This window comes from Herbaspirillum sp. CAH-3 (assembly GCF_009668275.1).
GTDB lineage: Bacteria > Pseudomonadota > Gammaproteobacteria > Burkholderiales > Burkholderiaceae_D > Herbaspirillum > Herbaspirillum aquaticum.
This window is the reverse complement of the sequence record NZ_VSWE01000006.1, coordinates 1-57,671: the sequence shown is the minus strand read 5'-3', so window position 1 is coordinate 57,671 and position 57,671 is coordinate 1. Positions and strand designations below refer to the sequence as shown.

Sequence of the window (57,671 nt, the reverse complement as noted above, 5' to 3'; positions counted from 1 at the left end):
TGATGGCACCGGCCCTGCGCGTGGGCAACCGCGAACAGGAACTGGTCCGCATGACGGTGGAATCGGCCCAGCGCATTTGTAATCGTTTTTAAGCCAGTCAGGCTGCGCCGTCCGCAGAAGACGGTGCTGGCTGGACGCGGAGGGCAGGGGCCGCTTCGGCCCCGGTCCCAGGGAGTTGCTGTCCGTCGCGCCGGTTGCCCGGCGTCCAGACCATATCGTCGTTTCTACTGAGGAACCCATGATGAAGCTTTCCAAGCTGCTTTGCGCCGTCACGGCCAGCCTGGCCCTGCTGGTGGCCGCTGCACCCGCCGCGCGCGCCGATGGCAACGTGATCCGCGTCGGTACCGATGCCACCTTCCCGCCGATGGAGTTCGTCAAGGATGGCAAGCGCACCGGCTTCGATATCGAACTGATGGAAGCCCTGGCCAAGACCATGGGCAAGAAGATCCAGTGGATCGATATCGATTTCAAGGGCCTGATCCCCGGCCTCATCTCCAACCGCTTCGACATCGCCGCTTCGGCCATCTACATGACCGACGAGCGCCGCAAGGTCGTCAATTTCAGCGATCCTTATTACCGTGGCGGCCTGGCCGTACTGGTGCGTCGTGACGACACCAGCATCAAGGTGCCGGAAGACCTCAATCGCGGCAAGCGCGTCTCGGTGCAGGTCGGTACCAAGTCGGTGAGCTACCTGCGCGACAACTTCCCTGGCGTTGAACGCGTGGAGGTTGAGAAGAACCAGGCCATGTTCGACCTGCTGGCCACCGGACGCGTCAATGCCGTGGTGACCGGCCGTCCGGCCGCTGTGGAGTATGCCCGCACCCAGCCCCTGGTGCGCGTGCTGGACAAGGGCCTGACCACCGAACTGTATGGCTTCGCGCTGCGCAAGAACGATACCGCGCTGGCCGAGCAGCTCAACAAGGCCCTGCAGACCCTGCGCATGAACGGGACCTACGACGCCCTTACCGACAAGTGGTTCACCCGCAAAGACTGAGGTCCTGAGCGCCTGGCCTGGCAGCTCCGCCGGGCGCTCTCATTTCCCCGTCCATGGTTGACTCGGTCCGCCCGGCGCTGACCGGGCATGCGACTCCTTTTGCCGGAGCACTTCATGAAACTGGATTTTTCGGGCGTCTGGGACAGTTGGCCCTCGCTCCTCCACGGCACCCTGGTGACCGTGGAAATCACCGCCGCCTCGCTGGTCCTGGGATGCGTGCTGGGCCTGCTGGTCGGCCTGGGGCGCTTGAATCCGCAACGCCGTACGCTCTACGCCGCCTGTACTTTCTATCTCACCCTGGTGCGCGGCACCCCCTTGCTGGTGCAACTGTTCCTGTGGTTCTTCGGATTGCCGCATGTGGGCGTGATCCTGCCGGCCTATGTCTGCGGCATCCTCGGCCTGGGCATCTACAGTGCGGCCTACGTGTCGGAAATCGTGCGCGGCGCGATCCAGTCCATCGAGCGCGGCCAGATGGAAGCGGCGCGCTCGCTGGGCTTGCCCTATCGCATGGCCATGCGCCGCGTGATCCTGCCGCAGGCCTTCGTGCGCATGATCCCGCCGCTGGGCAATGAATTCATCGCGCTGATCAAGAATTCCGCACTGGTGTCGCTGCTGACCATCGCCGACCTGATGCATGAAGGCGAGAAGATCATCAGCATCACCTATCGCTCGCTGGAAACCTATCTGGTCATCGCATTCATCTACCTGGTGCTCACCAGCGTGACCACGCTGGTACTGCGGCGCATCGAGAAAGTCCTGCGTTCTGAAGGGAGGGTGTGATGCAACAGGCCATCGTCGACGTCAAGGGATTGAACAAGTCCTTCGGCAGCCACCTCGTCCTCAAGGACATCGACCTCACCGTGGCCCCCAGCCAGGTGGTGGTCATCATCGGTCCCAGCGGCAGCGGCAAGAGCACCTTGCTGCGCTGCTTGAACGGGCTGGAAACTGCCGAGGGCGGTACCGCAGTGGTCTGTGGCCATCCGGTGGTGGAGGGCGGGCGCATGATGCCCGAGCCCCTGCTCGACGCCCTGCGCGCCGAGGTGGGCATGGTGTTCCAGTCCTTCAACCTGTTCCCGCACCTGAACGTACTGGACAACATCACCCTGGCGCCCACCTGCCTGCGCGGCGTGCCACGCAAGACGGCGCAGGAGCAAGGCCTGCGGCTGCTCAGGAAGGTCGGGCTGGAGCACAAGGCGCGGGATTATCCCGGCACCTTGTCCGGCGGGCAGAAGCAGCGCGTGGCCATCGCCCGCGCATTGGCCATGGAGCCCAAGGTGATGCTCTTCGATGAGCCCACCTCGGCGCTGGACCCGGAGCTGGTCGGTGAAGTGCTGCAGGTGATGAAAGACCTGGCCGCCGAAGGCATGACCATGCTGATCGTCACCCATGAAATGGGCTTTGCGCGCGAGGTCGCCGATGTGGTGGTGGTGATGGATCATGGCAGCATCGTTGAATCCGGGCCGCCTTCCGGGATATTTACTTCACCCAGGGAAGCCCGTACCCGCAGTTTCTTGCAAACCATGCTGGCCCGGGAGGTGGTGCATGGCGCCTGAGGTCCATTCCGCGCCGGCCGCCGGCATGGTGGCGCGCGCCAGTGCGATCGCCTTCGTTGGCGAGCTGGGGCGCATTGCCGCCGTCCCTTGGAAAAACGAGGGCGGCCAGACCCGTGAACTCTGCGTGGAACCGCCGGAGGCCGATTTCGGCAGTTTCGTGTGGCGCGCCAGCGTGGCCGATGTGGGCGCCGATGGGGCGTTTTCCTGCTTTGCCGGTATCGATCGCACCATCGTCCTGCTCGAAGGCGGCGGCTTCACCATGCATAGCGAGGGGCGGCAGGTGCACGACCTGGCGCGGGCCTTCGTTCCGTATCCCTTCCCGGGTGAACAGGCCATCACGGTACAGCTGCACGGTGCCCCCACGCTGGATTTCAACCTGATGGTACGGCGTGAATACGCCGAGGGCAGGGTGGTGGTGCTGGCCCAGCAGCATGCGCGCAGCCTGCCCAGGCACAGTGTGCTGGTGTACGTGGCGCAAGGTGCGGCCAGCCTGTCGGATGAGTACGGCCTGCAGCAGCCCCTGCGCCGGGGCGAGTTCGCCCGCCTGCGCGAAGACCCTGCAGTGCCCTTGCCCGATCTGGTGTGTACACCGGGCTCGGTGGTACTGGTAGTCTGCATTCTTCGGACCACTGACAAGGATCCCTCATGTAAGCGTTGAAGGCGCCGACGCCACGCTGATTCCACCCGCCCACGGCGGCAGCGCGATGTCCGGCATACACCAGGAATGCATTCGCATCACGCCAACCCGTGCATGGTTTGCCTTCCACAGAACCGCCAAAGAAAAAAGGTGAGCACATGGTTTCGCTGGGCGAACATACGCCGCAACACCTGCACCAACATCCCGCCACCGAAGCGCCGGGAGATGCGCTGTTCTGCCCCCTGGCCCTGCTGCCGGAAGGCTGGCGCAGCGACGTATTGCTGCGCTGGGATGCGGCCGGCACACTGGTCGAAGTCAAGCCGGCAAGCGCTCCCGGACAGGCCGCAAAGGCTTCCGGTCCGGTCATCGCCGGCATGCCCAACCTGCATTCGCATGCCTTCCAGCGCGCCATGGCCGGGCTGACCGAGGTCATGGGCAGTCCTGCCGATTCATTCTGGAGCTGGCGCAAGCTGATGTACCGCTTTGCCCAGCGACTGCAGCCCGAACACCAGGAAGCCATTGCGCGTCATCTCTATATCGAGATGCTCAAGGCCGGCTATACCTCGGTCTGCGAATTCCATTACCTGCATCACGCCCCCGGTGGTGCGCCCTATGCGGATCGTGCCGAACTGGCCCTGCGCCTGATGCAGGCTGCCGGGGACGCGGGCATCGGCATGACCTTGCTGCCGGTGTTGTACCAATATGCCGGCTTCGGCAGCCAGCCGGCCTCCCCGGAGCAGGCGCGCTTCATCGGTACGCCCAAAAGCCTGCTGACCCTGCGCGAGCACCTGCTGCGCGCCTTGCCGGAAAGCCCCATGCGGCGCTACGGCCTGGCACCGCATTCGCTGCGCGCGGTCGCCCCCGAGGGACTGGCGGAGATGGTCAGCGGCCTGCGGCAGCAGCAGGGCGGGCAGGATGCACCGATCCACATCCACATCGCCGAGCAATGGCGCGAGATCCAGGATTGCCTGGCCTGGTGCGGCCAGCGCCCGGTGCAATTGCTGCTCTCGCTGCAGGAAGTGGATGCCCGCTGGTGCCTCATCCACGCCACCCACATGGACCTGGGGGAATACCAGGCCGTGGCGGCCAGCGGCGCGGTGGTGGGCTTGTGCCCGACCACCGAAGCCAATCTCGGCGACGGCATCATCGATGCCGCACAATTGCTGCAATCGGCGACCCCGTGGGGCATCGGTTCGGACAGCAACATCGCCATCAACCTGCGTTCGGAGCTGCGCCTGCTGGAATATGGCCAGCGCCTGCATCATCGCCGCCGCAACGTGCTGGCCTCGGAAGCGGCTCCGGCCACGGCCGACCGCCTGTTCGCGCAAGCCCTCGCGGGGGGAGCCGCTGCCAGCGGGCGCGCCGTTGCCGGACTGGCGGTGGGCCAGCGCGCCGACTTCGTGGTACTCGACGGCCAGGACGTCAACCTGGCGGACCGCAGCCCGGCGCAGTTGCTCTCGGCGCTGGTATTTTGCGAGCACGATGGCCAGCCCATCCAGGATGTCTACGTCGGCGGCCGCCAGGTCGTCAGCGCCGGACGGCATCGGCTGGAGGACAGCGCCCGCCAGGCCTATCGCCATGCCATTGCCGACTTGTTGAAGGATTGAGGAATTGAAGAGCTGAGGACTGAATGATGCACGCCACCCCGCAAGAGATCTACGAACTTCGCCAGGGCAGTTCGCCCCTGCTCATTTCCATGCCGCACGTCGGCACGCGCCTGCCCGACGACCTGATGGGCGCCTTCAGCGAGGTCGGCCTGCAGGTGGACGACACCGACTGGCACATTGCCGAACTGTATGATTTTGCGGCCGACCTGGGCGCTTCGGTGATCCGTCCTTTTCATTCACGTTACGTGATCGATCTCAACCGGCCAGCCGACGGAAAGAGCCTGTATCCGGGGCAGAACACCACCGGGCTCTGTCCGCTGACGACATTCGACAACCTGCCGCTCTACCGCAGCGGCAGTGAACCCGATGCCGAAGAGATCGCGCGCCGCCTGCAGGTTTACTGGCACCCTTATCACGCTGCCCTGCAGGCTGAACTGGCCAGGCTGAAGGCCTTGCACGGCTTTGCACTGCTGTGGGACGCGCACTCCATCCGTTCGGTCATTCCCCACTTGTTCGAGGGCGAACTGCCGGTCTTCAATTTCGGCACGGCCGACGGTGCGGCCTGCGCGCCGGGCCTGGGCGAGGACTTGCTGGCGCTGGCCCGGCATCTGGCGCCGCACTATCCGGCTGTATTGAACGGCCGTTTCAAAGGCGGCTACATTACCCGCCATTACGGGCAGCCTGGCCAGCAGGTCCATGCGATCCAGCTCGAACTGGCCCAGCGCAGCTACATGCAGGAGCAGGCGCCCTACGCCCTGCAGGCGTCGCTGGCGCAACAGCTCAAGCCGGTGCTGGCGCAACTGGTGGCGCGATTCTCCGCCTTTCGCCCCTGAACCGGGCTTCCGGACCGTTCCATTTGATCCAGCGCAAATGCGCGCCAGCTCTGGCGCTGCAGCCGGTGCGGCTTGATGCATGTCAAGTCTGTTCAGGTGAGCGGGGCTTAGTATGCAGTCATACCAAGTCAACGCAATCAAGTCACCTGCTGAGGTCATCATGTTCAAGAACATCCTGTTGGCAACCGATGGTTCCCGTCTGTGCAACGAATCCGTGAAGGCCGCCATCGCGCTGGCCAAGAGCTGCGGCAGCACGCTGGTCGGCTTGTCGGTGGCGGGTAACCTGCGCGCCTTGTCCATCCCCGAGGTGAGTGTCGGTGTCGATGTGGCGCGGACCGAGGAAGCCGGCCGCGAACGTGCACTGGCCAGCGTTGAAATGATCACCGCGATGGCCCGCGAAGAAGGTGTGCCGTGCACGGTGCAGGTGGCCCAGGGCGGCCGTCCTTACGAAGAAATCATGCGCGTGGCCGAGCGCGAGCACTGCGATGCCATCATCATGGCCTCCAAGGCGCGTTCCACGCTGGGTCGCCTCTTGCTGGGCAGCCAGACGCAGAAGCTGCTCGCGCACAGCAAGGTCCCTGTGCTGGTCTATCGCTGATTGAAGAACAAATGAAGCAATGCGCCCGACAAGCGGGTGCATCGGGCGGTTGAAAGAGCCGTCATGAAGGTTTGTGGTGTGGAGGGTCGGGCCGTTCCTGTGGAGAGGGACGGCCCTTTTTTTTGCCCGCGTCCCGGGTGCGCCCGGCCGAAAGATTGGTGAAAAGCCACGGCCTTTGTTACAGTCTGCCCTTGTTTTGACGACCACACCAAGGAGCCGGCATTGACCACATCCCCTCACCAGGCCCAGGGCGGCAACGCTTTTACCCGATTCTTCGCGCATGAAGCCGCTGGCGGCATCGTGCTGGCCATCGCTGCGGTGCTGGCGCTGATCATCAGCAACAGCAGCTGGAAAGAAGCTTACGAAGCCTTCACCCGCACTCCGGGCAAGGTCGACATCGGTGGCCTGGTGGTCCTGGCCAAGCCATTGCTGCTGTGGGTCAACGACCTGTGGATGGCAGTGTTTTTCTTCCTGGTCGGGCTGGAAATCAAACGCGAATTCGTCGAAGGCGAACTGGCTTCCCGCAAGCAGGCCATCCTGCCGGCGGCTGCGGCCCTGGGTGGCATGCTGGTGCCGGCGGGCATCTATGCCCTCATCAACCTGGGAGATCCGGTGGCCCTGCGTGGCTGGGCCATTCCGGCAGCCACCGATATTGCCTTTGCCATCGGTATCGTCATGCTGCTGGGTTCGCGCGTGCCCACCTCGCTGAAGGTCTTCCTCACCGCGGTAGCCATCATCGATGACCTGGGCGCCATCGTGGTCATCGCCTTGTTCTATACCGACAATCTTTCGCTGGGCATGCTGGCCGCTGCTGCAATTGGCACGCTGCTGCTGCTGGTGCTCAATCGCAGCGGCGTGCGCCGCGCCGATGTCTACATTGTGGTGGGCCTGGTGATCTGGGTGTGCGTGCTCAAGTCGGGCATCCACGCCACGCTGGCCGGTGTGGTCACGGCCCTGGCCATCCCCATGCGCGATGCGCGGGGTGAGCCGCTGGCCGCTGCCCTGGAGCATGGCTTGCATCCCTGGGTGGCTTTCCTGGTGCTGCCCATGTTTGCCTTCGCCAATGCCGGCGTCTCGCTGCAAGGCATGTCGCTGGGCAGCCTGTTTGAACCGATTCCGCTGGGCATCGCCGCCGGACTGGTGCTGGGCAAGACCATAGGCGTGTTCGGCGCCGCCTGGCTGATGATCCGCAGCGGCCTGGCAGCCGCGCCAGCCGGAGCCACCACCAGGCAATTCGTGGGTGTGTGCATGCTGTGCGGCATCGGCTTCACCATGAGCCTGTTCATCGGCGGACTGGCTTTCCAGGGGCTCGCCCCGGACTTCGAAGCCAAGCTCAAGCTGGGCGTGCTGGGCGGCTCCATCCTCGCGGGCCTGCTCGGGACGCTGGTGTTGTGGCGTAAAGAGATATAAGCAGCGTGAACATCACGGCCACATATCTTTCCGCGAATTAGAAACGACGTATTGATTAACAAAAACATCACAAATTCGCTTGCAAGACGCGCCAAGTCGTCATTTGGCGACGTTTAACCAACTTTCGGTTTTGCATTGCAAAAAATTATATAAAAAATAAGTTATTGCACACCATTAGTGCGATTCCGAGGGGAAACGGGGGTGAAGAGGGCCTTCCGTTTCCACATCGCGAAGTGAATCCATGCGACAACGAAATGCCGGCAACGAGCTCGGCCATGAATTGCTGCTGCGCAGAACAAGCCATTCTTTACATCACCTTTTGGCAGTAGCAAGATACTTGCACGGGCCTGTAGCGGCGCGGCGTGGAAGGGCGCCGATGCTGACACTACTGACAACAGCGCCCGCAGCAAGCAGGGGATATTGTCGTTTCGATATTTTCACCCCTTGGGACGATAAGCCTGGCGAATAACAGCCCGGCCATCAAAAGCAGAGGAGACAAGCATGAAACTGATGGAATTGCTCATGAGCTACGGTAGCCAGGCACTCGTGTGGTACGCGATGTACGTCATCGTGGGGAGCTGTGCCTTCGGTGCCTACGTCTGGCGCCGCACGCATTTCGGTCACTGATCCTCTCACATTCACCTCGACGCAGCCCGGACTGAAGTTCGACGCTGCGTGCATGACGCAAGGCGAGGGCACAGGACCAGTGCTGGCCTGAAGCATGCCGTTTCCCATCCCGCGCAAGGGCGAGGACATGGGAGCGGTGCCGTGCTGGTAACCCGCGCGCGTCGTCATTGCATGACCCCATCGACCTGCCAGAACGGCGGGAAGCGCTTGACCGGCGCTTCCCGCCGTTTGTCGTTTCGGCTTGCCTGAGCGCGTGCCCGGCACTTCCTTTTGCACACTCCCCGGATCAAAAAAAGCTGCACCGCAGCTTTATTTTCTGTTTTTGCGGTGCTATTCTCCAATCCGCGCAAACGTTTGCGCACCGATAACGGCGTCTATCTAGGGCCTGTTCACACTTAATCTGCGAGATGCGTTGCCCCCAGAAGGCGTGGTGGCAAGGCGCGCGTCAGGGCTGGTGGTGGTGCCACCAGCCCTGACGTGCAACGCGGCCAGCGCGCCTTCTGGGGGCAACCCTCCGGGAGAGGCCGCCAAGCGTCGCCTGCCGTTGTTGCAGCTCCTTGCCGTGGCACCACCACGGCGCGTCGCTGCGCCTAGGCAGTCAACGCTTGGCGACCTCTCGCACTCGCAGATTAAGTGTGAACAGGCCCTGGGAAACGCCGGCAACATCAATACTGGAGACCCAGATGAACAAATTCACCCGCCGCCATTTCGCCATCGCCGCCCTGGCATGTGCAGTCCTTCCCGGTGCCGCCATGGCACAGACTCCGGCCAAGCCCAAGGTGGCCCTGGTCATGAAGTCGCTGGCCAACGAGTTCTTCCTGAACATGGAAAACGGTGCCCGCGAATACCAGAAGGCCAACGCCAGCAAGTTCGACCTGATCGCCAACGGCATCAAGGACGAGCAGGACACCGCCAACCAGATCAAGATCGTCGAGCAGATGATCGTTTCCAAGGTCAATGCCCTGGTGATCGCCCCGGCTGACTCCAAGGCCCTGGTGCCGGTGGTCAAGAAGGCCATCGATGCCGGCATCATCGTGGTCAACATCGACAACAAGCTCGACGACGCCGCCCTGAAGGAAAAGGGCATCACCGTGCCGTTCGTGGGCCCGGACAATCGCAAGGGCGCCAAGCTGGCCGGCGACTACCTGGGCAAGCAGCTGCAAAAGGGTGACAAGGTCGCCATCATCGAAGGCGTGTCCACCACCTTCAACGCACAGCAGCGCACCCTGGGCTTCCAGGATGCGATGAAGGATGTCGGTGCGAATGTCGTGACCGTGCAGTCGGGCCAGTGGGAAATCGACCAGGGCAACAAGGTCGCCGCCTCGATCCTGAACGCCCATCCTGACATCAAGGCCATCCTGGCCGGCAACGACAACATGGCGCTGGGCGCCGTGGCAGCCATCCGCGCCGCTGGCAAGACCGGCAAGGTGCAACTGGTCGGTTACGACAACATCAACGCCATCAAGCCGATGTTGAAGGATGGCCGCGTGCTGGCCACCGTCGACCAGTTCGCCCAGCAGCAAGCCGTCTTCGGCATCGAGACCGCCCTCAAGGCCGTGACCGAGAAGAAGCCGCAAAGCGCCCTGGGTGGCGTGGTCGAGACCAAGGTCTCGCTGGTCACCAAGTAATACCGGCGCCCCTGGCGTCTTCTCCGCAAGGTGCCTGCGCCCGTGACCGGGCGCGGGACTTTGCCTCTCCCTCCTTGTGCGCTACAGAACCATGCAGCCCAACGACTCTCCCTCCCAAGCTTCGCCCTTGCTTACCTTGTCCGGCATCGGCAAGAGCTATGCCGCACCGGTGCTCGATGGCATCGACCTGGACCTGCGTCCGGGCCAGGTGCTGGCCCTGACCGGCGAAAACGGCGCCGGCAAGAGCACGCTCTCCAAGATCATCTGCGGCCTGGTCGATGCCAGCGCCGGCGGCATGACGCTGGATGGCCAACCCTATGCACCGGCATCGCGCACCCAGGCGGAAGGCCTGGGCATCCGCATGGTGATGCAGGAACTGAACCTGATCCCCACGCTGTCGATTGCCGAAAACCTGTTCCTGGAAAAACTGCCGCGCCGCTTCGGCTGGATCGACCGCAAGAAGCTGGCCGAGGCCGCCCGTACCCAGATGGAAGTGGTCGGTCTCGGTGAGCTGGACCCGTGGACCCCGGTCGGCGACCTGGGCCTGGGCCACCAGCAGATGGTCGAGATCGCCCGCAACCTGATCGGCAGCTGCCGCTGCCTGATCCTGGACGAGCCCACGGCCATGCTGACCAACCGCGAGGTGGAACTGCTGTTCTCGCGCATCGAGCGCCTGCGCGCTGAAGGCGTGGCCATCATCTACATCTCGCACCGGCTGGAAGAACTGAAGCGCATCGCCGACCGCATCGTGGTCCTGCGCGATGGCAAGCTGGTCTGCAATGACGACATCGGCCGCTATTCGACCGAGCAACTGGTGCAATTGATGGCCGGTGAATTGACCAAGGTCGACCTGGATGCCGAACATCGCCGCATCGGCGCGCCGGTGCTGCGCATCCGTGGCCTGGGACGCGCCCCCGTCGTCCAGCCGGCCAGCCTGGCGCTGCATGCAGGTGAAGTGCTGGGCATTGCCGGCCTGATCGGTTCCGGTCGCACGGAACTGCTGCGCTTGATCTTTGGCGCCGATCGCGCCGAACAAGGTGAGATCTTCATTGGCGACAGCCAGCAGCCCGCACGCATCCGCAGTCCCAAGGATGCCGTCAAGGCCGGCATCGCCATGGTCACCGAAGACCGCAAAGGACAGGGCCTGCTGCTACCGCAAGCCATCAGCGTCAATACTTCGCTGGCCAACCTGGGCAGCGTGAGCCGCGCCGGCATGCTCGATCACGCGGCCGAGAGCAGCGTGGCGCAAGAGTATGTGAAGAAACTGCGCATACGCAGCGGCAGCGTGGCACAAGCCGCCGGCGAACTGTCGGGCGGCAACCAGCAGAAAGTGGTGATTGCCCGCTGGCTGTACCGCGATTGCCCCATCATGTTGTTCGATGAGCCCACACGCGGCATCGACATCGGCGCCAAGTCCGATATCTATCGCCTCTTCGCGGAACTGGCGGCGCAGGGCAAGGGCTTGCTGGTGGTCTCCAGCGACCTGCGCGAGCTGATGCAGATCTGTGACCGCATCGCCGTCATGAGCGCGGGCCGCATTGCTGACACCTTCAGCCGCGATGACTGGTCGCAGGAACGCATCCTGGCGGCCGCCTTCAGCGGTTACGTGGGACGCCAGGAAGCCGTTGCGGCGGCGCATGTGGCGGGCAATACCGCCTGAGCGGCCGGACCCTGCGGCCCCGACTATCAACTGCCAAGATTGAACGAGACAGATGCAAACTTCTTCCTCTACCCCCGCCGCCAGCCGGCAAGCGGCCTACCTGGCCGGTTTCAAGAACTACCTGGGCCTGATGGCCGCCTTGCTGGCGATGTGCGTGATGTTCGCCTTCCTGAGCGAGAACTTCCTCAGCGCCGCCACCTTCATCACCCTCACCAATGACATCCCGCCACTGGTGGTGATGTCGGTGGGCATGACCTTCATCCTCATCATCGGCGGCATCGACCTTTCGGTCGGTTCGGTGATGGCGCTGGCGGCCTCGATGCTGTCCATGGCCATGGTGCGCTGGGGCTGGCCGCTGTACGCTGCAGCCCCCCTGGGCGTGGTGGTGGCGGCACTGTGCGGTACGCTGACCGGCCTGGTCTCGGTGCACTGGCGCATTCCTTCCTTCATCGTCTCGCTGGGCGTGCTGGAAATCGCGCGCGGCCTGGCTTACCAGGTCACCAACTCGCGCACCGAATACATCGGCAGCGCCGTGGACGTGATCAGCTCGCCCGTGCTCTTCGGCATGTCGCCAGCCTTCCTGTCGGCCATCGCCATCGTCATCATTGCCCAGCTGGTACTGACCCGCACCGTGCTGGGCCGCTACTGGATCGGCATCGGCACCAATGAAGAAGCGGTACGCCTGTCCGGTGTGAACCCCAATCCCAGCAAGATCCTGGCCTTCGCCCTGATGGGCGCGCTGGCCGGTATCGCGGCGCTGTTCCAGGTCTCGCGCCTGGAAGCGGCCGATCCCAACGGCGGCGTGGGCATGGAACTGCAGGTCATCGCGGCGGTGGTCATCGGCGGCACCAGCCTGATGGGCGGCCGGGGCTCCATCGTGAGCACCTTCATCGGTGTGCTGATCATTTCGGTACTGGAAGCAGGCCTGGCCCAGGTCGGCGTGAGCGAGCCGATGAAGCGCATCATCACCGGCGCCGTCATCGTGGTGGCCGTGATCCTGGATACCTATCGCCGCCGCGGCCAACGCCACGCGCGCTGAACGAAGACGCCATGGCCACCATCAAGGATGTCGCCAGGCTGGCCGGGGTGTCCTACACCACGGTCTCGCATGTGCTCAACCAGACGCGTCCGGTCAGCAGCGACGCCCGCGAGCGCGTGCTGGCCGCGGTCAAGGAACTCGACTACGTGCCCAGTGCCCTGGCGCGTTCGCTGCGCAGCAACGTCACGGGCAGTATCGGCCTCATCATTCCCAACAACACCAACCCGTATTTCTCGGAGCTGGCGCGCGGGATCGAAGACCACTGCTATGGCGCCGGGTACAGCGTCATCCTCTGCAATTCGGACGATGATCCGGACAAGCAGCGCGACTACCTGCAGGTCCTGCAGACCAAGCGCTGCGATGGCCTCATCATCGCGACCCTGAACCAGGCCGATCTCAACCCGGCGGGCAGGCTCGATATTCCGACCGTTCTCTTGGACCGAGCGCCCAAGGAGCTGGACATCGACCTGGTCAGCACCGACAACGCACTCGGTGGCAGCCTGGCGGCGCGCCACTTGCTGGAGCTGCAGCGCCGCCATGTGGCCTGCATCGCCGGGCCGGATGGACTGGAACTGTCGGACGAACGCGTGCAGGGATTCCGCCAGACATTGCAGGCGGGTGGCCTGGCGCTGGCCGAGGGCGACCTGCTGCATGCGGATTTCAGCGGCATCGGCGGCTATCAGGCCGCCATGCAATTGCTGCAGGGGAGAGGCGAAGGAGAACGTCCGGACGCCATCTTCTGCTGCAACGACATGATGGCCATCGGTGTGCTGCGTGCCGCCGGTGAATTGCAGATCGAGGTGCCGGGCGAATTGTCGGTGGTGGGTTTCGACGATATCGAACTGGCGCAATTCGTTCATCCTCCGCTGACCACGGTGGCACAAAATACCCGCAAGCTGGGCAACCTGACGGCGCAGTTCCTGCTCGAACGCATCGCCGACCCCAGCCTGCCGGCGCGCCGCGAGACGGTGGCGCCGCAACTCCAGCGGCGCGGCTCGACCGCCCCGCGCCCCAAGCAGAACTGAACACGTCACAACGCAACTGAACAAAGAGAACAAAGAGAACACACATGATCGTCATCATCGGCAGCGTCAACATGGACCTGGTCTTGCGCGTACCGCGCATGCCCTTGCCGGGTGAAACCCTGGCCGGCGAAAAATTCATGACCATCCCCGGCGGCAAGGGCGCCAACCAGGCCGTGGCCTGCGCCCGCCTGGCCGCGCCCGGCACCAGCGTGGCGATGGTCGCCTGCGTGGGTGACGACGCCTTCGGCAGCCAGATGCGCGACTCCATCACCGCCTGCGGCATCGATGACCGCTACATCGACGAAGTAGCGGGCGAAGCGACCGGTATCGCCTCCATCATGGTCGACGCCAACGCCCAGAACAGCATCGTCATCGCCGCCGGCGCCAATGGCCGGCTGGATGTGGAGCGCATCGAACGCGCCCGTCCGCTCATCGAGCAGGCCTCCATCGTGCTGCTGCAACTGGAAGTGCCGATGCCTACCGTCATCCACAGCATCGAACTGGCTCACGCCCTGGGCAAAACCGTGGTGCTCAATCCTGCACCGGCACAAGCCTTGCCCCGTGAACTGCTGCAGAAGATCGATTACCTGATCTTGAATGAAATCGAAGCGGCCATGCTGGCCGAGGAGCAGTCGGAAGATATCCCGCTGCTCGCGCGCAAGCTTCACGCATTGGGCGCTCGCAACGTGGTGGTAACGCTGGGCGAGAAGGGCGTCTATGGATCCTTCGCCGATGGCCAGCAGCGCCACCTTCCGGCACGCAAGGTGCAGGCGGTCGATACCACCGCAGCGGGCGACACTTTCATTGGCGGCTTCATTGGAGCCATTGCCCAAGGCCACGACCAGTTCGACGCCATTGCCTATGCCCAGGCCGCGGCTGCCCTGAGCGTCACGCGTGTCGGTGCCCAAACCTCCATTCCCACGCGCGACGAAGTCGTGCTCTGATTTCTTCTTCCTTCATTGCCATGAAAAAGACTGCCTTGCTCAACGCCGCCATTTCCCAGCTCATTGCCACCATGGGCCATGGCGATACCCTGGTCATCGGTGATGTAGGCTTGCCGGTGCCGGCCGGTGTTCCGGTGATCGATCTTGCCGTCACGCGGGGCGTGCCCGATTTCATGACCGTGCTCAACACGGTGCTCAGCGAATTGCAGGTTGAATTCCACATCGTCGCCGATGAAATGCGGAGCGTCAGTCCGGCATTGGCCGCGCAGGTTGCGGCGCTGGACTTGCCGCAAGGCCGCAGCATGTCGCATGAGGATTTCAAGCGCGCCACCGCAGCGGCCAAAGCCTGTATCCGCACTGGGGAATGCACGCCTTATGCCAACATCATCCTCGGCTCAGGCGTGGTGTTTTAAGCAAAAAGGTGTACAAAAAATACATTTACACCTCTAGTTGTGTGATGACTTTGCGACACTTCCACAAATAGTCGCTTGCCCTTGTTGTTTGGCATGCGCGGATGTCGCATCATGTTGCCTACGGAAAAGTTCGAGGGAACTGCGTTCGCGCTGTTCAATAAAAAGAAGCTGGATCTTCGAGGAAGCGGAAGAGACAGAACAATAAATGAACAGCATAGGGAACAGCATGTTTGCATATTTCGGAAACCTCAAGGTCGCAGTGCGCCTGGCGGCCGTGTTCGCCGTCGTCGTGGCCTTGCTGGCGGTGGTCAGCGTCACGGCCTTCGTCAAGATCAACAACATCAATCGCGGCATCGACCAGATCGTCAATGACCGCTACCTGAAGGTCCGCTGGGCCTTCGACCTGCGCGATGGCGTCAATGAGCAGATCAAGTACCTGCGCGGCATTGCCATCGACATCGACAATGTGCAAGCCAACGAAAAGCGGTTCGGGCAGCTCGATGTGGCGGTCAAACAGACCAAGGAAGCCCTGGACAAGATCGCCGCGCGTCAGGTCACGGAGGTCGGCAAGAAGAAGATCAAGGTGCTCGATGAAGCGCGCCAGGCCTTCGATGCCAGTGAGCGTGAGTTCCTGGCGCTCATCCGCGCCGGCAAGAGTGAGGCCGCTGACGAATACGTCCTGCGCAAGATCACCGATACCCAGAACAACTACCTGGCCTTGGCGCGTGCCTTCGCCGATTCCCAGGATAGCCAGCTCCAGGCAGAAGGTGCCAAGGCAGTGGCTGATGGCGCCCTGGCCATCCAGGTCACGCTGGCGTGCTCGGTCATGGCCGTGCTGGCGTCCATCATCCTTGGCTACCTGATGGCGCGCTCCATCGTCAAGCCGCTCAACGAGGCGGTCCGCGTGGCCGAGAACGTCGCCGCAGGCGACCTCACCACCCGCATCGAACCCCATTCCAAGGACGAAACCGGCCAGCTCATGGTGGCCTTGCGCAAGATGAACGACAACCTGGTCGACATCGTCTCCGGCGTGCGGCGCAGTACCGACTCCATCGCCACTGCCTCGGGCGAAATTGCCAGCGGTAACCTGGACCTGTCTTCCCGTACCGAGCAGCAGGCCGGTTCGCTCGAAGAGACCGCATCGGCCATGGAAGAAATGACCTCCACCGTGCGCCAGAACGCCGACAACGCACGCCAGGCCAACCAGCTGGCCGCCACCGCCTCCGAGGTGGCCAAGCAGGGCGGCGAGATCGTCGGCCGCGTGGTGACCACGATGGAAGAGATCAACCAGTCCTCGCGCAAGATCGTCGACATCATCGGTGTCATCGATGGCATTGCCTTCCAGACCAACATCCTCGCCTTGAACGCCGCCGTGGAAGCGGCACGGGCGGGCGAGCAGGGACGGGGCTTTGCGGTGGTGGCCTCGGAAGTGCGCTCGCTGGCCCAGCGCTCGGCCGCTGCGGCCAAGGAAATCAAGGGCCTCATCAGCGATTCCGTAGCCAAGGTCGAGGGGGGCAGTGCCCTCGTGGCCGAAGCCGGCAACACCATGCAACAGGTGGTCAGCAGCGTGCGCAGCGTGACCGACATCGTCGGCGAGATCTCGGCTGCCAGCGTCGAGCAGAGCACCGGCATCGAGGAAATCAACCGCGCCGTCGGCCAGATGGACGAAAGCACCCAGCAAAACGCCGCCCTGGTGGAACAGGCCGCAGCGGCTGCGGGCGCCTTGCAGGAGCAGGCTGCAAGGCTGGCGACGGCCATCAGCATCTTCAAGCTGGCGCAAGGTGCGAACGCAGCGCCGGCCGCGCAGGCCAAGCCGGCAGCAGCGGTGCGTCCAGCGCCGCTGGTCAAGCCTGCACCGGCTCCCAGCGTCTTGCGGGTGAGCGCGGCACCGACCACGGCGGCACCGGCCAGCAAGGCCGTGGCCCGCGCCGATGAAGACCTCTGGGAAACTTTCTGACCCGTCGCGCTTTGCCAACCACCCCGGCGTTGCCGCTCCTCTGACAAGGATGCGGCTCGCCCTCCTATAGCGCTGGTTTGCCCCGAAGCTGATACTGTTGCGTTTGCACGGTTCATATCAGTCAGCGAAAAAGGGGAGACATGCGCGTGGGCGGGCATCCGGGAACGATAATGGCCAAGGCTTCGAAGATCCTGGCCTGGGCTGCACTGACGCTGCTCGGCTTGGTGGCCGTGCTGGCGCTGGCCATCGCGCTCTTCGACTGGAACCTGGCCAAGCCCTGGATCACCCACAAGCTTTCCGCCGTGCTGGCCCGCGAGATCCGGGTGGATGGCCCCATCAGCTTGGGCTGGTCGCTGGTGCGCAATGACAAGGGCGGCGCCGAGTGGCTGCCGCAACTGCATTTCACGGCGCGCGACCTGCATATCGGCAATCCCCACTGGGCCCGCAGTACCGACCACCTGTTGCGCGCCCGTTCGCTCGACCTGCATTTTTCTCCTTTGCCGCTGCTGCGCTGGCATTGGCACATCACCGACCTGCGCGTCGACGGCCTGGACCTGGCCATGGAACGGGTCGACGACCAGCGCAAGAACTGGCGTTTCTCAGACCAGCCGCGCTCGCGCTGGAGTTTCGACATCCACCAGATCGTTTTCGAGCGCGCCCTGATCCGTTATGTGGACCAGCCGCTGGAGATGGACCTGCGTTTCGATGCGCGTCCGCTGGCCAGCGCTGCCAACCAGGCGGCGGAGGTTCGCAAGGAAGCAGGCAACGCAAGTACCGACCCCGCCAATCCCGCCGCGCTGGTCTTGCAGGCGGCGGTGTCCGGCCACTTCAAGGAGGGCCGGGTGCAGGGCAGCCTGCGCGGCGGTGCCTTGCCCGACCTGCTCAACGAGAACAGCGTCTATCCGCTGCAGGCCGAGGGCGATGTCGGGGAGGTGCATACCGTCTTCTCCGGCAAACTCATCAACCCTCACCAATTGACGCGTGCCGAGATGCAGCTCCGCCTCAGCGGCGAGAGCCTGGATCGGCTCTACGCGGCCAGTGGCGTTCCGTTGCCGGCGACGCGCCCTTTCACCACCCAAGGCCAGCTCACCATCGAGCGCGTCGATCGCGAGACCCGCGCCTGGGACTGGCGCTATGAACACTTCACCGGCAAGGTGGGCGAGAGCGACTTCGCCGGTGATGCCCGCTACTATCGCGGCCCGCCCAAGAATCGCCTGACCGTCAAGGCCCAGGCCGGATTGCTGCGCTTGTCGGATTACCTGCCTTTGTCCGGCAAGAAGCAGGCCGATGATGCGGACAAGGGCAAAACGCGCGTGCTTCCCGGGGATCCGGCCAAGCCCGAACGCTGGGCCAAGCTGGATGCGGAAATTGGCTTGCATGCAAAGCGCGTTGAGTTGCATCCGGACATCGAATTGCAGGACGCTGCAACCACCTTGCGCCTGCAAGACCAGGTGCTGACCGCAACGCCCCTGCAGTTCGCGCTGGCAGGTGGAAAGGGAGAAGGCGAGATCCGTCTCGATGGACGCCAGCCGGCTATCGGCGCGCGGCTGCAACTGCAATTGCAAGGGGTGCAGGTGCGCCAGCTGTTCCCGAAGCTGGGCCGGTTCGATGCCACCTTCGGCAAGGTTGACGGCCGGGCTACGCTGTCCGGCAGCGGCAATTCGGTGGCGGCCATGCTGGCGCACGCCAACGGCGAGATCAAGGCGGACTTGAGCGAAGGCACCATCAGCCAATTCATCCTGGAGGCGGCCGGCCTGAACCTGGCCAATGCCGTCTTCGCCAAGCTCTATCGCGACCAGCAGGTCAAGCTGCTGTGTGGCGCCGCCGATGTCAGCGTCAAGGATGGTCTGGCGCAGGTGCGCCATGGCATCCTCAACACGGAAGATGCTGCCATCGACATCCGTGGACAGGTCGACCTGGGCAAGGAAACGCTGGCCCTGGACGTGGTCCCGCGGACCAAGCAGGTGCGCATCCTGTCGCTGCGCACGCCTTTGTATGTACGCGGCACCTTCGCCCATCCGGACATCGGCGCCAGCAAGGAAGGATTGGCCGCGCGGGCCGGTGCCGCAGCGGCCCTGGCACTGGTGGCGCCGGTGGCGGCGGTGATTCCGCTCATTACCCCGGGACAGAAGATTGCCGACGATTGCGCCCCGCATTCGACTGCGGCGCCTTCATGAGCGACGCCGTTCGCGCCCCTGTTGAGCGCCAGGTGGCCGCGCCCGGCAGGAATATTTTGCGCGGGCGGGAGCGTTTTGCAGGCAGCCGGAGTCATAAGGGCCAATCAACAAGAACGAGCAGGCCAATACCTTATACGCAGCCGGCTGCCATTTGACGGGCAGCAATAGCGGGTTGTCCCAGCGGGGGATTTGTCGCGAAACTGGCCGTACGGCCGGGGAATCCATTACCATGCCGACAAGCTCTACCGTGACGACGCAAGCGTGTTGGCGGAAGACTCAATCAGAACAGCGCGACGAGGAAGGGCGTTATCTTGGATCAGCAAGCGGCAATGGAAGGCAATTCACCCTTGAGCAAGGCGTACCGGCACGCTTTGCTGGAGGCCATCGACGATGGTTTTTGCATCATCGAATTCATCGATGGTCCGCATGGGCCGCTCAGCGACTACGTGCACATCGAAGCCAATTCCGGCTACTACCGGCACACCGGTATCGAGGGCATCGTCGGCAAGCGCCTGCGCGAGATCGAGCCGGACAACGCCCAGGTCTGGCTGGATGTCTACGGGCAGGTCCTGCTGACGGGCCAGCCGCTGCGTTTCGAACAGGAATTCCAGGCCGTGGGCCGCCACATCGAAGTCTCGGCCACGCGTGTGGGGCCGGTGGAGATGCGCCAGGTGTCGGTGCTGTTTCGCGACATCACCGCGCGCCGCCGCACCGAAGCCGCGCTGCGTGAGAACGTCCAGCGCGTGCAACTGGCCCTGGAAGCGGGTGCCATCATCGGCACCTGGATCTGGGACATCCCCGCCGATCGCCTCAACGTCGATGAAGGATTTGCGCAGGCCTTCGGTGTGGCCCCGGAGCGCGACCTGTCACAGTTGTCCATTGCCGACGTGATGGAGGCCGTCCATCCGGATGACCGCGACATGCTCGCTGCCCGCATTCGCGAAACCCTGGCGCGTGGCGGCACCTACGCGCATCAATACCGCACCCGCCGGCGCGACGGCCGTTACTACTGGCTGGAAGCCAACGGCCGCGTGGAACTGACGCCTGATGGCATCCCCAGCACTTTTCCGGGCGTGCTGATCGACATCGAAGGCCGCCGCGCCGTAGAAGCCGAGCGTGATCGCGCGCTGGCCGCATTGCGCACCCTCAACGACACCCTCGAACAACGTGTGCAGGAGCGCACCAAGGCCTTGCTGGAAGCAGAAGAGGCCTTGCGCCAGGCGCAGAAGATGGAGGCGGTGGGACAGCTCACTGGCGGGCTGGCGCATGACTTCAACAACATCCTGGCGGGCATCAGCGGCAGCCTGGAACTGATGAAGGTACGCCTGGCCCAGGGGCGCATCTCCGATATCGAACGCCATCTCAATGGCGCGCAATCGGCCGTCAAGCGCGCCGCTGCCCTGACGCAGCGGCTGCTGGCCTTCTCGCGCCGGCAGACGCTGGATCCCAAGGCGGCCGACCTGAACCGCATCGTGGCCGACATGCATGACCTGATCGGCCGCAGCGTGGGTCCGGCGATCACGGTGGAGACCATCGCTGCGGGTGGATTGTGGAACACCTTCGTGGACATCGGCCAGCTGGAGAATGCCCTGCTGAACCTGTGCATCAATGCCCGTGACGCCATGCCGCACGGCGGGCGGCTGACCATCGAGACGGCCAACCGCTGGCTGGACGACATCGCCGCCATGCAGCGCGGCGTGCAACCAGGCCAGTACGTGTCGCTGTGCGTGAGTGATACCGGCACCGGCATGTCGCCCGATGTGGTGGCGCGCGCCTTCGATCCTTTCTTCACCACCAAGCCGACCGGGCAGGGCACGGGGCTGGGACTGTCCATGGTGTATGGTTTTGCCGGGCAGTCCGGCGGGGCCGTACGCATTTATTCAGAACTGGGGCAGGGGGCGACGCTCTGCATCTATCTGCCGCGTCACCTGGGTGAAGCCGGAGAAGACGATTTGCCGCAGTCCGACGAGAACATGGTCGCGACTGCGCCAGGCAGCAAGACCATCCTGGTCGTCGATGACGAGCCGCTGGTGCGCATGGTCACGGTGGAAGTATTGAGCGATCTCGGCTACCACGTGCTGGAGGCCGAAGACGGGCCTTCGGCCCTCAAGGTGCTGGCCGCCTGTCCGGAGCTGGACCTGCTGGTCACCGACGTGGGCCTGCCCAATGGCATGAACGGCCGCCAGCTGGCCGATGCCATCCGTGCGCCGCGTCCGGAATTGCCGGTGCTGTTTGTCACCGGCTATGCCGAGAATGCGGTGCTCAATCATGGGCATCTTGAACGCGGGATGCAGGTGCTGACCAAGCCGTTTGCGGCCGATGTACTGGCGCGCAGGGTCAGGGAGCTGGTGGGGGACGATAGTTCGGATCGCATCGGGTGATGGGATAGCGAGCCCGCCTTCGCAGGGCCAGGTAGGCTGGCAAAATGATTTTTTCGTCCATCAAAAAACTCGCTCAACATTTTCGATAAAGGAAGACTTGTTTCCAATCAGTGGAGACAAGCTTCCTTCGGTTGAAGAACAATCTGCGCTTTCCAGTCCTTGGAGTGCAGCATGCAAGTTCACTCGGCAGCAAGCGCGTTCACGGCCACGCCCGTCTCCGATAACTATCCCGCTCGTTCCACATCGGTTTCTCCTCTTGTCACCTCGGTGATGTTGGGCGCAGTGCCGCTCACGCATACAAACACCTCTGATCATGCAGATTGCATGGAGGAGAGGGCATGGTCCTGATCGTGTTTGGACTGCTGGCGGTGTTGAGCATCGGGTTCGCGTCCGTGTGCTACGTGGTGATCGACAATCCTGAATTGATAGCGCCTCCGCCCCACTGAGGACGGCCAATTCGCCTCCCCAGTATGTGATTGGTGATCTGGGCGGGATGCCGGTCAAGATTGATCACAGGATTGTCCAATTCATCGAGTACGACGGCGATCCTGGCTGGGGCGAGAGGCGCAAAGGGCCGCGTCCTGAACGTACCTACAGCTCGCGCCTGAGCAGCTTCGCTTTCGAGGTCCGGTACCCCGATATGAAAACGCGCGCCGACAAGGATGCGCAAGCAGATTACGAAAAATATCACCCGTTGTCTTCTTCACTCGGGGCGGAGCTCAGATGGACCAATCCTTGGATTGGTGGCGGGATTAGGTCCGGTTCTCGTTATCCGGGGCACGGAGCGATGGATCGCTTGTATCAAGCAACGACGTCGCACCCCGAAACCCGGGCAATGGGTGACCAGCTCGTACCCATAGAGTCAGAGATCCCGGGGCTTGAACTGTTTGTTGATCTGGGTGCACATCCGACCACTGGCGAGTCATGGCGGTATTCCTCGATCGGGTCCGGAGATACCTACTTTCACCGTGATTCGAGCGGGAGGCCCACCACATACATCAATTGCAATTTCCGCAGCGGTACCCGGCGTTATTCCCTATGTCAGCACGAGTGGAGCTTGGAATCGCTGGACCTGAATATCTGGGTCAGCACACTTTATCCTCCCGGACTTTTGCCCCACTGGCAGGACATCCAGATCAAGGTCAGTCAATTCATCTTGACCTTCCACCATGCCCAAACGACAGGGCCAGTTTTGCCTCCCGCCAATATCCATCGCTAAATCATTTAGTCAGACACCCCCGATCTCCCCGCCGCAATGACGATCCATTCAAACCAAATCGGGCACCGTCACTCTTGGTCTTCGCGATCAGCAGAGTGCCAGAAAATTGTTTACGCGCGGTATAACAACCGAGGTCCGCGCCGGCCACCATTAACTTCTGAGTGATTGCAGATTCGATACGCGCGTCGCATCGCTGGTGCTGTTCGCATTCGGCTATGCCGAGAATGCGTTGCTCAATCATGGGCATCTTGAGCGCGGGGTAGATATCTTGACCAAGACGTTTGCGGCGGATGTGCTGGCGTGCAGGGTCAGGGCGCTGGTGGTGGGGGCATGGTGGTTCGGATCGCATCGGATGATGCGACATCGAGGCTGTCTTCTCGGGGGAAGTCGGTCATCAAAAGGATTTGGCCGTCCACCAAAAAACTCACTAAAAAATTTCTATAACTGAAGACTTGTTTCCAATCGATGGTGACAAGCTTCCCACGCTTGAAGAACAATCTTCACTTTTCCATTCCGTGGCGTGCTGCATGCAAACCCACTCGATATCGTTGCCCGTCAGGATCGCCCATGAATAAACGGTTGTTGACGAATACGAGCAATCCAGATCGTCCCTCACGAGGCCGCTGGCTGCTGATTGTGCTTGTGATTCATCTGTTCTTGGGATTTGGCGCAGTAGCGTTGATGGCCTTCTACTCCAGATTTGGCACACTCCGAATCGATCCGGAACACAATCCGGATAACTCAGAGGCTTTGCGATACGTCGTGGGAGACCTTGGCGGCATGCCGGTGCGCATTGATCGGCGAGTGGTGCATTTTGTGGAATATGACGGCGATCCAGGGTGGGGGGAGAGAAGAGCAGGTCCTGTACCGCGACGTACTTCCTCGTCAAAGTTGAATAGCTTCGGATTCTATGCGCGCTATCCGGATCTCGGATCGCTTTCTGATCCGGAGGTCCGGGAGGATTTTGAACGGTATCAGTCGACGCAGAGAGCAACAAATCACGGTGCAAAAATAAAAACGACGTGGCTCGACGGCGCTGTTTTGGCTGGCGAGCATTATCTGGAGCATGGCTCTCTTGACCGGTTCTACAACAACACGATTGGCGACCCTGACAGGAGGGGCATCGGAAGACAGTTCATTTCCGCTGATTCGCCTGTGGACGGGCTGCAATTGTTCATCCCAAGGGGGACTGATCCGGTCACAGGGGAGCTTTGGCGCTATGTATCAGCAGGTGCGGGTGACATCTACATACATCGAAATTCCGAAGGGCGAGTCAGCACTTACATTCGGTGCGGATATAGCCACGGAACTCGTTACTACGCAGGGTGCGAACAGAACTGGGATATGGAACAGCACGATTTGAGCATCAATGTGAGCGTCAGATACACCCCCGATCTCTTGCCGCAGTGGCGTTCCATTCAAGCCAAGTTGACCGACGTCATTCTTGGTTTTCGCGATCAGCAGAGTGCCAATAAATAATTTCCGCGTCGCATAACAAACAAGGCTTACACCGGCCATCAAGAACTTCTAAAGGAGAGCAGCTATGAAATCAGTAGTGCCGATCACCGAACAGCAAATTGCCGAATATCAAAATCGCTTTCTCGAAGGAGTGACGGATCAGCAGAAAAAGGATATCGCCATTGCGGTGTATCAGGATCTCTACGACAAAGGCTACAACTATGCAGGCTGGGCACTGGGTGTTGCAAAAGGAAATTCTGTTACCGGTCTGGCTGCCTTGGAATATCTCGCAGATACAGCGCTTTTCGGATTGGGAAATGACGCGGTGTGTCGCAATTTAAGTAATGCGGATGTCGACAGGATCCGGGTACAGATGGCACTCAACACGCTGGAAAAAATGCAGCAGTTGGCGAAGAATTCCGCTGGCATTCTGCGCAGTGACTTGACGTTCAACGTGGTCCAAGAAATACATAAAAAGACATTCGAAGATAACCGCTTGTCGCTTTCGAATTGGACGCTGCAGACTCCCATGCTGCTTTATCGCAAAGCCTATGGTGACGACGCAGTTGAACGCTTATGGGTAGGTCTTCGTGAAACCGGGGGCGATGGCATCGATGGCGTAATGGCAAGCACCATCTTGGTCGGCGCCATTGGAAGACTTGCGTTTACAAGCACAGACCGCGAGATCCGCCAGCAAGCTCTGGAGTGGATGGAAAAAGTCCCCGGAACAAGCGACCCAGCCGCCCTCTGGCGCTCCACCAAACTCATCGGCAAATGGCTGGGCATCAGCATCGAAACCATCGGCGACTTCAACCTTCCCGCCATCGTAGACGCGCCACGGCAACTCATCAGCGACCAGCAACTCATCGAAGGCATCGTCCAGCGTCTGGCCACCCAGTCCATCAATCAGGATGCCATCGCTCTCGGGCTGGAGTCGCCAACGCGCAACAGCGCCGCCCTCATCGCCAAGTCCGGGCTGCATGTCGCGCAATTCAGGGAAGGCGGCACGGTGGACGATCTCTGGCTGGTCGAAAAAAACGCCGGTCGTTACCAGGGCAGCCGCATCCAGTTCCGCAGCGACTTCGTGGCCAGCAATGGCAGCGTGGACGGCAAGACCCTGCTGGTGCAGCAAGGCCAGCCCTACTTTGTCCCGGAGCGCAGCGCCGATGGCACCACCACCTATCACTACAGCAACGGTGCCGTGGTGGCCAACAACGCCGCGACGGGCGAATACCGCATGGTCGTCCCCAACACCGATGGCAGCGGCGGTCAGACCGTATATACGCGCAAGCTCGGCGCAGACGGCTACACGGTACGCCAGGTCAGCACCACTGCCGCTGGCAAGATCCTCTACGAGCAGGAAAGTGTGCAAGCCACACGTGATGCCGAACTGAGCCCGGTGAAGACCGTGAGCGTCGTCGACGGCCAGACTACCCGCCGCGATTGGTTCTCCGATGCCGGCTATCAGACCGATACCTATCGCGACGCCAGTGGCAGCCCCGTCAGCAGTGCGATCCAACTCGGCAAGACCAGCTATGACCTCTACGACCCCGGCCAGCGTGCCCATGCGGAATACCAGCTCTCTTCGCTCCATGATGATGGTCGACTGGGCCAGCGCTACTGGCTTGACTTCAGCAGCCTGACCACACGATGGTTGCTCGGCGCCGCAGGCGGCTTGGGTTTCAAGCCGGCCGGCGAGCTCGGGTTCAAACTGCCGGCAGGCTGGTCCGACCCGATCGGAGCCTTCTACGACAGTCAGAGTGCCAGCTACGACCGCAGCGCCAGTATCGCCCTGGCAACCGTACGGGCCATGTCGGCCACTGGCCAGGCGCTGTCCGCCAGCCAACTGGCAGCGCTGGACGTCAATCGTGACGGGCAGGTCAGCACCGGCGAAGCCGGGGCGCTGCGGCTGTGGGCAGACATCAACGAGGACGGGCAGTTGGGCAGCAACGAACTCATGAGCGTGACCAGGAACATCTCCCGCGACGATTACGGCTTCCTGACACGCGGCAGCGGACGGGTCGTTGCGAACGCCATGAGCATGGCGGCACCACCTGCCCACACGCGCAACGAGCCGACCTATGCGGGTGTTCCCCCGAGCAATGATCAGGAGCTGCGCAAGCGGATGCAGGTCTATCCCATGTTCCAGGGTATTTTCCTGTGGAAGGCCGGTGAGATCATGCTCGGATGGAACAGGAACCAGTATGACTACATGATCGGTACCAACGGTGACGACCGTTTCGACGTCAACTACTTTGCAGCAGCACCGGCCTATCTCAGCCGTTACACCGGCCGGGTCAGGTTCTTCATGGCCGGCGCGGGCAATGATGTCATGGGTGGTTCCGACCGCGCAGATACCTTGTGGGGCGGAACGGGCAATGACACGCTGTACGGCTATGCCGGAGCCGATCTTCTGTACGGCGAGGAAGGTGATGACACCGTCCTCGGCCACGACGGTAACGATCAGCTTGATGGGGGCGCCGGGAATGACCTGCTGCTTGGCGGTGCCGGGGAAGACCTGGTTTGGGGCGGGGAGGGGGCCGATGAGTTGCAAGGCAATGAGGGCAATGATCTGCTGCTGGGGCAGGCTGGCAATGACCGCCTTTATGGCCAGGCCGGCAACGACACGCTATGGGGTGGCGATGGTGCCGACGACCTGCAAGGCAATGAAGGCGGTGATGCGCTGTTGGGCGGGGCAGGCAATGACCGGCTCTTCGGCCAGTTGGGCAATGATCTGCTCATCGGGGGCGATGGCGACGATGTGCTCGTCGGCTTCATGGCCAGTAACGAGGCACGGCAAGCTCTGGCCGCAGGAGAGTCCGATGACGATGTCCTCCAAGGCGGTGCAGGCAACGACAATCTCTTCGGCGGACCGGGTGATGATCAGCTCAGTGGCGAGTCGGGCCGCGACCTGTTGCTGGGCGACGAAGGGCAGGACAGCCTGTGGGGCGGCAGCGACGATGACGAGTTGCAGGGTGGCGCAGGCAATGACCAGATGGACGGTGGCAGCGGACACGACAAGCTGTTCGGCCAGGCCGGCAACGACCGCCTGTGGGGTGGCGAGGGCAATGATCTGCTGATCGGCTTCACTGCCGGCAATGACCCCAGGCAGACCTTGCTGGCCGGTGAGACCGATGATGATGTCCTGTACGGTGGGGCCGGCAGCGATGTGCTCATCGGCGGAGTGGGGTCGGACCAATTGTATGGCGGCGATGATCGTGACGAGCTGCAGGGCGGCGCCGGCGATGACATGCTCATGGGCGAAGGCGGCAACGACAACCTGTTCGGGCAGGCCGGAAACGATACGCTCTATGGGGGTGAGGGCGACGACTATCTGCAAGGCTTCACGGCCAGCAATGAATCGCAGCAACGCCTGGCGGCTGGGGAAACGGACGACGATTTCCTCTACGGCGGTGCCGGCACCGACATCCTGGTGGGCGGCGTGGGCAGTGATTACCTCGATGGTGGCGCCGGGGCGGACACCATGGTCGGCGGCAAGGGTGACGATGTCTACATCGTCAACAGCGTCAACGATACGGTCTACGAACAAGAGGGCGAAGGCTATGACACCGTCATCACCAGCAGCAACTATCTGCTCAACGCCCACATCGAGGAGCTGCGGCTGCTGGAAGGCTACCGCATCCATGCCACCGGCAACGCGCTCGACAACACGCTCATTGGCAACAGCGCCGACAACATCCTGGATGGCGTGACCGGTGCCGACCTCATGCGCGGCGGTGCGGGCAACGATACCTACTATGTCGACAACGCCGGTGATGTGGTCAGTGAGCGTGTCGGGGAAGGCCGGGACATCGTGCAGTCCAGCGTCAGCTATCGCTTGGGCACGCAGGTGGAAGATCTCCTGCTGCTGGATTTTTCCAAGCCGGAGAAGGGCTCCGTGGATGGCAGGAACGTACTGGTCTACGGCTATCCCAAGCGCAATGAGCTGGATTACATGCAAGGGGACGCCGTCGACAACTACACCGGCACCTGTGCCTTGACCTCGATTGCCAACCTGCTGACCCAGGCCGGGCGGCCGACCACGGAGGCGCAGGTAGTGAGGCTGGCGATCAACAACAACTGGACCGTCAGCAATCCGGCGCTACCCGCCCACCAGCTGGGCGGGACCAATGTGGAAGACCAGCGCAAGCTGCTGGGCAGCTACGGCCTGCGCAATGACGTCGTGATCGGCTACAACGAGATGGGCATGGCCAATCTCCTGCGCAGCGGACGCGGGGTGATCCTGGCCGTCAATGCGGGCCTGTTGTGGGGTGAGGATGCCTATAAAGGAAACGGTGCGGTCAACCATGCCGTGACCTTGACCGGTGCCGTGATTGGCGAATCCGATGGCGCACTGCTGGGCTTCTATCTGGCCGACTCCGGGCGCGGCCGCGTGAGCGACATGACGCGATTCGTCGATATCGCCAGCTTGCGGCGTGCAGCCGACCAACCCAATGCCTACGCCATCCATACGCTGGAGCCGGTCAAATACTGGCAGGAAAACATCGACGCCACCGGCAATGAACTGGACAACAACATCGTCGGCAATCGCGGCAACAACGTGCTGCAAGGCATGGCGGGTGACGATGTACTCTCGGGAGCGGCAGGCGATGACACCCTGACCGGCGGCGCAGGCAATGATCGCCTCGATGGTGGCAGCGGTGACGATACCTATCGCTATGCGGCTGGAGACGGTGCCGATGTGATCCAGGATGCCGACGGCAACGATACCCTGCTGCTGGGGGAGGGGATCAGCGCCGCCTCGGCACGTACCACGGTACAGTCGGGACGGCTCACGCTGCTCCTGGCGGGAGGCAGCGTGGAAATGGAAGCCAAGGCCGGCAAACTGGTCGACCGCATACAGTTCGCCGATGGCACCGTATGGCATGCGCGGGCGGATGGATCCGGCTATGTCCAGATCCTGGGCGGGCCATTGCACATCACAGGCGATCTCAAGCAAGGACAGACCGTCTCCCTTGAAACTGCGCTGGCCAAGCAGGAAGGGCCGGGCAAGGTCTCCTATCGCTGGGAACGCTCCGCCAATGGCATCGACTGGACAGTCATTGCCGGCGCAACCGAAGCACTGTTGCTGCTGAGTGCTGACCTGGTCGGGCAGCGCTTGCGGGCCACCCTGCAGTCGCAGCTGGATGACGGCAAGCAAGAGAGCCTGGTCAGCGCCGTCAGCCAGACGGTCGGCAGCGCCGGTCACGGGCCGGTCGAGGCGGTGCGCGTCAGCGGTGAGCTGATGCCGGGGGAGCCTCTGGCCGTCAGCAATGCAGCGGTGGACGTGCAACCGCTGTGGTCTGCCGATGCCCTGGGGAGCGTGCTCACACCGGCACAGGCGCCTCTGGGCAAGCTGGGCATCCCATGGGACCACCCCGGGGCGCTGGGGCGCAGCATCGTCAGCAGCTCAGGCCATGATTATCTGGCTGGTACGGCCGGCGCGGATCGGCTCGTCGGATTGCAGGGCTACGATGAATATATCGTCAACCACGTTGGCGACGTGATCGTCGAGGGGCTCTTCGAGGGTATCGACAGGGTGTATGCCAGCGTCAGCCATACCCTGTCCGACAATGTGGAGAGCTTGACCCTGACGGGTACGATGGCCATTGATGGCAGCGGCAACGACGGCCCGAACTCGATCAATGGCAACCAGGGCGACAACCGGCTCAGCGGGGGCGGTGGCAACGATACCCTCCATGGTGGCGCCGGGTCCGACACCCTTGACGGCGGGCCAGATAACGACTGGCTGGACGGCGGCACGGGGAGCGATATCTACCTGTTCGGTCGTGGCAGCGGCGAAGATACGATCAATGAGGCCGACCGCAGTGCCGCAGCGAGGGCATCGATGGATGTGGTCATCCTGGGCCCTGGCATTGCCCAGGATGACCTGCACGTGTCCCGCAACCGCTGGGATGACCTGATCCTCAACGTGGTGGGCAGTCCCGACAAACTGATGCTTTCAGGCTGGTTTGCCGAGGCCGGGAGTGCCATTGACCAAATCAGGTTCCGCGACGGGTCGGTGTGGGATGCGGCGAAGCTGACCGAACGATCCGCAATGGCTACCCGGCATGACGATTATCTCGTCGGGACCGCCGGTCCCGACCGGCTCGAAGGGCTGGCCGGCGATGACACCTATGTCGTCAATCATGCCGGCGACGTCATCGTGGAGAAACGCGGCGAGGGCGTGGACAAGGTCATGAGCACCGTGAGTTTCACCCTGACGCCCGAGCTGGAACACCTTGAACTGACCGGTAACGGCAACATTGATGGCCGGGGCAATGCCGGGGCCAATCGCCTCCTTGGCAACTGGGGCCGGAACGTTCTTGATGGGGGAGCCGGCGACGATTACCTTGCCGGCGGCGGTGGTGGCGATACCTATCTCTTCGGGCCAGGTTCTGGTACGGATATCATCGACATCAATGATGGAGACGGTACGGATGATGATCGCATCAGGATCGGGACGGGCGTCATCGAGCAACAGATCTGGCTGCGCCGGGTGGATGAGGATCTCGAACTGAGCCTGTTCGCATCGGGGGACAAACTCAGCTTCAAGGAATGGTTTGCCGACGATTCCAAACGCTGGGACCGCATGGAGTTGAGCAACGGCAGATGGCTGGGGGCGGCTGAGGTGGATGCGCTGGTCTCTGCCATGGCCGCCTTTGCGCCGCCACTGGTCGGCCAAGCGGCCTTGACGTCCAGCTATCAGACGGCCCTGGGTGCCGTCATCGCCGCAAGCTGGCACTGAGGCTGCATTCTGCGGTACTCCATCTGCATTTCGTCGCATCCCGCTATCGACATGATTCGGGCCCCAGCACAATCGCTCCATCGATTTGCTGAAAGCCTGCCATGTCCCTCACCCCCGTCATTGCCCTGCACCTGAGCGTCGCACTTGCCGCTGTCCTTATCGGTCCCTTCGCCTTCTGGGCCCGCCTGGGCCGCACGGTACGGCCACGGTGGCACCGTGTCCTGGGCTATGGCTGGTTGACTTGCATGGTCATCACCGTCCTCTCGGCGCTCTTCATCCGTTCGTATGACCTGCCCAACATGGCGGGCTACACGCCGCTGCACCTGCTGGTGCCAGTGACGACCTTCCTGCTCTGGCGTGGCCTCTCTGCAGTGATGCGGGGCGACATCGCGCTGCACCGGCGCTTCATGCAACGGGTCTACATCGGTGCTTGCCTGGTGGCCGGTGCATTCACCTTGCTGCCTTCGCGCTATCTTGGCCAGCTGGTCTGGGGGCAATGGCTGGGTTGGCTCTGAGGCCCTACAGCGCCGCGCCGAAGAAGGAACCGATCGCCGCCGTGCAGCCCATCGCCAGCGAGCTCCAAAGACTCACGCGCAGGGCTCCCTTCCACAAATTGGCGCCGCCCGTCTTGGCAGCGACCGCGCCCAGTACCGCCAGCGAGAGCAGGGCGGCGATCACGATGGCAGGCAACAGCGTAGCCACAGGCGCCAGCACGACCACCGCCAGCGGCAAGGCCGCGCCGACCGCAAAGCTCAGGGCCGAGACCACGGCCGCCTGTACCGGCCGCGCGGCCGTGGTTTCCGAAATGCCCAGTTCATCGCGCGCATGCGCATCGAGAGCATCGTGGGCCATCAGTTGCGTGGCGACCTGGTGCGCGGTTTCCTGGTTCAGGCCGCGGCGCATGTAGATGCCCATCAGTTCGCGGTGTTCGCCTTCCGGATCCATGGCCAGTTCCTCGCGCTCCTGGCTCAGGGCAGCGTGTTCACTGTCGGCCTGTGAATGCACGGAGACGTATTCGCCGGTGGCCATCGACATGGCCCCCGCTACCAGGCCGGCCACGCCGGTCAGCAACACGTTCTCATGCGTGGCGTTGGCCGCCACCACGCCCACCAGCAGGCTGGCAGTGGAGACGATGCCGTCGTTGGCACCCAGGACGGCGGCGCGCAGCCAGGAGATGGCGTCGACCTTGTGATGTTCGAGATGGAATTTGGCCATGGCACTTCTGTTCATATGCGGGTAGCGGAATGGCGCAGATTCTAGGGCGGCGCCGGCGCAAAGGCCACGACAATTAGCGAAAATGAGGGTAATTCGCATTTGTCCGGATCGATGCGGGCGCTACCTGAGCTGGCGGCGCGAAGGTACTTCATGCATTCCCACGCGGATGACAGCGGTATGGAGGGCTTGGAGCAGGCGCCGGCCTATCCCTGCACCCGGGCCCGTTTGCTAATCTCGGCAGCAGGCCGGGCCGCCATCACCGATGTGCCCCGGCCGTGTCAAGGAGACCAGTCATGTCAGATCGCAAGCCCAAGACCGCCATCGCCATCGTTGGCGGCATCGTCGTATTGGCCCTTATCGGGGGCATGCTGCTGTTGGGCGTGTTTCAGGCCTCAGGCCATAGCTGAATCGCAGTTGCACCGTTGCGATGTTGTGATGGCGCCACCTCGTCACCTCATACGGCGTTGAGCGGAATCTTCAGATAGCGAACGCCATTGGCTTCGGCCGGCGGCATCTGGCCGGCGCGCATGTTGACCTGGACCGAGGGCAGCAGCAGGGTCGGCATGTCCAGCGTGGCATCGCGTGCGCTCCGCATGGCGACGAAGGCGTCTTCACTGATGCCTTCATGCACGTGAATGTTGTGCTGGCGCTCTTCGGCCACGGTGGTCTCGAAGCGCAGTTCACGGCCGCCCGGCTGGTAGTCGTGGCACATGTAGAGCCGGGTCTGCGGCGGCAGCGACAACACGGCATGGATGGAGCGGAACAGCCGGCGCGCGTCGCCCCCCGGAAAGTCGCAACGTGCCGTGCCGTAGTCCGGCATGAACAGGGTGTCACCGACGAAAGCGGCAACCTGGTCCGCCTCCTCCACGACATAGGTGACACAGGCCGGGGTATGTCCGGGCGTGTGCATCACGCGCGCCTGCAACTGGCCGATCTGGAAGCGTTCTCCCTCGGTGAAGAGGTGATCGAACTGGCTGCCGTCATGTTCAAACTCCGTGCCCGCGTTGAAGAGCTTGCCAAAGACCTGCTGCACCTGCCGGATATGTTCGCCGATGGCGATGCGGCCGCCCAGCTTCTGTTTCAGGTAGGGCGCGGCGGACAGGTGGTCGGCGTGGGCATGGGTTTCCAGGATCCATTGCACGGTAGCGCCCAGCGCCGCTACCCGCGCGATCAGGTGATCGGCGCTGCCGGTGGAGGTGCGCCCGGACTTGGGGTCGTAATCGAGTACGCTGTCCACCAGCGCGCAGTGCAAGGTGGCGCGGTCCAGCACGATGTAGCTGACGGTGCTGGTGGCGGGATCGAAGTGGCCTTCGATATGCAGTTTGTCCATGGGTAATCCTGGTGTTGTTTCTTCACATTCAACTGTACGGCTGACGGCGCGGGCTCGCGAGGACGGGCCACGAGCTGTCTTTTCGTTCATTTCGCCTGGAAGCGCTCGATCCAGGCGAACAGCAGCATACCAGCCAGCATTGCCATCACGAACGCCAAACCCTCCAGCGACCCCATGCCCAGCAACACCAGCGCCGGGCCCGGACAGATGCCCGCCAGGCCCCAGCCGACCCCAAACAGCACGCTGCCCAGCACCAGCCGCCGGTCGATACCGCGGGCGGTGGGCAATTGCATGGGCGCGCCCAGCAGCGAGCGGGACCTGCGCCGCGCCAGGGTGAAAGCAGGCATGCCGATGGCGATGGCGCCGGCCATGACCAAGGCCAGGGAGGGATCCCAATGACCGGCCAGATCGAGAAAGCCCAACACCTTGGCCGGATCGGCCATCCCCGAAACGATCAGGCCCAGGCCGAACAGCAGTCCAGCAGCCAGGGCGACGAGCTTGCGCAGGCGGTTCATGGAAGGGCTCCTTGCAGCCCAAGCACGTGGCGCAACAGGTAGACGCTGGCGAATCCGGCCGCCATGAAGCAGGCCGTCGCCACCGCCGAGCGCAGCGACAGGCGCGACAATCCGCACACCCCATGCCCGCTGGTGCAGCCAGCGCCATAACGCGTGCCGACGCCTACCAGCAATCCGGCCAGGACAATGAGCGGGATGCCGGTATCGATGCGAACGGCGGGCAAGGCCGCCACCAGCGCATACAGGGCAGGAGCCAGCAGCAAGCCCAGCACGAACAGCCAGCGCCAGCTGTTGTCCTCCGCGCGCAAGGAAAGCAGTCCGGCCACCATGCCGCTGATGCCGGCGATGCGGCCATTGCACAGCACCAGCACTGACGCCGCCAATCCGATCAGCAGGCCGCCGGCCAGCGATGCGCCAGGGGTAAAGGCATTCCATGCAAACTCCATGCTCACTCCTTGGGACAATAAAGTTGATACATCAGCGCCAGCATCTCCAGCAAGCGAGGATCGCTGACCCGGTAATAGACGCGCTTGCCCTCGCGCCGGGTACTGACCACCCCCTCATTGCGCAACACGCCAAGTTGTTGCGACAGCGTGGGCTGGCGGATGTCTAGCGTCTCTTCCAGCTCACTGACGCACATCTCCGCCTGCGAGAGCTGGCACATCAGCAGCAGCCGGTCTTCATTGGCGAGCACCTTGAGCGTTGCCACCGCTTGACCGGCAGCGTGGCGCATCGGATCGGCTTGCAAAAGGGCAGGGCTGCTCATCGGGAAATATTATTCATAAATATATTATATTAAAATGTATATTAATTCAGTCGCATGCTTGGTGCAAGCTGAATTGGCGATAAAAGGGGTACGGGGGAGAAAAACGGCGAGAAAGAGAGTGATAAGCGGCTGTGTTTCCGGCGCAATGGCCATACCGACCTGCCGGACAGATCAGGAAGCAGCGTGCAGCAGGTCGATCATGTGCCGGCTGGCCTGTTTGGCAGCCGCCATGGCTTCCTCGGCGAAGGAAAAAGGGGCATCCTCGCCGCAGAATTGCAGTTCGCCATTGATGTAGAGATCCCAGGTCCAGCCGCTGCCGGTATTCCCCGGGCATTTGAGCTCTATCCTGACCAGCTCGTCGCGATACCTGAACAGTGCCTTCCTCATCGTGTCCGCCGGGTTTTTTTGGTGTGCAGCAAGTCAGACAATCCTTGCCCCTGAGTTGCCAAAGTGTACGCTATTACCACGTTGGCAATATTGGCATTAGCTTGCATATAGTTGCGCAAATTGTCTATTCTACCGATGAGTAGTAAAAAATCCTGATCGGTAACCGACGAGGCTCATCAGGAAGGATGCGGGCCGCCTGCCAGCAGGCGATCGAGCAATTCATCGTAGTGATGCTGCGGGGTGGTGATGGCGTAGAAGCTTTCCACCAGCTCGCTGGTCTGCCCGGCCACCACCAGGGTGCCGTTGCGCAACTCATCCTGTACCACCACTTCCGGCAGGACGGTGAGCCAGCCGCTGTCGCGCGCGATCAGGCGCAGCATGGCCATGTCATCCACCTCGGCGCGCATGCGCGGGCGCACATCGCTGGAGATGCAAAGAGCATCGAACTGCATGCGCAGTGCATGGCGCGGACCGGGCAGGGCCATGTCGATCCCTTCCAGGTCTTGCGGAATGCGCAGGCTGCGCGCTTCCCAGCGGTGCGCCGGTCCCACCACCGAGACTGCCTGGCTACCCAGGAATCGGCAGTGCAGGGGGCGATCCGGGTCGGAAGGAACGGTTTCATTGGCCAATACCACATCGAGCTGGTGCTGCATGAGCCGCTCCAGCAAGCCTTCCAGCAAGCCCGACTCCAGTGTCAGCGAGACCGAGGGGTCGGAGAGCATGGGGCGAATCCAGTTCTCCTGGTAATTACGCGACAGCGTGGCCACGCTGCCCACCCGCAAGCGCGTCACGCCGGCCGAACGGCCTTCCAGCCGGCCCAGCATTTCCTGGCTCAGGCCGAAGATGTTGTCGGCGTAGTTGAATACCAGCTGGCCGGTGTCGGTCAAGCTCAGCCGGCGCCCCTCGCGCAGGAAGAGATCTTCATCCAGCTGCTTTTCCAGCTGACGAATCTGTGCCGATACTGCCGATTGGGAAGTATGCAACTCCTCGGCCGCCCGGGTCAGGTGGCCCAGCTTGGCGACCCGCCAGAAGTAGCGTAGATGATGAAAGTTAAGCTGTTCTAGGCGCATCGTTCGTATTTATCAATGAATTCGTTCTGATAAATGTAATTTACAGAACGATCGTTGGCAAGCATCATGACCCCATTCCAATGCATGAGGTTTCTTGTCATGACGACCATCTCTTTCCTGGCCTTCAGTGCCTGGGCCCCGCCGGCGCTCATGCTGGCCGCGGCCCTGGTGCTGGGCCTGTCGCGGCTGGCGCCGCCGCGCGTCTGGACGCTGTTCCAGTCGCTGTCCCTGCTGTCGCTGCTGATGGCCTTGCTCACGCTCGTCGCCGGACGTGATGGCGCGCCTTGGCCGGGCGTGCTGCATCTGTCCACCCTGGGCCTGGTGCTGGCGCTGCTGGTGCAAGCGCTGGGCACCGTGATCGGCAGTTTTTCCGCACGCTACCTGCAGGGCGAGCATGGCCAGCGCCAGTATGCCGCTGCACTGGCCGTCGTGCTGACGGCCGTACACCTGCTGCTGCTGGCCGACCACTGGGTGGTGCTCATCGCCGCCTGGGCCATCGTCGGCCTGGCCCTGCAGCGGCTGCTGTGCTTCTACCCCGAGCGGCCTTTTGCACGTCTGGCTTCCTACAAGAAAAGCATCGCCGACCGCCTGGCCGATGTGTTGCTGATCGCGGCTGCGGCGTTGGCCTGGCGGGAAGTGGGCAACGGTTCCTTCTCGGCGTTGTGGGCGCATGTGGCGCAGCAGGGCATGTCCACCAGCCTGCAGGTCAGCGCGCTGTGCCTGACGCTGGCGGTGATCCTGCGCACCGCGCTGCTGCCGGTGCATGGGTGGCTGATCCAGGTGATGGAGGCACCCACGCCGGTGTCGGCCCTGCTGCATGCGGGCGTGGTCAACCTGGGCGGCTTCGTGCTGGTGCGCTTTGCACCCTTGCTGGAGCAGGCTATCGCGGCGCGCGCCGTGCTGCTCATCGTCAGCGCCGGTACCGTGCTGCTGGCGGGGCTGGTGATGCTGACCCGCATCAGCATCAAGGTCAAGCTGGCCTGGTCGACCGTGGCGCAGATGGGTTTCATGCTGCTGGAATGCGCCGCGGGCCTGTACTTCTTTGCCGCCCTGCACCTGATCGGGCACTCGCTCTACAAGGCGCACGCTTTCCTGTCCGCTTCCTCGGTGGTGCGCGAGACCCGCTTGGCGGCCTTGCATAGCCCGTCCGTGCCGACGACGGCCAGCGTCATCCTGGCACCGCTGGCCAGCGTGGCGATGGTGCTGGGCCTGCACAGCCTGAGCCCGCATCCGGCCTGGCCATGGTGGTGGAGCGGCATCCTCGGCCTGGCCTGGGCACCGCTGCTGTGGCGCGCGCAGGCCGGCGGCACCGGCCGCCTGCGCAGCGGGCTGCTGGGATTGCTGGGGGCGGCCGGGCTGACGGTGGCCGCGCTGCTGGCCCACCTGCTGCCGCTGCACATTGCCGACACGCCGCGCAGCGTCTTCGGGGTCACGGCACTGCTGGCGATGCTGGCGCTGTACGTCTGCATGGGCCTGCTGCAACTGGCACCGCACGCCATGGCGGCCTGGCGCCGCCGCAGCTACGCCGGCTTCTACCTCGATGAAGCCTATACCCGCCTGGCGCTGCAGTGGTGGCCCTCGAACTGGGCGCCCAGCGCCCGGCGGGCTGCTGCAGCACAACATGTGAACAATCCCGCCAGCGATGGCCGTGGACAGGGCTGAGCCCGCCTCACCGGAGAAGAGCATGAACAATCCATTCGACCAAGACACCCAGGCGCTGGCCACCGCGCCGGCCGCCTGGAGCGCCGAGCTGGAACAGCGCTTGCAGCAAGCCTGCCAGGATGCCTGCGCTGCCATCGCCCCGGCCTGGCCACTGGACCGCGCCATCGCTGTCAATCCGCACTGGTCGCGGGTCGGCATGCCGCTGCGCCAGGTGGCGGCGCGCATGGCCTTGCTGGGCGGAATCCAGGTATTCCCGCCCAAGGAACAACTGCAACAGGCCTGGGACCAGGGCCGGGTGACCCAAGCCGACCTGGAGTACGCACTGGCCCAATCCATCGAGGCCCAGGAGCGCGGTTTCGACGTTGACCACTGCCTCGGGGTGCTGGCCGCGGCCAATACGCCGCCGCGCCTGCCGCTGCTCATCGACGTGCTGGACAACGACCCGCAGCGTCATACCCGGCTCTCCTGGCGCCAGGCCATCACGCACCAGGTCAGCCAGACCTGTGCCGCCTATTTCGACCAGCACCAGGCCGACTGGCAGCCCGAGCGTGGCCTGGGCCTGTATGCCTTCTGGCGCGAGACGCTGGAGCACGACCACGGCATCGGCCTGCTGATGGGGCTGCCGCACATCGCCGATGGCATCCGCGCGCTGCCGGCCTGCGCGCGCGAGGCCGAACGCTGGGTGATGCGGCGCATGGACTTGCCGCCGGATGTGTGGGCCGACTACCTGGAATCGGTCCTGCTGACCGTCAACGGCTGGGCCTCCTGGTGTGCCTACCTGGGCTGGGAGGCGAAACTGGCCGGCCGCAGTGATGAACACCTGCGCGAACTGCTGGCCATCCGCATGGCCTGGGGCGCCTTGCTGCTGGAGTGCAAGGACGACGAAGCCGCCAGCCACGCCTTCCATACCGTGCAGCAGGCCTGGTCCCGTTCGCAGGAGCGCCTGGAACAGGCGCGCCAGGACCTGCTGGTCGATGAACTGTGGCAGCTCGCGCTGGAGGCGGGATACCAGCGCAAGCTCGCTGCGGCCTTGCTGCAGCAGTCTGCGAAGGCGGCTACCAAGGTCGAGGTGCAGGCCGCCTTCTGCATCGATGTGCGCAGTGAACCGCTGCGGCGGGCGCTGGAGGCTGTCCATCCCGGCATCCAGACCCTGGGTTTTGCCGGCTTCTTCGGGCTCCCGGTGGCCTACACGCCGTTGGCCACCGAGGCCAGCCGTCCGCAGCTGCCGGGCCTGCTGGCGCCCGCTTACCAGGTGCAGGATGTGGTGGCGCCTGCCGCGGGGGCGGCCGATGGCGGCGTGCTGGCCAGTGCCGTGGCGCGGGCGCGGCGCAAGACGCTGGCGTTCAAGGAGCAATGGCAGGGCAATACGCGCTGGCCGGGCTCGGCGTTTTCCTTCGTCGAGGTGGCCGGTGTCACGGCGCTGGGCGGCTTGTGGCAGTGGTTGCGGCCCGGCCAGGCCGAGCGTGCGCGCGACGATCTGGCGGGATTGCCGGCGCGCTACCGCGACGTGTGCCGGCCGCAGCTGGTGGGCGTGACCCTGGCCGACAAGGTCGCCTTGGCGGCGCGGGTCCTGCACGCCATGGGGCTGGACCGGGAGGTGGCCCCGCTGGTGCTGCTGGCCGGCCATGGCAGCCAGTCCGCCAACAATGCACATGCAGCGGCACTGGATTGCGGCGCCTGCTGCGGCCAGACCGGCGAGGTCAACGCCCGGACGCTGGCACACCTGCTCAACGAAAACGAGGTGCGGCGCGGCCTGCTGGAACAGCAGATCTTCATCCCGGAAGACAGCCACTTCCTGGCCGTGCTGCACAACACGACCACCGACGAGATCGAAGCCTTCGATCTCGACCTGCTGCCAGCGGCCGCCCGTTCGCGCTGGCAAGCGCTGCAACCGGTGCTGGCCGAAGCGGGTGACCGCGTGCGGCGCGAGCGGGCGCTGCGGCTGGGCATGCAAGCAGCCCAGGCGGCCCCGGCGCTGCTCAAGCAACTGCGCCGCCGCGCCAATGATGGCGCCGAGACCCGCCCCGAATGGGGCCTGACCGGCAACGCCGCCTTCCTGATCGCGCCGCGTGCGCGCAGCCGTGGGCTGGACCTGGGCGGACGCTGCTTCCTGCACGATTACGACGCCAGCCAGGATCAGGACGGCAGCGTGCTGGAACTGCTGATGACCGCTCCCATGCTGGTGACCCACTGGATCAACTGGCAGTACCACGCCTCCACCAGCGACCCGCAGCGCCTGGGCAGCGGCAACAAGCTGCTGCACAACGTGGTGGGCGGCACCATTGGCGTGTTCGAAGGCAATGGCGGCGACCTGCGCATCGGCCTGTCGCGCCAGTCGCTGCACGACGGCCAGCAATGGGTCCATGAGCCATTGCGCCTGACGGTGGTCATCGATGCGCCGGCCGAGGCCATCGATGCCATCGTGGCGCGCCATGCCATCGTGCGCCAGTTGCTGGAACACGGCTGGCTGCATCTGTGGCGCTTTGGTGAAGCGGGGCTGGAGCAGTGGCGGCGCGAGGGCTGGAAGTCAATTACGCTGTGAAACTTCTGGTATCGTGGGCAAGATGCTGTAGCATAGCTGCCGTTTTGCAACCATGATTTACCGGAGAGAGCATGATTCCGATCATCCCAGCCTCCATTGCCAGCCCGGGAGACGCCGCCGCGAGCCGCTCCTGCGAGGGCTGCTCGGAGGAGGGCGCGCTGGATATTGAATTCGAGTATGCCTACCAGCCCATCGTGCGGCTGTCCACGCGCTCGGTGTATGCCTACGAGGCGCTGGTGCGCGGCCCGCAGGGCGAGCCCGCGTACACGGTACTGGCCCAGGTCAATGACACCAACCGCTATCGTTTTGACCAAGCCTGCCGCACCAAGGCGGTAGAGGGCGCGGCGCGCCTGGGCATGACGGAGTTCTTGTCGATCAATTTCCTGCCCAATGCGGTGTATCGGCCGGAGGTCTGCATCCAGAGTACCTTCAAGGCGGCGCGCAAGTATGACTTCCCGATTGAACGCATCATCTTCGAGGTGACCGAAGGGGAGCGCGTCGACGACCGGCCGCACCTGGTGAACATTTTCCGGGAATACAGCCGTTTCGGTTTTCGTACCGCCATCGACGATTTCGGGGCCGGCTACGCGGGCCTGAACCTGCTGGCCGAATATCAACCCGATCTGGTCAAGATCGACATGGACCTGGTCCGCAACATCGACACCGACAAGCCGCGCCAGGCCATCGTGGCCGGCATCGCCGCCATCTGCAAGGAACTGGATATCGAGATCCTGGCCGAGGGGGTCGAGACCCGTGCTGAACGCGATCATCTGACGGCGCTGGGGATCGACCTGATGCAGGGCTACTGGTTTGCCAAACCTAAGTTCCAGGCGCTGAGCGTGTTAGAGAATTCGGTCTGGGAATAGACCGGTCTTGCTCCCGCAGGCGCTGGCGGATTGCCTTCCCGGCAGTTCTCCGCCAGAGCGTCGTGCGCAATTCTAAGATCCTGACACAAGCTTGCTTATAAAACGCGACCGGGCTCCCGCAGCCCCGTAGCGTTGTTTGTGCTTCAGGTCAGCTTGTGTGGGTATGCAGCATGTTGGTGTTTCCCTGTAGAATCGTCACAAAAATTAACGACCGACAGGGCTTGCATGAATCCCACCACGCAGGAGCTCAGGGGGCTGACTCCGCTTGATTATCACCTTGCCGTTATCGACCATCTGCGCACGCACGAGCCCGAAGTCTGGGGCTGGGCGGCCGCACGTACCAGTCATGCAGAGCAGCGCGAGTCCTTGCGCACGGCGCTCTTGCGCAACACTTACCGCATCGACCAGGCGGCCCATCCAGAGATACACGCGACCCTGGCGCTGGCGCGGCAGCGCCTGGGCCTGGACGCGCAGGTGCCGGCCACGCTGTACCAGTCGGCCGGGACGGAGATGAATGCCTCGCTGGTGTACGTGCCCGGTGAAGTTCACCTGATCGTGCAGGGTGACCTGCTGGCGCGCCTGTCCGAACAGGAACTGCTGGCCGTCTTCGGCCATGAACTGGCGCATTACGTGCTCTGGTCGCAGCAGGAGGGCGCGTTCCTGCAAGCTGAACGCATTCTCTCCGATGCCTGCGCCGCACCGGGTGCCGCCGCATCCTTCAGCGAAACCTGGCGTCGCTACGCGCTGCATACCGAACTGTTCGCTGATCGCGGAGCGGCCATCGCCTGCGGCTCGCCGGACCCGGCGATTTCTTCGCTGGTCAAGCTCAATACCGGCATCCGCCAGGTGGATGCGGCCGCCTATCTCCGGCAAGCGGCCGAGGTCGATGCGCAGCAGACCGGTGCCAGCGAGGCGGCCAGTCATCCGGAAGTGTTCATGCGCGCCCGCGCCCTGCAGTTGTGGTGGGAGGGCAGCGAGGAACTCGGCCCGTGGCTGCAGCAGCGTCTGCAGGGGCCGCTGGCGCTGCGCGGCCTGGACCTGCCGGGCCAGTACCGGCTGCAAGGCATGACCCGCGGCTTCCTGGCGCATTTCTTTGCCGGGACGGAGCTCCTGAGCGAGACGGTGAAGGCCCAGATACAGCTGATGTTCCCCGACTGGCAGCAGGGCGAACCCGCCGTCGCACCGCAAGCCTTTGCCGCGGAACACGCCGATGAGCCGGTGCGGCATTACCTGACCGCCTTGATGCTCGATCTCGCCCTGGCTGACCCGGACCAGCAGGAACCGGTCCTGCTGCGTGCCGGCATGATCGCCCAAGCGCTGGCGACGTTGGATCATCTGCATCAACTGCTCAAGCGTGAGGCCGGCTTCGGCAAGCGTGAACTGGACCGATACAAGCGACAACTGGCCAAGGAGGCCGCAGCATGAGTGAACTTCCATCCTCCCCGGCCGCAGCGGCCAGCCTGCGCGAGCTGATCGATGCGCAAGCCGGCAAGCTGCTTTCCAACGATGATCTGCTGGTGCTGATGCTGCCGCTCTTTGCGCAGGTCGCCGAGCTGCATGCACAGGGCCGGGTCGCAGCGCTGGGCGAAGACAAGCTGCTGGTGGACCGGCAGGGCGGACTGTCCTTGCGGCATCCGGAGGGCCAAGCCCCGCAGATGGATATCGATGCCGTCCATGCATTGCAACCGCACCTGTCGTCGGGCCTGTCCATCGTAGGGGCGCTGCAGCTCGATCATCACGCCGAGGGGCAGCGCACCCAGCACGATCTGGCCTTGCTGGAGGACGAATCCGCGCCGATGACGCGGCCGGTCTACCTGAGCGGGCCGAAGAGCTGGGAAATGGCGCTGGGCCATCACGATGAAATCACCGATGTGTTCCAGTTGGGCATGCTGCTGGGCGGGCTGGCTTGCGGGCTGGACCTGGCCGGGCAGGACGACCTGCGGCTCTTCGTGCGGCACCGTCACAACCTGTTTGAGCTGCATGACAAGCTCTCTCCCATCATCGCCAGCGTCATCGTCGAGATGACCGAACTGAACCGCCATGACCGTGCCACCGATGTGGCTGCGCTGGCGCTGCGCCTCCGCACCTGGCGTGACCAGCCGGTGGCGCTGGATGTGGAACGGGCGCTGGCGGGCAAGGATGGCGTGGCGCCGCGCCGCATCGCCGTGCTGTCGCACCTGCGGGATCGCCTGTTCGACCTGTCCCGCCGCAACCGGCTGCTGTATTTCCGCCCGACCAGTGCCAACGTCAACCTGACGGTGGCCAGCGTGCCCCTGATGCTCAACGTCGACAGCATCAAGCCGGAACAGATCTGCACCTGGGGCGGCCCCTTCGCCGAACAGCTGGTGGCGGGCAAGCCGATTTCCCTGCAGAACTGGCTGCGCTTCGATGACCAGCTCTATCTGCCCGCCACGCTGGACAAGCTGATTTCCGAGACGCGCCATGACCGCGCCGAGTTCGGCTTCAGCAACCTGCGGCTGGTGGTGGCTTTCCTGCGCTGGCACAACCTCAAGGAAGCGCCTGATGAGCGCATCGTCTCGCCGCTGCTGTGGCTGCCGGTGGAGCTGGTCAAGCGCAAGGGCGTGCGCGACCAGTACCTGGTCCAGTGCAGCACTTCCGAAGCCGAATTCAATCCGGTGCTGCGCCACTGCCTGTCCCAGCTGTACGGCATCGCATTGCCTGAAACCATCGACCTGGCCAAGACCTCGCTGCAGCAGGTCCACGAGGATTTGCGCAACAAGATCCACCAATCCGAACCGGCGGTGGAATTGCGTCTGGTCGAGAAGGCCTCGGTGCGGCTGGTGCGGCAGAAGGCCATGCAACGCATGCAGCAGTACACGCGCCGCCGTCCGGGCGGCGGTGCGCAGCGCAGCCGGGCCACATCATGGCTGCCACCTTACAGTTATGCCCGTGATGACTATCGTCCGCTGGGCAAGGCGCTGTTCGAGCACTACGTGCGTCCCAGCGAGCTGCCGCAGCGCTTCGAGGCCGGTGCCACGCTGCGCCGCCCGCAGATGGTGGCCACCAGTGAAGCAGCCGTCAGCGAGCAGCAGGAAGAACGGGTCGGCTATGTGCTGGAGGAATCCAGCGGGCACCGTTACGCCTGGGACCTGGATCTCACCCAGGTGACGCTGGCCAATTTCAACTACAGGAAGATGTCGCTGGTGCGCGACTACGCCCAGCTGCTGGAGGATGCCAACGGCAATCCGGCCTTTGACCGCATCTTCTCGATCCAGCCGCGCGAGCTTGATACCAGCCCGCCGGCACCGCTGGCCCCCTCCGAGCAATGGAACGTGGTGTCCTCGGATGCGACCCAGAACGCCGCGGTGCAACTGGCGCGCACGCAGCGCAGTTTCATCATCCAGGGGCCGCCGGGCACGGGCAAATCGCAGACCATCACCAACCTGATTGCCGATTATGCCGGGCAGGGCAAGCGCGTGCTGTTCGTTTGCGAGAAACGGGCGGCGCTGGATGTCGTGTTCCACCGTCTCAAGCAGAGCGGGCTGGCGCAGCTGTGCTGCCTGATCCACGACTCCCAGGCCGACAAGAAGGCCTTCATCGCCGATCTGAAGCAATGCTATGAGCAGTGGATCGCCCAGCCGCATGAGGGCGAGCGCTTGCGCGCCCGGCGCGCCAGCGTGGCGGCCGGCTTGCAGGAACAGCAGCGGCGCATCGACCAGTTCGAACAAGCCATGGCGATGGTGCCGGAGAGTGTCGGCCTGAGCGTGCGCAGCCTCTTGCGCCGCCTGGCGGAGCTGCCGCCGCCACCGGACATGGGGGCAGCGGTACGTGAAGCTTTGTGTGCATGGGCGCTGTGGGACGGGCAGCGCGAGCTGACCCGGCAGTTGCAGGGCGTCATGCAGGAACGTTTTGGCACCAGCGTGCCGGCCACCCATCCCTTTGCCACGCTCTCGGCGACGGTCTTGCGCCAGCAAGGGGTGGTGGCGGAACTGGAGCGTCGCTGTGAAACGGTTGATGCCATCCTCGGGCGTCTGGCGTCTTTGCTGGAAAGCAGCCAAAGTCCGATCGTCGCCGACACCCCCCTGAAGGCCGCGCAGCAGGTCGTCACCGAAAGCCGGCGCCTGGTCGACAACGGCCTGGCGCGCCACCTGGATCTGCTGGATCCTGCTTCACCTGGCCAGGCGACCTTGGCGCAATGGCGCGAAGCGATGGCACAAGGCCAGCAAGCCGTGACGGCAGCCCAGTCGGTCACCGGCCACTGGCGCGACAAGCTGCGGGCGGACGATACCGAAACTGCGCTGCGGCTGGCCGGCCAGATGGAATCCTCGTTCTCGCGCTGGTTCAAGCCTGCCTGGTGGCGTCTGCGCGGAGAGCTCAAGCGTCGCTACGATTTCAGCCAGCACGCTTTGCACCCCGGCTATGCCACCGTCCTGACGCAATTGAAGGCCGAGCACGAGGCGCTGTCACGGCTGGCTGCGACGGAGGAAGAGGCGCGTCAACGTTATGGGGCCAGTGACATGCAGCAGTTCCTGCAGACCCTGGAAGCGCTCAGGAACCGCATGAACACGCCCGCCGGTCTGCAAGCCCTGGTCGATCACCTGCGCCGCGCCGGGGATCCGGCTGCGCTGGTGATGAGCCTGGCGGGCGCGCATGACGACGTGCAGGCACTGGCCGCAGTGGTCGATTCGACGCTCTCGGCTCCAGATCAATGGAACCTGGAACAGACAGGCGAGCTGTTCCGCGATCTGCGCGAAGCCCTGGAAGATTTGCCGGACCTCCTGCCGCTGTTGCAGGCGGTCCATGATGCTGACACCGCCTATGCCGCGACGGTACTGGGCGTGCACGCCGATCCGCTGGCGCTGGAGGCGCTGGTGGCGGATGAGGCCTGGCGTCGCCTGGGGCGCGCCCATCCGGTGCTGGAACGCTTCAGCGGCACCGACCTGGCGCTGGCGACCCGCGCGGTCGCCCAGGCCCAGCGCAGCTTGCTGGCCATCAACGCAGACGCGATCAAGGCCACCTTGCAGGGACAGTTCAGCGAGCATGTGCGCCTGTCCGGGCTCTCGGCCACGCAACTGGATACCCGGGGCAAGGCCCTGAAGAAGCAATACGCCACCGGCCGCCGCGAACTGGAACATGAGTTCGGCAAGAGCATGCGCTATCGCTCCATCCGCGACCTGGCCGATGACGAGACCGGCGCGGTCATCAATGACCTGAAACCGATCTGGCTGATGAGTCCGTTGTCGGTGTCCGATACCTTGCCCTTGAGCAGCACGCTGTTCGACGTCGTCATCTTCGACGAGGCCAGCCAGATTCCGACCGAAGAGGCGATCCCGGCACTGAGCCGCGCCCAGCAGGTGATCGTGGTGGGTGACGAAATGCAGTTGCCGCCGACCAGTTTCTTCTCGGCGGCCGGCAACGGCGAGGAAGACGAGATCCTGGTGGAAGAGGATGGCGAGCGCATCGCCATCAATCTGGATTCCGACAGCCTGCTGAACCAGGCAGCCCGCAATCTGCCCGCCACGCTGCTGGCCTGGCACTATCGCAGCCGCCACGAAACCCTGATCAGCTTCTCCAATGCGGCCTTTTATGATGGGCGTCTGGTCACCATCCCGGACCGCCTGCGCGAACGCCCGCTGGAGCAACTGCCGCGTCCGCGCTCGGACCAGGACGATGCCGGCACGCTGGCTGCCGACCTGCTCATGGGCAGCCCGGTCAGTTTCCACTGGCTGGAGGACGGGGTCTACGCCGATCGCAGCAATCAAGCCGAGGCGCGCTACATTGCCCAGGCCGTGCGGGAAATGCTCAATCGCGAGACCGGCCTGAGCCTGGGCATCGTGGCCTTCTCCGAAGCCCAGCAAAGCACCATCGAAGCGGCATTGGAGGCGCTGGCGGCTGAAGATCCGGAGTTCAGCACCCGCCTGGAGCGCGAATACGTGCGCGAGGACGATGACCAGTTCAATGGCCTCTTCATCAAGAACCTGGAAAACGTGCAGGGTGACGAGCGCGACGTCATCATCCTCAGCATCTGCTACGCACCCGGCCCCAACGGCAAGATGCTGATGAACTTCGGCCCGATCAACCAGCGCGGCGGCGAGAAGCGGCTCAATGTGATCTTCAGCCGCGCACGCCACCGCATGGCGGTGGTGAGTTCGATCCAGGCCGACGCCATCACCAACGTCCACAACGACGGTGCGGCAGCCTTGCGCAGTTTCCTGCAGTTTGCGCAGGCCAGCGCCACCGGTCGCTTCGATCACGCGCAGACCATCCTGGGTGCGCTCAACCAGGGGGCGCGCAAGGCCTTTGCCGCCGAGCTGCAGCCGGACAGCATCCGCGATGCGCTGGCACAGACCCTGCGCCAGCGCGGGCACCGGGTCCAGCTGCAGGTCGGACGTTCGCAGTTCCGCTGCGATCTTGCCATCGAGGGCGAGGACGGAACCTACGCACTGGCCATCCTGCTCGACAATCCTGCGCAGGCGGTCGCCGATACGATGGAGCGCTACGTCTTCCGTCCGGCCATCCTGCGCAGTTTCGGATGGAAGGTGTTGGATGTGCCGGGACGCGACTGGCTGCGCGATCCGGCTGCGGTGATCGAGCGCATCGAACGGGTATTGGCCGAGGGCGAGGAGGCGGTGCTGCCGGAGCAGAATGCGGCGCCGGGCGAGCCGCCCGCCGAGCCGGCGGCCATACCGAGCGTTGCCGTTACCATCGATGAGTTGTCCGAACAGACTGCTGCGAGCGCTGCCCCTGCCGCCGAGAGCCGTGCGCTTTCCTATGTGCAGGGGAGCTCCAGCAAGTTCTGGAACATCAGCCGCACGGGTGCCGAGCTGACGATCAGTTACGGCCGAACCGGGACGCAAGGTCAGCGACTGACCAAGTCGCATGAATCCCAAGAGCGTGCACAACGCGAGATGGAAAAACTGGTCGCTGAAAAGCTCCGCAAGGGTTACAGCGACGCCCCCTGATGATGCAGGGCGCCAGAGACTGCCACAGCGGCATTGCCCGCCTGGTACTGCGCGGCATTCATCTGCATGGCCAGCAGCGTGTAATAGGCATTGATGCCGGTCAGGTCGACCACGCCCTTCTTGCCGAAGCGCTTTTCGGCACGTGCAAAGGTGGGGTCGGAGACGCGTTTGTTGCGATGCAGTTCGACCGAGAAGTCATAGACGATCTGTTCATCTTCGCTGAGTCCCTCCGGGCTGCTGCCATCGGCGATGGCAGCAGCCACTTCCGGCTTGATGCCAGCCTTGATGGCGATCGGGTAATGCACGTACCACTCGTAGTCCTGGGTCCATTCGCGGGCCGTGATCAGGATCACCAGTTCGCTCAGGGTGTTGCCGATGGCCGAGTTGTAACGCAGGTAGTCGCCCATGGAGCGGGCCTGGGTCATCACTTGCGGGCTGTGCATCAAGGGTTCGAAGGGGCCGAATACCGGTACTTTGCGGGCCGCCAGGAATTCTTCGGCCGCCTTTTTCTGTTCCGGCGTGTACTGATCGGGCGGAATCACCGGCAGGCGGTCCGCAGCCTGGGCTGCGGCGGCCGTGAGCAAGGTGGAGGCAAGGGCGATGCGCAGGAATCGTTTCATGAAGGTCTCTGTCTCTGGATGTTGGTCTGGTTATGGGTGCCGGCACTGGCCCGCATGCAGCAGGTAGCAGGACGGCGGCTCAAGGATAGGGGAGCCGGGAAGGATTGTCTGCCCATCTCTTCACTTGGATGCTGCTGGATGTGAATGTCATACAACATCGGCACGTCCTTGCCGATTTCACTCCCATGCGCGCACATGGTGATTGGAGGCGAGCGCGGCTACAATCTGTGCCCAGTCCACCTGCAACGAGATCTTCCTGATGAATTTTCCTGCCGCTCTCCCGTGGCTGGCGATGACGCTGGCCCTGGCCGGTTGCGCCACCGAAGCCTATCGCGCAACAGAAAGCCAGTGCGCCCCGGCGGCCTATGCCCAATACCCCATCATCCAGCAGACCCGCATGGAAATGCGTACCCGCGCCATCCAGGTCCCCACCGGCCAGACGCGCTGCAGCTCGGTGGTCAACGGCAACCGGACCGATACGGTCTGCCAGGACATTTTCCGCACCGAATACCAGCAATATCCCGTCTACGTGACGGTCGACATCAACGAATATGGCCGCAACCAGGTCATCACCGCCTGTGCGCGCAGCCAGTGCCTGCGTACGCACGGCAATCCTGACTGCGAATGAATCATCATGGCGCCAATGCGGCCGGTTTCTCCGGCAGCAGGCGCTCCAGCATGGCGCGGTGATAGGGATCCTGGGATTCCACATAGCGCGCTGCCGAATGAATGTTCTTCCATCCCACGTATTCCATCAGGGCGCGCATCTCCCAGCCATTGGCGCTGGCCCAGCTGGCAAAGCCGCGGCGCAGCGAGTGCGAGCTGTAGAGATGGGTGTCGGCGATGCCGGCCGATTGCAGGATGCGCCGCAATAGCGGAATGATGCTGGCGGCATTGACCGCCTCCTCGCTGATGCTTCCCCAGCGATCGATGCCCCTGATCACCGGGCCGCTGCTCAGGCCGCTCACCGCCAGCCAATCCAGGTAAGCCGCCACCGGGCACAGCCGCGACAGCGCGGGCGTCTTGTAGGTGCTGCCCTTGAGGCTGCGGTCGGTCTTGGTGCGTGGCAGGTGGATGCGCATGCCTTCACCGGACACTGCCTCGATCCGCCCGATCTCCAGCCGCGCCAGTTCATCGCTGCGAAAGCCTCGCCAAAATCCGATCAGCAGCAAGGCCTTGTCCCGTGTATGGCGCAGCAGGTCGCCAAAACGCGCCTGCTGGCGGGCCAGTTCGCGCTGCTGGTCCAGGTGGGCGACGGTTTGCTCCAGGGCTTCCAGTTGCAGCGGTTTGGCGCGCTTTTCCACGGCGGGATGCAATTCCTGGATGCCACGCAGCATCTTGCGCACCACGGGTGCCTTGGTCGGATCGGGGAAGCCCTGGTCCACATGCCATTGGCCCAAGGCCGAAATGCGCTGCTTGAGTGTGTTGTGTGCCAGCTTGCCCGCGTGATGGGCGAGATAGCGCACCAGGCTGTCGGCCGTGGCCGGCAGGAAGCCACCCCATTCCACTTCGAAATGCCGAACCGCCGATCGATAGCTGCGGCGCGTGTTGTCACGCGTGGCGGCGTGCAGGTAGTCGTCGATTTCAAGGCGGGGCTGGTCGGGAGGCATGGGGCTATTACAGGTAGGGGAGCGGAGATTTGGGGGTGTTTGACCGATCAGATTGGATAATCATCCAATATCCTATCTTAAAATATCGCAATCATCTCAAAAATAAATCTGTATAATTATTACGTAATTACGTATTATGTAATACATCATCAAATATCAGGTTGGAGCCATGGCCCGCACCGGACTTTACAAATCGGAAGTGAAAAAAGCGCGTGATTCCCTGCTGGCCATGGGCCGCCATCCTTCGGTGGACGCTGTTCGCGTGGAATTGGGCAATACCGGCTCCAAGACCACGATCCACAAATACCTGAAGGAACTGGAAGAAGAGGAGGGTGCTGCAGGCCAGCCGCGCAGCATCAGCGATGCCTTGCAGGACCTGGTTGCCCGTCTTGCTGCCCAGTTGCAGGAAGAGGCCGGCGCCCGGGTCAGTGCCGTACGCGCTGACGCCGAGGCCGCGATCAGCCGCATGACCCAGGAGCTGGAGAACCTGAAAACCGTCCACGGCGAACAGGGCCTGCGCCTGGATCACACGCAAAAAGCCCTGATCGCAGAGCGTGCCGCGCATGAGCGGACCCGGGACGAGCGCCAGGAACAAAGCGCCATCTCACGCACGTTGGAAGTGAAGCTCAATTCCCTGCAGGAACGTCTCGACGAAAACGAACGACACCGCCAGTCCCTGGAAGAAAAACACCAGCACGCCCGCGACGCGCTGGAACACTATCGCAGTGCCGCCAAGGACCAGCGCGACCAGGACCAGCGGCGCCACGAACAGCAGCTCCAAGGGCTGCAGGCCGAGCTGCGCCAGTTGCGGCAGGAGGCGGTGATTCGCCAGGAGGACATCACCCGCCTGAACCAGGAAGGCGTACGCCTGATCGCCGAGTTGTCGCATGCGCGCCAGGCGCTGGCCGAGCATCAAACGCTGGCAGCCCGTCGCGAACAGCAGATGGAAGCCTTGCAGCAGGTGGCGTCAGCCAAGCTTGTGCTGGAAGCCCAGCTGGCCGCAAGAGATGAGGCATTGGCCGCGTTGCAGTGCCAGCTTGGCAAGGCCGAAGAAGACGCCGCCACCGCGCGCCAGCAATGGCAGCAGGGTGAACGGGAACTGGCAGCGGTGCGCGCCAGGCTGGAAACGCATGAGGCGCTGCTGCAGGAGTGGCGCAGCCGGAACGAAGAGAAGCAAGAAAAAACGAACGGCCAAGGCGAAGGCGAGCCGGAAGCACCGGACGCTGGCCAATCCTGAGACAGGGCAGGGGAAACGCTCACCTGCCCATGACTGCGGGCTCATGCAGCCCGCCATGCCAGCGATGAAGCTTCATGCAAAAAGCTGATATCCAAGCATGTTTTACTTTGTAGCCCTAACTGATCGTGTCGCCCACAATCGTGGCTCGCGGCGGCATTGACACAGGCTCCTGCTGCCCATTCGGACCACTTCACGATCAGACCATGCGCACAAAAAACTTCACGCACCTCCCCGGATTCCGGCAGTTCCACGCTGCCGCCATGCGCACCGCAAACGAGCCTGGCGCCTGTAGCCGCACAAGCACGCAGTGAAGCTTTGTGATGCTGGCGGGGCAGTTCCTTGAACCTCCAGCCCGGCTACCCGCGTCCAGCGGTGCTCGCGCCCTGGGGCGCCGCTTGCTGCCGCAACGCGTAATGAACATTCCTTCCCAATTTCACCCGTTTCCGGAGTCCTGCATGCAGCCTTCCCGTCTTTTCCGTCATTTGCTGTTTGTCCTGACCGTACTTTCTGCCCATGCCGGCGTAGCCCATGCCGCCGACAAGCTGCGCATCGGCGTGGTGCCGGGCGCCTATGGCGACTCCATCGCGGTGGCCGCCAAGGAAGCCAAAAGCCAGGGTATTGACGTTCAAGTCGTCGAATTCACCGACTGGACCACCCCCAACGTGGCCGTGGATGCTGGCGACCTCGACCTGAACTACTTCCAGCACCAGCCCTTCCTCGACAACGCCATCCAGAAAAACGGCTACAAGCTGGCCAGTGCCGGTACCGGCATCCTGGCCAATGTCGGCCTGTATTCGCTCAAGCACAAGTCCTTTGCCCAGGTGCCGCAGGGCGGCAAGGTCGGCATCGCCAATGACCCGGTCAACCAGGGGCGCGGCCTGCTGTTGCTGCAAAGCGTGGGGCTGATCAAGCTCAAGCCCAATGTCGGCTACCTGGGCAGCCTCAATGACATCGTCGAGAACCCCAAGAAGCTGAGCTTCGTGGAAGTGGAAGGGCCGCAGCTGGTGCGCATCACGCCGGATGTGGACCTGGCCCAGGGCTATCCACACTTCATCGTGGCAGCCAAGGCATTCGATCCTTCCGGCGGGCTGGCTTATTCTGGTATCGAGGATGCCCGTTTCGCCATCCAGTTCGTCACCAAGGCAAGCCGCGTGAATGATCCGGTGATCCAGAAATTCATCCGCATCTACCAGAACTCGGAGACCGTCAAGGCCGACATCCACCGCGCCTTCAACAGCGACAAGCGTCTCTACACGCTGGCCTGGCAGAAGCCCTGAACCCGCCGCACCCGTCCCGGAAGGAAACCGCATGGAACTCTCGATCACGGCCAGACAATCCTTGACCGCTCCCAGCCGTCGCGAGGTGGAGCACGATGCTGCCGCGCAGGCTTCGGCCCCCGTCGGCCCGTGGCCCGGCAGCGGGCCCAAGGGCAGGGTGGCCTTGCGCCAGGTCGGCAAGACTTACCTCTCATCGGCCGGCCCGGTGCAGGCCTTGCAGGACATCGACCTGGAGATCGCGCCCGGCAGCATCTTTGGCATCATCGGCCGCAGCGGGGCCGGCAAATCCAGCCTGCTGCGCACCATCAACCGGCTGGAGACGCCCACCAGCGGGCGCATCGAAGTCGATGGGGTGGATATCGCCACCCTCGACGATGCACAACTGGTGCAATTGCGCCGGCGCATCGGCATGATCTTCCAGCATTTCAACCTGCTCTCGGCCAAGACCGTCTTTGACAACATCGCCTTGCCGCTGCGCGTGGCCGGCGTACCGCGCCAGCAGGTGGAGGGCAGGGTGCGCGAACTGCTGGCCCTGGTCGGCTTGGAGGACAAGGCCGATACCTATCCGCGCCGCCTCTCCGGTGGCCAGAAGCAGCGGGTGGGCATCGCCCGCGCCCTGGCCAGCGGGCCCGAGATCCTGCTCTGCGACGAGGCCACTTCGGCGCTTGACCCGGAAACCACCCACGCCATCCTGCAGCTGCTGCGCGACATCAACCGCAAGCTGGGCATCACGGTGATCCTGATCACGCATGAAATGAGCGTCATCCGCGAGATCGCCGACCAGGTGCTGGTCTTGGAGCAGGGGCGCATCGCCGAGCTGGGGCCGGTGTGGCAGGTGTTCGGTAATCCCGCCCATCCAGCCACGCAAGCTTTGTTGGCGCCACTGCAGCAAGGCCTGCCGCCGGAACTGCTGGACAAGCTGCAGACCGTGCCGCCGTCCGGGCTGCATGAGCGCATTCTGCAATTGCAATACCGTGGTGGGGATGGCCTGGAGCCGGACCTGTTGCGCGTGGCGCAGGCGCTGGGCGGCAAGACGCGCTTGCTGCAGGCCAGCGTGGAGCGCATCCAGGGCCATACCCACGGGCAACTCTATATCGCCCTGGCCGACTTTACCGGATCGCCCGACTGGCAGGCCCTGACGCAGGGACCCGCGGCGATTGCGCATCACATCAAGGAGTTGGGATATGTCACTCGAACTTAGTCTTTCCATTCCCATCGAGCGCTACGGCAATGCGCTGGTCGATACGCTGCAGATGGTCGGCATCTCGGGCGCACTGGCGCTGGTGGCGGGCATTCCGCTGGCGGTGCTGCTGATCGTGACGGCACCGGGCGGCTTCCTGGCCTCGCCGCGCGTGCACCGGGTATTGGGCAGCATCATCAATGGTTTTCGCGCCACGCCCTTCATCGTTTTGCTGGTGGCGCTGATCCCGCTCACGCGCCTGGTGGCGGGCACCACCATCGGCGTCTGGGCCGCCATCGTGCCGCTGGCCATCAGCGCCACGCCTTTCTTTGCGCGCATCGTCGAAGTGAGCCTGCGCGAGGTCGACCCCGGTCTGGTCGAAGCGGCGCAGGCGCTGGGCTGCAAGAAATGGGACATCGTGCGGCATGTCTACCTGCCCGAAGCCTTGCCCGGGATCGTGGGCGGATTCACGATCACTCTCGTAGCCCTCATCAGCTCTTCGGCCATGGCCGGTGCCGTGGGGGCCGGAGGGCTGGGGGATCTGGCGATCCGCTATGGCTATCAGCGATTTGATACGCAGGTGAGGGTGATCGTCATTGCGGTGCTGGTTCTGCTGGTGTCGGTGGTGCAGCGTATCGGGGACGGCTACGTGCGCTGGCTGCGTGAACGCTGATGGGACTGCAGCGCTGACCACGTCCTGAGGCTTGCTGTTGATTACGCGGGACCCTGCATGCAGGGTCCCGTTGTCATGTATGGATGTGCTATTTCATCCTGGCAAGCTCGCAACGATGAACATGCGCTGGAAAGGCAGCAGCGTGCTGCCATCCGCGCGGGGCGGATACGCTTGACGCATCCGGCACGCGTAGTCTGTGCGGAAGGCCTGCAATCGCTCGCCTTCCAATTTCTCAAGATAGGGACGCAGGCTGCTGCCGCTGGCCCACTCCAGTACCGGGTCCGCACCCGTGAGGATATGCAGGTAGCTCGTTTGCCAGATGTCCAGCGATGCCACGCGGGGGCGCAGCAGGTCGTAATAGCTGCCCACCTCCAGCACATTGCGCCGCTCGGACACCTCACCCAGCGCATCGGCATAGTCGGAAGACCGCGCCAACTCCACCTGCGCGCGCCGCAACGGCGCGTCGTGCATGACCGGCATCTGCACCGCCAGGCAACCGCCAGGATTGAGGAAGGACAGCAGCCGCGGTAACAGCTGCGCATGATCGGGCAGCCACTGCAAGGTCGCATTGGTGTAGATCAGGTCCAGCTTGTGCTCGGGCTCCCAGTGGTTCAGATCGGCAGCGATGAACCTGGCCTGCGGCACGTTCAGGCGCGCCTTGGCCAGCATGTCATCGGAACCATCCACGCCCAGCACCTCGGCCTGTGGCCAGCGCTGTTGCAGCAGTGCGGTCAGGTTGCCGGTGCCGCAGCCAAGGTCGAGGATGCGCACGGGGTTCTGCGTAGGCAGATGCAACATCAGGTCCAGGGCCGGGCGCAGGCGTTCACCACCGAAACGCAGGTACTGGCTGACGTCCCATTGAACCTGGGCTTGCATGGGGTCTGGAGAGGATTGCATGGTTTGCTCCTGTGGCGATGGTTGATTCAGGCTGAGCAGTCTGCCTCGCCTGGCTTGCAGATGAGCGGCACCGGCTTGGCTGACCTGGACCTGGGCCACGCTGCCAGATGCATGGACGCGTGCCAGATAGCCTCGCGCGTTGGCTTCTTCCCAGACCGGCAGGCGAGGGCAGGAGGTTCGCCAGGTATCGATCACTTCGCTGTAAGGCCGTCCATCCGGGCCGATCCATTCGAGAAGATCAAGGATGAGCGGCTCGACGGCGTCGCTTGCCGCCGGTTCGTCATGACCTGGCTGCGCGTTCGATAGGGTGATGTTCATGAGCTGGCTCCCTCCTGGCTGGCTTGAGGCTTGTATCTTGAGCGCTGGCGGGGAAGCAGTAAAATGAAATTATCTGAAAGATTAATAAGTTTTACTCATGAAAATCGACATCCTCGGTGTGCAGGCGTTTGTTGCGATTGCCGATCACGGCAGCTTCCAGGGGGCGGCTGGCGCCTTGCATGTGACGCAGACGGCGGTGACGCTGCGCTTGCGCAAGCTGGAGGATTTTCTGGGGGTGAGCTTGATGGAGCGGACCACACGCTCCGTCGCGCTCACCGAGATCGGACAGGACTTCCTGCCCCAGGCCCGGCGCCTGCTGGACGAGCTGTCGGGGGCGCTGGTGGAGATCCGGGAAACCGGGATGGCGCGACGTGGCGACGTCTGCATCGCCTGTGTGCCCACCGTCGGTGTGCAGTACCTGCCACGCATCCTGCAGGCGTATTCCGCGCGCTATCCGCACAACCGCATCAAGATCCTCGATCACGCCTCGTCAGCCGTGGCCGATGCGGTGCTGCGCCGGGAAGCCGAATTCGGCATCAACATGGCCAGGGAACATCATCCTGAGCTGGCAAGCGTTCCCTTGACCACGGACCGGTACGTGCTGATCTGCCACCGCACCCATCCATTGGCCAAACGCCGCCGCGCCACCTGGGCGCAGCTCAAGCCGTATCCGCTGATCTTTGCAGGGGCGGTGAGCGGCAATCGCACCTTGCTCGATCCGGTGCTGGACGCCAACCGCCTCGCCTTGCGTTCCTTCTATGAAGTGCAGCGCAGCTCGACGGCGATGGGGCTGGTGGCGCAGGGGGTGGGCATTGCCGTGGTGCCGGGCCTGGCCGTGCAGGAAGGCGCCTATCCTGATGTGCGGATGATTCAGCTGGTCGAGCCTGTGGTGTCTCGCAGCCTTGTTCTCATTACGCGCAAGTCGGCACACCTTTCGCCGGCGGCACAGGCGCTCTATGACATGATCCGGGAAGAAGAACGCAAGCGCTGACGTAGCAATGGCCATGCAACCGATGGTCATGATCACTTTTGATGCGCCGTTCAGCTCAATGTCCGCCTGCCGGGCACTGGAGAAAGACTGCATTGCCAAGGGCCTCCAATGCGATTGGATAATGTTGGACACTGGAAAACGTCAAGCATACGGGCGAGACCGGCTGTGAGATTGCTGTCTAGGACTGGCAGCCAGCTATGTATCGCCATCCGTATTTCATCCGAGAAGAACTCAAAGATTGCACCCGTATGATGCTGCAACCTGACTTGCAAGGCCCCCGTGCCGATCTGGCGCGATGCGTCCGGCGCATCGCAGATCACACAGGAAGTGCAGCAGGGTGGCCTGAAGAAAATAATGCAAGCTTTTGATCTGAATAATTTCCTCTGATCAGACTGATTCAGCGTCCTTTCCTTCGTTCGGCGTGCTTGCGCGCATCGACGAAGCGTGCATGGGTTTCCTCGGCCTTGCGACGGCCGAAGGCATAGTTGGCTTCCAGCCACATGACGTTGATGATGCCGAAGGCCAGGGCCAGTCCGATGCCGAGTATCCAGGCGAAATACCACATGATGTTCTCCTCGTTGCAGTTTGCGATTGCGCGTAATCAATACGCCGTGTGTTCGTTCTCGTGGATGTCGCGGGCGGTCACCTTGCCCTTGACCACGCGATAGACCCAGCCGGTATAGA

General features: G+C 63.4%; 46 protein-coding genes (1 of these 46 running past the window's edge). 34 read left to right on the top strand and 12 right to left on the bottom strand.

Features of this window, described 5'->3' with window-relative positions; translation table 11 throughout:
- The 20 genes from FYB76_RS09115 to FYB76_RS09025 form a co-directional block, all read left to right on the top strand.
- Positions 1-92, top strand: the 3' portion of a protein-coding gene (locus FYB76_RS09115) for an IclR family transcriptional regulator (RefSeq protein WP_088753952.1). Its footprint begins 646 nt before the window's first position; only the last 92 of its 738 coding nucleotides appear in the window; its start codon lies off the left edge, out of view; it ends in the stop codon at positions 90-92.
- Positions 93-241: 149 nt separating this feature from the next.
- Positions 242-994 (top strand): glutamine ABC transporter substrate-binding protein, encoded by a 753-nt coding sequence (locus FYB76_RS09110; protein ID WP_088753953.1) that lies wholly within the window; start codon positions 242-244, stop codon positions 992-994.
- A gap of 114 nt (positions 995-1,108) precedes the next feature.
- On the top strand, positions 1,109-1,774 hold the full coding sequence (locus tag FYB76_RS09105; protein ID WP_154133451.1) for an amino acid ABC transporter permease: 666 nt from the start codon (positions 1,109-1,111) through the stop codon (positions 1,772-1,774).
- Positions 1,774-2,547, top strand: a complete 774-nt coding sequence (locus FYB76_RS09100) for an amino acid ABC transporter ATP-binding protein (RefSeq protein WP_154133450.1) — start codon at positions 1,774-1,776, stop codon at positions 2,545-2,547. The genes FYB76_RS09105 and FYB76_RS09100 overlap by 1 nt, the downstream gene beginning before the upstream one ends.
- Positions 2,537-3,205, top strand: a complete 669-nt coding sequence (locus tag FYB76_RS09095; protein ID WP_088753956.1) for a HutD family protein — start codon at positions 2,537-2,539, stop codon at positions 3,203-3,205. Before FYB76_RS09100 ends, FYB76_RS09095 begins: the two co-directional genes overlap by 11 nt.
- Positions 3,206-3,342: 137 nt before the next feature.
- Positions 3,343-4,791 carry a formimidoylglutamate deiminase gene (locus tag FYB76_RS09090; protein WP_154133449.1) on the top strand — a complete coding sequence of 483 codons (1,449 nt, stop codon included), beginning with the start codon at positions 3,343-3,345 and terminating at the stop codon, positions 4,789-4,791.
- A gap of 23 nt (positions 4,792-4,814) precedes the next feature.
- On the top strand, positions 4,815-5,624 hold the full coding sequence (gene hutG, locus FYB76_RS09085; RefSeq protein ID WP_154133448.1) for an N-formylglutamate deformylase: 810 nt from the start codon (positions 4,815-4,817) through the stop codon (positions 5,622-5,624).
- A gap of 160 nt (positions 5,625-5,784) precedes the next feature.
- Positions 5,785-6,222 carry a universal stress protein gene (locus tag FYB76_RS09080; protein WP_088753959.1) on the top strand — a complete coding sequence of 146 codons (438 nt, stop codon included), beginning with the start codon at positions 5,785-5,787 and terminating at the stop codon, positions 6,220-6,222.
- A 222-nt stretch (positions 6,223-6,444) separates the two neighbouring features.
- Positions 6,445-7,632: a Na+/H+ antiporter NhaA gene (nhaA, locus tag FYB76_RS09075; RefSeq protein ID WP_154133447.1), complete on the top strand. Its 1,188-nt coding sequence runs from the start codon at positions 6,445-6,447 to the stop codon at positions 7,630-7,632.
- 501 nt (positions 7,633-8,133) lie between these two features.
- Positions 8,134-8,259 (top strand): hypothetical protein, encoded by a 126-nt coding sequence (locus tag FYB76_RS26990; RefSeq protein ID WP_255475291.1) that lies wholly within the window; start codon positions 8,134-8,136, stop codon positions 8,257-8,259.
- A 683-nt stretch (positions 8,260-8,942) separates the two neighbouring features.
- Positions 8,943-9,887, top strand: a complete 945-nt coding sequence (locus FYB76_RS09070; RefSeq protein WP_039788120.1) for a sugar ABC transporter substrate-binding protein — start codon at positions 8,943-8,945, stop codon at positions 9,885-9,887.
- Between the two features lie 91 nt (positions 9,888-9,978).
- Positions 9,979-11,547: a sugar ABC transporter ATP-binding protein gene (locus FYB76_RS09065; protein ID WP_154133446.1), complete on the top strand. Its 1,569-nt coding sequence runs from the start codon at positions 9,979-9,981 to the stop codon at positions 11,545-11,547.
- 52 nt (positions 11,548-11,599) lie between these two features.
- Entirely contained in the window at positions 11,600-12,586 is a 987-nt protein-coding gene (locus FYB76_RS09060; RefSeq protein ID WP_088753962.1) for an ABC transporter permease, read from the top strand.
- An 11-nt stretch (positions 12,587-12,597) separates the two neighbouring features.
- Entirely contained in the window at positions 12,598-13,611 is a 1,014-nt protein-coding gene (locus tag FYB76_RS09055; RefSeq protein WP_154133445.1) for a LacI family DNA-binding transcriptional regulator, read from the top strand.
- Between the two features lie 44 nt (positions 13,612-13,655).
- Entirely contained in the window at positions 13,656-14,555 is a 900-nt protein-coding gene (rbsK, locus tag FYB76_RS09050; protein WP_154133444.1) for a ribokinase, read from the top strand.
- A 20-nt stretch (positions 14,556-14,575) separates the two neighbouring features.
- On the top strand, positions 14,576-14,968 hold the full coding sequence (rbsD, locus tag FYB76_RS09045) for a D-ribose pyranase (protein WP_154133443.1): 393 nt from the start codon (positions 14,576-14,578) through the stop codon (positions 14,966-14,968).
- Positions 14,969-15,194: 226 nt separating this feature from the next.
- Positions 15,195-16,925: a methyl-accepting chemotaxis protein gene (locus FYB76_RS09040; RefSeq protein ID WP_154133442.1), complete on the top strand. Its 1,731-nt coding sequence runs from the start codon at positions 15,195-15,197 to the stop codon at positions 16,923-16,925.
- A 170-nt stretch (positions 16,926-17,095) separates the two neighbouring features.
- Positions 17,096-19,102 carry an AsmA family protein gene (locus FYB76_RS09035; protein ID WP_154133441.1) on the top strand — a complete coding sequence of 669 codons (2,007 nt, stop codon included), beginning with the start codon at positions 17,096-17,098 and terminating at the stop codon, positions 19,100-19,102.
- Positions 19,103-19,431: 329 nt separating this feature from the next.
- Positions 19,432-21,483, top strand: a complete 2,052-nt coding sequence (locus FYB76_RS09030) for a response regulator (protein WP_154133440.1) — start codon at positions 19,432-19,434, stop codon at positions 21,481-21,483.
- Between the two features lie 493 nt (positions 21,484-21,976).
- Entirely contained in the window at positions 21,977-22,702 is a 726-nt protein-coding gene (locus FYB76_RS09025) for a hypothetical protein (RefSeq protein ID WP_154133439.1), read from the top strand.
- A gap of 1 nt (position 22,703) precedes the next feature.
- Here the strand turns inward: FYB76_RS09025 and FYB76_RS09020 are convergent, their stop codons facing one another.
- Positions 22,704-23,066 carry a hypothetical protein gene (locus FYB76_RS09020; protein WP_154133438.1) on the bottom strand — a complete coding sequence of 121 codons (363 nt, stop codon included), beginning with the start codon at positions 23,064-23,066 and terminating at the stop codon, positions 22,704-22,706.
- A 203-nt stretch (positions 23,067-23,269) separates the two neighbouring features.
- On the opposite strand from FYB76_RS09020, the gene FYB76_RS09015 reads away from it, so the two are divergent.
- From FYB76_RS09015 to FYB76_RS09005, 3 genes are all read left to right on the top strand, one after another.
- Complete coding sequence (locus FYB76_RS09015; RefSeq protein WP_154133437.1) at positions 23,270-24,181, top strand: hypothetical protein; 912 nt, start codon at positions 23,270-23,272, stop codon at positions 24,179-24,181.
- Between the two features lie 601 nt (positions 24,182-24,782).
- On the top strand, positions 24,783-30,908 hold the full coding sequence (locus tag FYB76_RS09010) for a calcium-binding protein (RefSeq protein ID WP_154133436.1): 6,126 nt from the start codon (positions 24,783-24,785) through the stop codon (positions 30,906-30,908).
- 101 nt (positions 30,909-31,009) lie between these two features.
- Positions 31,010-31,423, top strand: a complete 414-nt coding sequence (locus FYB76_RS09005; RefSeq protein ID WP_154133435.1) for a DUF2306 domain-containing protein — start codon at positions 31,010-31,012, stop codon at positions 31,421-31,423.
- 4 nt (positions 31,424-31,427) lie between these two features.
- Here FYB76_RS09005 and FYB76_RS09000 read toward each other — a convergent pair whose 3' ends face one another.
- The 7 genes from FYB76_RS09000 to FYB76_RS08970 all read right to left on the bottom strand — a co-directional run bounded on the left by FYB76_RS09000 (position 31,428) and on the right by FYB76_RS08970 (position 36,191).
- The gene (locus tag FYB76_RS09000) at positions 31,428-32,123 is read right to left on the bottom strand and encodes a VIT family protein (protein ID WP_154133434.1); all 696 of its coding nucleotides are present in this window, start codon (positions 32,121-32,123) and stop codon (positions 31,428-31,430) included.
- A gap of 454 nt (positions 32,124-32,577) precedes the next feature.
- Positions 32,578-33,453, bottom strand: coding sequence for an MBL fold metallo-hydrolase (locus FYB76_RS08995; RefSeq protein WP_154133433.1), 876 nt, complete (start codon positions 33,451-33,453; stop codon positions 32,578-32,580).
- 86 nt (positions 33,454-33,539) lie between these two features.
- Positions 33,540-33,968 carry a YeeE/YedE family protein gene (locus FYB76_RS08990; RefSeq protein WP_154133432.1) on the bottom strand — a complete coding sequence of 143 codons (429 nt, stop codon included), beginning with the start codon at positions 33,966-33,968 and terminating at the stop codon, positions 33,540-33,542.
- Complete coding sequence (locus FYB76_RS08985) at positions 33,965-34,414, bottom strand: YeeE/YedE family protein (RefSeq protein ID WP_088753976.1); 450 nt, start codon at positions 34,412-34,414, stop codon at positions 33,965-33,967. Before FYB76_RS08985 ends, FYB76_RS08990 begins: the two co-directional genes overlap by 4 nt.
- A 2-nt stretch (positions 34,415-34,416) precedes the next feature.
- On the bottom strand, positions 34,417-34,734 hold the full coding sequence (locus FYB76_RS08980; RefSeq protein WP_154133431.1) for a metalloregulator ArsR/SmtB family transcription factor: 318 nt from the start codon (positions 34,732-34,734) through the stop codon (positions 34,417-34,419).
- 171 nt (positions 34,735-34,905) lie between these two features.
- A complete protein-coding gene (locus FYB76_RS08975) occupies positions 34,906-35,121 on the bottom strand; it encodes a hypothetical protein (RefSeq protein ID WP_154133430.1) in 216 nt (71 codons plus the stop codon).
- Between the two features lie 176 nt (positions 35,122-35,297).
- Positions 35,298-36,191 carry a LysR family transcriptional regulator gene (locus tag FYB76_RS08970; RefSeq protein WP_088753978.1) on the bottom strand — a complete coding sequence of 298 codons (894 nt, stop codon included), beginning with the start codon at positions 36,189-36,191 and terminating at the stop codon, positions 35,298-35,300.
- 99 nt (positions 36,192-36,290) lie between these two features.
- On the opposite strand from FYB76_RS08970, the gene FYB76_RS08965 reads away from it, so the two are divergent.
- The 5 genes from FYB76_RS08965 to FYB76_RS08945 all read left to right on the top strand — a co-directional run bounded on the left by FYB76_RS08965 (position 36,291) and on the right by FYB76_RS08945 (position 48,184).
- Positions 36,291-37,853, top strand: coding sequence for an NADH-quinone oxidoreductase subunit L (locus FYB76_RS08965; protein WP_154133429.1), 1,563 nt, complete (start codon positions 36,291-36,293; stop codon positions 37,851-37,853).
- Positions 37,854-37,875: 22 nt separating this feature from the next.
- Entirely contained in the window at positions 37,876-40,395 is a 2,520-nt protein-coding gene (locus FYB76_RS08960; RefSeq protein WP_154133428.1) for a YbcC family protein, read from the top strand.
- A gap of 71 nt (positions 40,396-40,466) precedes the next feature.
- Positions 40,467-41,261 carry an EAL domain-containing protein gene (locus FYB76_RS08955; protein ID WP_154133427.1) on the top strand — a complete coding sequence of 265 codons (795 nt, stop codon included), beginning with the start codon at positions 40,467-40,469 and terminating at the stop codon, positions 41,259-41,261.
- Between the two features lie 225 nt (positions 41,262-41,486).
- Complete coding sequence (locus tag FYB76_RS08950; RefSeq protein WP_154133426.1) at positions 41,487-42,686, top strand: M48 family metalloprotease; 1,200 nt, start codon at positions 41,487-41,489, stop codon at positions 42,684-42,686.
- Positions 42,683-48,184: an AAA domain-containing protein gene (locus FYB76_RS08945; RefSeq protein WP_154133425.1), complete on the top strand. Its 5,502-nt coding sequence runs from the start codon at positions 42,683-42,685 to the stop codon at positions 48,182-48,184. The genes FYB76_RS08950 and FYB76_RS08945 overlap by 4 nt, the downstream gene beginning before the upstream one ends.
- Here the strand turns inward: FYB76_RS08945 and FYB76_RS08940 are convergent.
- Positions 48,166-48,804: a carboxymuconolactone decarboxylase family protein gene (locus FYB76_RS08940; RefSeq protein WP_154133424.1), complete on the bottom strand. Its 639-nt coding sequence runs from the start codon at positions 48,802-48,804 to the stop codon at positions 48,166-48,168. The genes FYB76_RS08945 and FYB76_RS08940 overlap by 19 nt on opposite strands.
- Before the next feature lie 259 nt (positions 48,805-49,063).
- On the opposite strand from FYB76_RS08940, the gene FYB76_RS08935 reads away from it, so the two are divergent.
- Entirely contained in the window at positions 49,064-49,432 is a 369-nt protein-coding gene (locus FYB76_RS08935; RefSeq protein ID WP_088753983.1) for a hypothetical protein, read from the top strand.
- A gap of 4 nt (positions 49,433-49,436) precedes the next feature.
- Here the strand turns inward: FYB76_RS08935 and FYB76_RS08930 are convergent, their stop codons facing one another.
- A complete protein-coding gene (locus FYB76_RS08930) occupies positions 49,437-50,414 on the bottom strand; it encodes a site-specific integrase (protein ID WP_154133423.1) in 978 nt (325 codons plus the stop codon).
- Between the two features lie 169 nt (positions 50,415-50,583).
- Between FYB76_RS08930 and FYB76_RS08925 the strand changes: the two genes are divergently transcribed.
- The 4 genes from FYB76_RS08925 to FYB76_RS08910 all read left to right on the top strand — a co-directional run bounded on the left by FYB76_RS08925 (position 50,584) and on the right by FYB76_RS08910 (position 54,781).
- Complete coding sequence (locus tag FYB76_RS08925; protein WP_154133422.1) at positions 50,584-51,651, top strand: DNA-binding protein; 1,068 nt, start codon at positions 50,584-50,586, stop codon at positions 51,649-51,651.
- A gap of 455 nt (positions 51,652-52,106) precedes the next feature.
- Entirely contained in the window at positions 52,107-52,928 is an 822-nt protein-coding gene (locus FYB76_RS08920) for a MetQ/NlpA family ABC transporter substrate-binding protein (RefSeq protein ID WP_154133421.1), read from the top strand.
- A 31-nt stretch (positions 52,929-52,959) separates the two neighbouring features.
- The gene (locus tag FYB76_RS08915; protein WP_154133420.1) at positions 52,960-54,129 is read left to right on the top strand and encodes a methionine ABC transporter ATP-binding protein; all 1,170 of its coding nucleotides are present in this window, start codon (positions 52,960-52,962) and stop codon (positions 54,127-54,129) included.
- Positions 54,113-54,781: a methionine ABC transporter permease gene (locus FYB76_RS08910; protein ID WP_154133419.1), complete on the top strand. Its 669-nt coding sequence runs from the start codon at positions 54,113-54,115 to the stop codon at positions 54,779-54,781. The genes FYB76_RS08915 and FYB76_RS08910 overlap by 17 nt, the downstream gene beginning before the upstream one ends.
- Before the next feature lie 93 nt (positions 54,782-54,874).
- Here the strand turns inward: FYB76_RS08910 and FYB76_RS08905 are convergent, their stop codons facing one another.
- Entirely contained in the window at positions 54,875-55,996 is a 1,122-nt protein-coding gene (locus tag FYB76_RS08905; protein WP_229296933.1) for a methyltransferase domain-containing protein, read from the bottom strand.
- 97 nt (positions 55,997-56,093) lie between these two features.
- Between FYB76_RS08905 and FYB76_RS08900 the strand changes: the two genes are divergently transcribed.
- Entirely contained in the window at positions 56,094-56,987 is an 894-nt protein-coding gene (locus FYB76_RS08900; protein ID WP_154133418.1) for a LysR family transcriptional regulator, read from the top strand.
- Positions 56,988-57,384: 397 nt separating this feature from the next.
- On the opposite strand, the gene cydX is transcribed toward FYB76_RS08900, so the two are convergent.
- Positions 57,385-57,552, bottom strand: coding sequence for a cytochrome bd-I oxidase subunit CydX (cydX, locus tag FYB76_RS08895; protein WP_154133417.1), 168 nt, complete (start codon positions 57,550-57,552; stop codon positions 57,385-57,387).
- Positions 57,553-57,671 lie beyond the last annotated feature (119 nt).

What these genes read in the sequence shown, in the direction of transcription:
- FYB76_RS08970 (WP_088753978.1), bottom strand. Translation starts at nt 36,191, where the DNA reads ATGCGCCTAGAACAGCTTAACTTTCATCATCTACGCTACTTCTGGCGG.
- FYB76_RS09100 (WP_154133450.1), top strand. Translation starts at nt 1,774, where the DNA reads ATGCAACAGGCCATCGTCGACGTCAAGGGATTGAACAAGTCCTTCGGC.
- FYB76_RS08990 (WP_154133432.1), bottom strand. Translation starts at nt 33,968, where the DNA reads ATGAACCGCCTGCGCAAGCTCGTCGCCCTGGCTGCTGGACTGCTGTTC.
- cydX (WP_154133417.1), bottom strand. Translation starts at nt 57,552, where the DNA reads ATGTGGTATTTCGCCTGGATACTCGGCATCGGACTGGCCCTGGCCTTC.
- FYB76_RS08945 (WP_154133425.1), top strand. Translation starts at nt 42,683, where the DNA reads ATGAGTGAACTTCCATCCTCCCCGGCCGCAGCGGCCAGCCTGCGCGAG.
- FYB76_RS09080 (WP_088753959.1), top strand. Translation starts at nt 5,785, where the DNA reads ATGTTCAAGAACATCCTGTTGGCAACCGATGGTTCCCGTCTGTGCAAC.
- FYB76_RS08980 (WP_154133431.1), bottom strand. Translation starts at nt 34,734, where the DNA reads ATGAGCAGCCCTGCCCTTTTGCAAGCCGATCCGATGCGCCACGCTGCC.
- FYB76_RS09040 (WP_154133442.1), top strand. Translation starts at nt 15,195, where the DNA reads ATGTTTGCATATTTCGGAAACCTCAAGGTCGCAGTGCGCCTGGCGGCC.
- rbsD (WP_154133443.1), top strand. Translation starts at nt 14,576, where the DNA reads ATGAAAAAGACTGCCTTGCTCAACGCCGCCATTTCCCAGCTCATTGCC.
- FYB76_RS09065 (WP_154133446.1), top strand. Translation starts at nt 9,979, where the DNA reads ATGCAGCCCAACGACTCTCCCTCCCAAGCTTCGCCCTTGCTTACCTTG.
- FYB76_RS08935 (WP_088753983.1), top strand. Translation starts at nt 49,064, where the DNA reads ATGAATTTTCCTGCCGCTCTCCCGTGGCTGGCGATGACGCTGGCCCTG.
- FYB76_RS08955 (WP_154133427.1), top strand. Translation starts at nt 40,467, where the DNA reads ATGATTCCGATCATCCCAGCCTCCATTGCCAGCCCGGGAGACGCCGCC.
- FYB76_RS08925 (WP_154133422.1), top strand. Translation starts at nt 50,584, where the DNA reads ATGGCCCGCACCGGACTTTACAAATCGGAAGTGAAAAAAGCGCGTGAT.
- FYB76_RS09025 (WP_154133439.1), top strand. Translation starts at nt 21,977, where the DNA reads ATGCCGGTCAAGATTGATCACAGGATTGTCCAATTCATCGAGTACGAC.
- FYB76_RS08960 (WP_154133428.1), top strand. Translation starts at nt 37,876, where the DNA reads ATGAACAATCCATTCGACCAAGACACCCAGGCGCTGGCCACCGCGCCG.
- FYB76_RS09090 (WP_154133449.1), top strand. Translation starts at nt 3,343, where the DNA reads ATGGTTTCGCTGGGCGAACATACGCCGCAACACCTGCACCAACATCCC.
- FYB76_RS09030 (WP_154133440.1), top strand. Translation starts at nt 19,432, where the DNA reads ATGGAAGGCAATTCACCCTTGAGCAAGGCGTACCGGCACGCTTTGCTG.
- FYB76_RS26990 (WP_255475291.1), top strand. Translation starts at nt 8,134, where the DNA reads ATGAAACTGATGGAATTGCTCATGAGCTACGGTAGCCAGGCACTCGTG.
- FYB76_RS08915 (WP_154133420.1), top strand. Translation starts at nt 52,960, where the DNA reads ATGGAACTCTCGATCACGGCCAGACAATCCTTGACCGCTCCCAGCCGT.
- FYB76_RS08930 (WP_154133423.1), bottom strand. Translation starts at nt 50,414, where the DNA reads ATGCCTCCCGACCAGCCCCGCCTTGAAATCGACGACTACCTGCACGCC.
- FYB76_RS09035 (WP_154133441.1), top strand. Translation starts at nt 17,096, where the DNA reads ATGGCCAAGGCTTCGAAGATCCTGGCCTGGGCTGCACTGACGCTGCTC.
- FYB76_RS09015 (WP_154133437.1), top strand. Translation starts at nt 23,270, where the DNA reads ATGAATAAACGGTTGTTGACGAATACGAGCAATCCAGATCGTCCCTCA.
- FYB76_RS08995 (WP_154133433.1), bottom strand. Translation starts at nt 33,453, where the DNA reads ATGGACAAACTGCATATCGAAGGCCACTTCGATCCCGCCACCAGCACC.
- FYB76_RS08900 (WP_154133418.1), top strand. Translation starts at nt 56,094, where the DNA reads ATGAAAATCGACATCCTCGGTGTGCAGGCGTTTGTTGCGATTGCCGAT.
- FYB76_RS09010 (WP_154133436.1), top strand. Translation starts at nt 24,783, where the DNA reads ATGGCAAGCACCATCTTGGTCGGCGCCATTGGAAGACTTGCGTTTACA.
- FYB76_RS08910 (WP_154133419.1), top strand. Translation starts at nt 54,113, where the DNA reads ATGTCACTCGAACTTAGTCTTTCCATTCCCATCGAGCGCTACGGCAAT.
- rbsK (WP_154133444.1), top strand. Translation starts at nt 13,656, where the DNA reads ATGATCGTCATCATCGGCAGCGTCAACATGGACCTGGTCTTGCGCGTA.
- FYB76_RS08965 (WP_154133429.1), top strand. Translation starts at nt 36,291, where the DNA reads ATGACGACCATCTCTTTCCTGGCCTTCAGTGCCTGGGCCCCGCCGGCG.
- FYB76_RS09060 (WP_088753962.1), top strand. Translation starts at nt 11,600, where the DNA reads ATGCAAACTTCTTCCTCTACCCCCGCCGCCAGCCGGCAAGCGGCCTAC.
- FYB76_RS09095 (WP_088753956.1), top strand. Translation starts at nt 2,537, where the DNA reads ATGGCGCCTGAGGTCCATTCCGCGCCGGCCGCCGGCATGGTGGCGCGC.
- FYB76_RS08950 (WP_154133426.1), top strand. Translation starts at nt 41,487, where the DNA reads ATGAATCCCACCACGCAGGAGCTCAGGGGGCTGACTCCGCTTGATTAT.
- hutG (WP_154133448.1), top strand. Translation starts at nt 4,815, where the DNA reads ATGATGCACGCCACCCCGCAAGAGATCTACGAACTTCGCCAGGGCAGT.
- FYB76_RS08985 (WP_088753976.1), bottom strand. Translation starts at nt 34,414, where the DNA reads ATGGAGTTTGCATGGAATGCCTTTACCCCTGGCGCATCGCTGGCCGGC.
- FYB76_RS09070 (WP_039788120.1), top strand. Translation starts at nt 8,943, where the DNA reads ATGAACAAATTCACCCGCCGCCATTTCGCCATCGCCGCCCTGGCATGT.
- FYB76_RS08905 (WP_229296933.1), bottom strand. Translation starts at nt 55,996, where the DNA reads ATGAACATCACCCTATCGAACGCGCAGCCAGGTCATGACGAACCGGCG.
- FYB76_RS09055 (WP_154133445.1), top strand. Translation starts at nt 12,598, where the DNA reads ATGGCCACCATCAAGGATGTCGCCAGGCTGGCCGGGGTGTCCTACACC.
- FYB76_RS09020 (WP_154133438.1), bottom strand. Translation starts at nt 23,066, where the DNA reads ATGTCGCATCATCCGATGCGATCCGAACCACCATGCCCCCACCACCAG.
- FYB76_RS08975 (WP_154133430.1), bottom strand. Translation starts at nt 35,121, where the DNA reads ATGAGGAAGGCACTGTTCAGGTATCGCGACGAGCTGGTCAGGATAGAG.
- FYB76_RS09105 (WP_154133451.1), top strand. Translation starts at nt 1,109, where the DNA reads ATGAAACTGGATTTTTCGGGCGTCTGGGACAGTTGGCCCTCGCTCCTC.
- FYB76_RS09000 (WP_154133434.1), bottom strand. Translation starts at nt 32,123, where the DNA reads ATGGCCAAATTCCATCTCGAACATCACAAGGTCGACGCCATCTCCTGG.
- FYB76_RS08940 (WP_154133424.1), bottom strand. Translation starts at nt 48,804, where the DNA reads ATGAAACGATTCCTGCGCATCGCCCTTGCCTCCACCTTGCTCACGGCC.
- FYB76_RS09110 (WP_088753953.1), top strand. Translation starts at nt 242, where the DNA reads ATGAAGCTTTCCAAGCTGCTTTGCGCCGTCACGGCCAGCCTGGCCCTG.
- FYB76_RS09005 (WP_154133435.1), top strand. Translation starts at nt 31,010, where the DNA reads ATGTCCCTCACCCCCGTCATTGCCCTGCACCTGAGCGTCGCACTTGCC.
- FYB76_RS08920 (WP_154133421.1), top strand. Translation starts at nt 52,107, where the DNA reads ATGCAGCCTTCCCGTCTTTTCCGTCATTTGCTGTTTGTCCTGACCGTA.